General features: G+C 64.5%; 36 protein-coding genes and 1 pseudogene. 8 read left to right on the top strand and 29 right to left on the bottom strand.

What is annotated here, in order from left to right:
- A partial coding sequence (glmS, locus tag E9232_RS03825) for a glutamine--fructose-6-phosphate transaminase (isomerizing) (RefSeq protein ID WP_309792229.1) occupies nucleotides 1–1,101 on the top strand: 1,101 nt, incomplete at its 5' end.
- A 62-nt stretch (nucleotides 1,102–1,163) separates the two neighbouring features.
- Here glmS and E9232_RS03820 read toward each other — a convergent pair.
- The 9 genes from E9232_RS03820 to E9232_RS03780 form a co-directional block, all read right to left on the bottom strand.
- The gene (locus tag E9232_RS03820; RefSeq protein ID WP_309792228.1) at nucleotides 1,164–2,450 is read right to left on the bottom strand and encodes a polysaccharide biosynthesis/export family protein; all 1,287 of its coding nucleotides are present in this window, start codon (nucleotides 2,448–2,450) and stop codon (nucleotides 1,164–1,166) included.
- 11 nt (nucleotides 2,451–2,461) lie between these two features.
- The gene (locus tag E9232_RS03815; protein ID WP_309792227.1) at nucleotides 2,462–4,717 is read right to left on the bottom strand and encodes a GumC family protein; all 2,256 of its coding nucleotides are present in this window, start codon (nucleotides 4,715–4,717) and stop codon (nucleotides 2,462–2,464) included.
- Between the two features lie 39 nt (nucleotides 4,718–4,756).
- Nucleotides 4,757–5,584 carry a response regulator transcription factor gene (locus E9232_RS03810; RefSeq protein WP_309792226.1) on the bottom strand — a complete coding sequence of 276 codons (828 nt, stop codon included), beginning with the start codon at nucleotides 5,582–5,584 and terminating at the stop codon, nucleotides 4,757–4,759.
- A 485-nt stretch (nucleotides 5,585–6,069) separates the two neighbouring features.
- Complete coding sequence (gene galE, locus E9232_RS03805) at nucleotides 6,070–7,158, bottom strand: UDP-glucose 4-epimerase GalE (protein ID WP_309792225.1); 1,089 nt, start codon at nucleotides 7,156–7,158, stop codon at nucleotides 6,070–6,072.
- Nucleotides 7,159–7,224: 66 nt separating this feature from the next.
- Nucleotides 7,225–7,971, bottom strand: a complete 747-nt coding sequence (locus E9232_RS03800; protein ID WP_309792224.1) for a Crp/Fnr family transcriptional regulator — start codon at nucleotides 7,969–7,971, stop codon at nucleotides 7,225–7,227.
- Nucleotides 7,958–8,230 carry a hypothetical protein gene (locus E9232_RS03795; protein WP_309792223.1) on the bottom strand — a complete coding sequence of 91 codons (273 nt, stop codon included), beginning with the start codon at nucleotides 8,228–8,230 and terminating at the stop codon, nucleotides 7,958–7,960. Before E9232_RS03795 ends, E9232_RS03800 begins: the two co-directional genes overlap by 14 nt.
- A 140-nt stretch (nucleotides 8,231–8,370) precedes the next feature.
- Nucleotides 8,371–9,402, bottom strand: coding sequence for a GDP-L-fucose synthase family protein (locus E9232_RS03790; protein WP_309792222.1), 1,032 nt, complete (start codon nucleotides 9,400–9,402; stop codon nucleotides 8,371–8,373).
- Nucleotides 9,395–10,465, bottom strand: a complete 1,071-nt coding sequence (gene gmd, locus E9232_RS03785; RefSeq protein ID WP_309792247.1) for a GDP-mannose 4,6-dehydratase — start codon at nucleotides 10,463–10,465, stop codon at nucleotides 9,395–9,397. Before gmd ends, E9232_RS03790 begins: the two co-directional genes overlap by 8 nt.
- Before the next feature lie 180 nt (nucleotides 10,466–10,645).
- Nucleotides 10,646–11,746 (bottom strand): DegT/DnrJ/EryC1/StrS family aminotransferase, encoded by a 1,101-nt coding sequence (locus tag E9232_RS03780; RefSeq protein WP_309792221.1) that lies wholly within the window; start codon nucleotides 11,744–11,746, stop codon nucleotides 10,646–10,648.
- A gap of 626 nt (nucleotides 11,747–12,372) precedes the next feature.
- Between E9232_RS03780 and E9232_RS03775 the strand changes: the two genes are divergently transcribed.
- The 3 genes from E9232_RS03775 to E9232_RS03765 are packed head-to-tail and all read left to right on the top strand — an operon-like array spanning nucleotide 12,373 to nucleotide 16,140.
- Nucleotides 12,373–13,647, top strand: a complete 1,275-nt coding sequence (locus tag E9232_RS03775) for a glycosyltransferase family 4 protein (protein WP_309792220.1) — start codon at nucleotides 12,373–12,375, stop codon at nucleotides 13,645–13,647.
- A complete protein-coding gene (locus E9232_RS03770) occupies nucleotides 13,644–14,888 on the top strand; it encodes a glycosyltransferase family 4 protein (protein WP_309792219.1) in 1,245 nt (414 codons plus the stop codon). The genes E9232_RS03775 and E9232_RS03770 overlap by 4 nt, the downstream gene beginning before the upstream one ends.
- Before the next feature lie 10 nt (nucleotides 14,889–14,898).
- On the top strand, nucleotides 14,899–16,140 hold the full coding sequence (locus E9232_RS03765; RefSeq protein WP_309792218.1) for a glycosyltransferase: 1,242 nt from the start codon (nucleotides 14,899–14,901) through the stop codon (nucleotides 16,138–16,140).
- An 86-nt stretch (nucleotides 16,141–16,226) separates the two neighbouring features.
- Here E9232_RS03765 and E9232_RS03760 read toward each other — a convergent pair whose 3' ends face one another.
- The 6 genes from E9232_RS03760 to E9232_RS03735 form a co-directional block, all read right to left on the bottom strand.
- Nucleotides 16,227–17,357, bottom strand: coding sequence for an NAD-dependent epimerase/dehydratase family protein (locus E9232_RS03760; RefSeq protein WP_309792217.1), 1,131 nt, complete (start codon nucleotides 17,355–17,357; stop codon nucleotides 16,227–16,229).
- A gap of 91 nt (nucleotides 17,358–17,448) precedes the next feature.
- Entirely contained in the window at nucleotides 17,449–18,018 is a 570-nt protein-coding gene (locus tag E9232_RS03755) for a serine O-acetyltransferase (RefSeq protein WP_309792216.1), read from the bottom strand.
- Nucleotides 18,019–18,041: 23 nt separating this feature from the next.
- Nucleotides 18,042–18,653, bottom strand: coding sequence for an LbetaH domain-containing protein (locus E9232_RS03750; protein ID WP_309792215.1), 612 nt, complete (start codon nucleotides 18,651–18,653; stop codon nucleotides 18,042–18,044).
- A complete protein-coding gene (locus E9232_RS03745) occupies nucleotides 18,650–19,927 on the bottom strand; it encodes a hypothetical protein (RefSeq protein ID WP_309792214.1) in 1,278 nt (425 codons plus the stop codon). Before E9232_RS03745 ends, E9232_RS03750 begins: the two co-directional genes overlap by 4 nt.
- A gap of 43 nt (nucleotides 19,928–19,970) precedes the next feature.
- Nucleotides 19,971–21,167, bottom strand: a complete 1,197-nt coding sequence (locus E9232_RS03740) for a glycosyltransferase family 4 protein (RefSeq protein WP_309792213.1) — start codon at nucleotides 21,165–21,167, stop codon at nucleotides 19,971–19,973.
- Entirely contained in the window at nucleotides 21,164–22,252 is a 1,089-nt protein-coding gene (locus E9232_RS03735) for an MraY family glycosyltransferase (RefSeq protein WP_309792212.1), read from the bottom strand. Before E9232_RS03735 ends, E9232_RS03740 begins: the two co-directional genes overlap by 4 nt.
- A 411-nt stretch (nucleotides 22,253–22,663) precedes the next feature.
- Between E9232_RS03735 and E9232_RS03730 the strand changes: the two genes are divergently transcribed.
- A complete protein-coding gene (locus E9232_RS03730) occupies nucleotides 22,664–25,198 on the top strand; it encodes a glycosyl hydrolase family 28-related protein (RefSeq protein WP_309792211.1) in 2,535 nt (844 codons plus the stop codon).
- 21 nt (nucleotides 25,199–25,219) lie between these two features.
- Here E9232_RS03730 and E9232_RS03725 read toward each other — a convergent pair whose 3' ends face one another.
- The 10 genes from E9232_RS03725 to E9232_RS03680 form a co-directional block, all read right to left on the bottom strand.
- Nucleotides 25,220–25,786, bottom strand: coding sequence for a YdcF family protein (locus tag E9232_RS03725; RefSeq protein WP_309792210.1), 567 nt, complete (start codon nucleotides 25,784–25,786; stop codon nucleotides 25,220–25,222).
- 17 nt (nucleotides 25,787–25,803) lie between these two features.
- The gene (locus E9232_RS03720) at nucleotides 25,804–26,457 is read right to left on the bottom strand and encodes a PIG-L deacetylase family protein (RefSeq protein WP_309792209.1); all 654 of its coding nucleotides are present in this window, start codon (nucleotides 26,455–26,457) and stop codon (nucleotides 25,804–25,806) included.
- On the bottom strand, nucleotides 26,457–27,266 hold the full coding sequence (locus E9232_RS03715; protein ID WP_309792208.1) for a glucose-1-phosphate cytidylyltransferase: 810 nt from the start codon (nucleotides 27,264–27,266) through the stop codon (nucleotides 26,457–26,459). The genes E9232_RS03720 and E9232_RS03715 overlap by 1 nt, the downstream gene beginning before the upstream one ends.
- A complete protein-coding gene (locus tag E9232_RS03710) occupies nucleotides 27,263–28,576 on the bottom strand; it encodes a methyltransferase domain-containing protein (RefSeq protein WP_309792207.1) in 1,314 nt (437 codons plus the stop codon). The genes E9232_RS03715 and E9232_RS03710 overlap by 4 nt, the downstream gene beginning before the upstream one ends.
- Nucleotides 28,577–28,901: 325 nt before the next feature.
- The gene (locus E9232_RS03705; RefSeq protein ID WP_309792206.1) at nucleotides 28,902–30,500 is read right to left on the bottom strand and encodes a lipopolysaccharide biosynthesis protein; all 1,599 of its coding nucleotides are present in this window, start codon (nucleotides 30,498–30,500) and stop codon (nucleotides 28,902–28,904) included.
- A 103-nt stretch (nucleotides 30,501–30,603) separates the two neighbouring features.
- Entirely contained in the window at nucleotides 30,604–31,782 is a 1,179-nt protein-coding gene (locus E9232_RS03700; RefSeq protein WP_309792205.1) for a class I SAM-dependent methyltransferase, read from the bottom strand.
- Nucleotides 31,783–31,833: 51 nt separating this feature from the next.
- Nucleotides 31,834–32,832, bottom strand: coding sequence for a glycosyltransferase family 2 protein (locus E9232_RS03695; RefSeq protein ID WP_309792204.1), 999 nt, complete (start codon nucleotides 32,830–32,832; stop codon nucleotides 31,834–31,836).
- 213 nt (nucleotides 32,833–33,045) lie between these two features.
- A complete protein-coding gene (locus E9232_RS03690) occupies nucleotides 33,046–34,116 on the bottom strand; it encodes an NAD-dependent epimerase/dehydratase family protein (RefSeq protein ID WP_309792203.1) in 1,071 nt (356 codons plus the stop codon).
- A 300-nt stretch (nucleotides 34,117–34,416) separates the two neighbouring features.
- Nucleotides 34,417–35,154, bottom strand: a complete 738-nt coding sequence (locus E9232_RS03685) for a GDSL-type esterase/lipase family protein (protein WP_309792202.1) — start codon at nucleotides 35,152–35,154, stop codon at nucleotides 34,417–34,419.
- A gap of 70 nt (nucleotides 35,155–35,224) precedes the next feature.
- Nucleotides 35,225–36,319 (bottom strand): LysM peptidoglycan-binding domain-containing protein, encoded by a 1,095-nt coding sequence (locus tag E9232_RS03680; protein WP_309792200.1) that lies wholly within the window; start codon nucleotides 36,317–36,319, stop codon nucleotides 35,225–35,227.
- A gap of 707 nt (nucleotides 36,320–37,026) precedes the next feature.
- Here E9232_RS03680 and E9232_RS03675 point away from each other — a divergent pair.
- The gene (locus E9232_RS03675; RefSeq protein WP_309792199.1) at nucleotides 37,027–38,814 is read left to right on the top strand and encodes a calcium-binding protein; all 1,788 of its coding nucleotides are present in this window, start codon (nucleotides 37,027–37,029) and stop codon (nucleotides 38,812–38,814) included.
- A gap of 177 nt (nucleotides 38,815–38,991) precedes the next feature.
- Nucleotides 38,992–40,458: a TolC family outer membrane protein gene (locus E9232_RS03670; protein WP_309792198.1), complete on the top strand. Its 1,467-nt coding sequence runs from the start codon at nucleotides 38,992–38,994 to the stop codon at nucleotides 40,456–40,458.
- A gap of 81 nt (nucleotides 40,459–40,539) precedes the next feature.
- Here E9232_RS03670 and E9232_RS03665 read toward each other — a convergent pair whose 3' ends face one another.
- The 4 genes and pseudogenes from E9232_RS03665 to E9232_RS03650 all read right to left on the bottom strand — a co-directional run bounded on the left by E9232_RS03665 (nucleotide 40,540) and on the right by E9232_RS03650 (nucleotide 44,973).
- Nucleotides 40,540–41,784: a peptidoglycan-binding protein gene (locus E9232_RS03665; RefSeq protein WP_309792197.1), complete on the bottom strand. Its 1,245-nt coding sequence runs from the start codon at nucleotides 41,782–41,784 to the stop codon at nucleotides 40,540–40,542.
- 720 nt (nucleotides 41,785–42,504) lie between these two features.
- Nucleotides 42,505–43,632: a calcium-binding protein gene (locus E9232_RS03660; protein ID WP_309792196.1), complete on the bottom strand. Its 1,128-nt coding sequence runs from the start codon at nucleotides 43,630–43,632 to the stop codon at nucleotides 42,505–42,507.
- Nucleotides 43,633–44,149: 517 nt separating this feature from the next.
- Nucleotides 44,150–44,635 (bottom strand): annotated as a pseudogene (locus E9232_RS03655) (IS630 family transposase); the annotation flags it as partial.
- A 50-nt stretch (nucleotides 44,636–44,685) separates the two neighbouring features.
- Nucleotides 44,686–44,973, bottom strand: a complete 288-nt coding sequence (locus E9232_RS03650; RefSeq protein ID WP_309792195.1) for a ribbon-helix-helix domain-containing protein — start codon at nucleotides 44,971–44,973, stop codon at nucleotides 44,686–44,688.
- Nucleotides 44,974–45,701: 728 nt separating this feature from the next.
- Here E9232_RS03650 and E9232_RS03645 point away from each other — a divergent pair.
- A complete protein-coding gene (locus tag E9232_RS03645; protein WP_309792194.1) occupies nucleotides 45,702–47,102 on the top strand; it encodes a PleD family two-component system response regulator in 1,401 nt (466 codons plus the stop codon).
- Nucleotides 47,103–47,407: the final 305 nt, after the last annotated feature.

Genomic DNA, 47,407 nt, shown 5'->3' with positions numbered 1-47,407 from the left:
ATGATCGGCAAGGGCGACTTCCGCCACTACATGCTCAAGGAGATCTACGAGCAGCCGGCGGTGGTGGGCGACACGCTGCGCACCATGATCGACCCGGCGGCGCGGGCGATCATGCTGCCGTCGCTGCCCTTCGACTTCGCCGATATCCCGCGCGCCACCATCATCGCCTGCGGCACCGCCTTCTACGCCGGCATGGTCGCGAAATACTGGTTCGAGACGGTGGCGCGGCTGCCGGTCGAGATCGACGTCGCCTCCGAGTTCCGCTACCGCGAGGCGCCGATGCCAGCCGGCGGGCTGGCGATCTTCGTGTCGCAGTCGGGCGAGACCGCCGACACGCTGGCGGCGCTGCGCTATGCCCGGTCCCAGGGCCAGCGCATCCTGTCGATCGTCAACGTGCCCGACAGCTCGATCGCGCGCGAGAGCGACGCGGTGATCCAGACCCTGGCGGGGCCGGAGATCGGCGTCGCCTCGACCAAGGCCTTCACCACCCAGCTGACCGTCCTGGCCTGCCTGGCGGTGGCGGCGGCCCGGGCGCGCGGCGCCATCGACGCCGGACGCGAGGCCGAGCTGTCGACCGCGCTGACCGAGGTGCCCAGCCGGCTGGCCGACGTGCTGAACCATGACGAGACCATCCGCACGCTCAGCCACGAGGTGGCCCTGGCGCGCGACGTGCTGTATCTCGGCCGCGGCCTGTCCTATCCGCTGGCGCTGGAAGGCGCCCTGAAGCTGAAGGAGATCAGCTACATCCACGCCGAGGGCTATGCTGCCGGCGAGATGAAGCATGGGCCGATCGCCCTGATCGACGACAAGGTGCCGGTGATCGTGCTGGCGCCGCGGGACTCCGTGTTCGACAAGACCGTGTCGAACGTGCAGGAGGTGATGGCGCGCGGCGGCAAGGTGATCTTCTTCTCCGACCGCGAGGGCATCGAGAGGCTGGGGCCGGGCCCGGTGGCGGCGATCGACCTGCCCAGCGTCGACCCCTTCGTGGCGCCGATCCTCTACGCCGTGCCGGTGCAGCTCTTGGCCTATCACACCGCCGTGGTCAGGGGCACCGACGTCGACCAGCCGCGCAACCTGGCCAAGAGCGTGACCGTCGAATAGGACTCCTTTACGAATGACGCGCCGGCGGCACGGCCCCCGGCGCGTCACCCACGCGGCGGCGATCAGTTGAGGGTAAGTTGCGGGCCGCGCAGCTTGATCTTTTGGGTGGCCCGTAGGATATCCCCCGGCTTGATCTCCGTCCTTTCATCGGCGGTGATCTCCTGGTACTGGCCATCCACCAGACGGGTGATGGCATAGGTCGTCGTCAAGGTGGCGACGGACTCGGAAGCGACCGTCGCCTGTCTCTTCATCTCCTCCAGGGTGGTGAGGATCGAGGCTATCTTCTGGTCGCTGCGAGCGATCTCGAGATCCGCCTCGCGGATGCCGGTGGCATCCTCATCGCTCTGCTTGCTCCGCAGCTCGACACGGCGCTGCTCGATGTCCAGCAGGTTCTGATGCGCCCGCGCGAGATAGGATTGCTGCTCCAGCATGTCGCGCTGGGCCACCGAATAGCTGCGCTGTGTCTCGCGCAGCCGCGTTAATTGGGTGAGCTTCTGGTCGGCCAGGGTTTGCATCGCCTTCACATCCTCGGCCAGCAGGGCGAGTTCGTCACCGTGCAGCTTGATGGCCTGTTCCAGCGTCGTGATCTCCTGCTCGTAGCTGGCGCGCTGGGCCAGCATCGCTCGGTCCTGGCTCTCCATGGATTGCTTGCGGACGCTGAACAGCTTCCTTTCGCTCTCCACGATCCGGTTCAGCGCGTCGACATCCTGAACATCGTCATGCGCCGGCAGGGCGAAGGCGAAATCCTCGGCCCCGTCCATCTCGGCCTCGAGCCGGGCGCGGCGCACCCGGAGAGAGAAGCGCTGAAGCTGAGCGTCGGTATAGTCCTGCGCCGTCGAGATGAGCTGGAGCCGGCTGTTGTCCGTGGCCAGGGTCGGCTGCTTCAGCCCGCCTCCCACCGCGAGGAGCTCCAGCGCGATCATGCCTGGCCGATAAGGGTAGGGGCCCGGTTTCTCAATCTCTCCCAGGACGAACACCGGCGCGTACTCCTCGATCGACACGCTGATGGCCTTGCCCTCGGGGACGTGCTCCTCCAGCTCGGCTCCGATCCGCTTGGCGATCTCGCTCGTGCTGAGCCCGCCGACATCGACCTCGCCGAGAAGCGGATAGCCGATCATCCCGTCGGGGCCGACGCGGAACCGCCCCGTCAAGGTCTCCTGCCCAAAGACCGAGATCATCAGGGTGTCGCCAGGGCCGATGTGGTAGGCCCCGTCGCCCGCCACGGCCGGGGGCGCGGCCGCCATCCACAACAGCCCTGCGACCAGAGCGGGAAGACCGCGGTGCGCTCTGCGCGGGCCGGCGGCCTCACGGGGATACGCCGGCATCAACGTCCAGAGATCGATGGTCATGGTCCGTCCCTCTAGGCTTCCTTCACGAGCTCGATACCCTTGCCGCGCAAATCGGGCGGGGGCGGTTGATTGATTTCCGGAGACCATGCCGCGATGGTGAGGGAGTTGGGCTCGTAGCGTGTCTGCCGGCCTGCGGGGACGTCGTTGAGGATAACGCCAGAGACCGTGACGCCGCGGAAGGCGAGCTGCCTGATGGAGGTGGCGACATCTTCCTTGTTCGTCCGGCCCCAGCGCACGACCAGGATGGTTGCGTCCGCCAAGGCCCCCATCTGGGCCGCGTCGGTGGATGTCGAGGCCGGGGCGGTGTCGAGAATGATGAGATCGTATCGCTTCCTCAGCTTCGAGAGCGCCTCCCGCAGACTGCCGCCGCCAAAGATGCAATCGAGGGACTCTCCGAGCAGTGCCGGGGCGATGAAATGAGCCTGGGACCGCGGATCGATCTGGATCACTTCCTCCAATGCCTCCGAGCAGCCGGCAGCCTTGGGCTCCGGCGGGGCCGCGGAAGATCCGAACTGGGCCGCTATCGCGGGTTTGCGCAGATCGGCGTCGACGACGAGCGTCTTGAGCCCTGCTCGGGCCGCCGAGCGCGCAATCGAGACCGCCAGGCTGGTCTTACCCTCGCCGGCATGGACCGATGTGAACATCAGGACCTGGGCGCGCCGGGTCGCCGGCGCCAGCTGGAGCGTCGATCGTAGCGTGCGGATGGCCTCGCTGAAGGCGGACCGTGGCTGATCCAGCACGAAGGCGGACACCGGTGTCGCTCGCCTCCCCTTCTGAATCCGGGGGACGAGATCCATCACGGGAATGCCGATCGCCTGCTCCAGATCCTCCGGGGAGCGGACCCGGTCGTCGAGATTCTCGCGCAGCAGCGCGAGGCCGAAGCCAAGGCCGAGGCCGGCCAGCAGGCCCAGCCCGGCATAGGGAACCAGTTTCGGGCTTGCCGGCACAGATGGCGGTTCGGCCTCGGAGACCATGCGGGCCTCACGAACGGCGTAGCCTTGCTGCTCGATCGTCTGCTTATAACGGTTGAGGTAAGTCTCGTAGATTGTGCGGTCGGCAGTCGCCTCGCGCTCGAGCTGGTTCAACTGCACCCGAGCGTCGCTGGTGTTGGTCAGATCGGCCTCGGCCTCATGGAACGCGGCCTGCAACGCGCTTTCCTTGCGCCGGGCGACATCGAGCTCATTGTCTAGGCTCTTGAGCACGCGCTGCACTTCGGCCGCGATCTGCTGCCTGAGCGAAGCCAGCTGCGACTCAAGGGACGGCAGCTGGCTGCTCTTCACCGCGCCCGTGTCCTGCAGTTCGGACAGGCTGCGCTCGAGCTTCGCCTGTTCGGTCCGAAGCGCCTGGATCGTGGCCGAACCCAGGACCTGCGCGAAATTGTCCAGACCGCCCTCATTTTGCGAGAGGGCCTTCGCGGTGTCGAGGCGGGCCTCGGCATCGGCACGGCTGGAACGGGCCTGGACGAGCTCAATGTTGAGGGCATTGATCCGCTGCGTCTCAAGCGTCGTGCCGTCGGACTCGATGAGCCCGGCGTCGCGTCGGAAGCGCTCGGCCGCGGCCTCGGAGACTTCGAGCCGTTGCCGCAGGTCGTCGAGCTTCGCTCCGAGCCATTCGCTCGCCTGTCGCGTGGCCTCGGACTGGACCGAGGCTTGGTAGGACAGATAGGCTTCGCCGAACGCGTTGGCAGCCTCTGCGGCGAATTCCGGATCCCCGGCCGAATAGGAGATGAAGATCGTGTAGGAACGACCGTCATTGCTCACCTGGAGGTTTTCGAGCAGACGACCGATCACATCAGGTTTCGGCGCCCCCGCTCCCGCATCGGATAGCGCCGCGGGCGGCTCCGGCGAAGCCGACCCGACCACCGTATCCCAGCCGTTCCCGATCCACCGCTCGATCCTCTGTCGAAAGGTTTCAGCCAGAGGCGGCGCGATGTCACCGGGCGCGTATCCCCTGCGCTCGAGAATACCGGCAACGCGTTCGGCCATCGTGCGAGATGCGATGACGTCCAGTTCGGTCCGAAGAACCGGACTGTCTTGCGGCATGGGAGAAATCACTGCATCGGCTGGCAGAATCTGGACTCGACGCGCATCGAGCGCGATGACGACCTCCGCGACGTAACGGGGTTCCGCCTGCAGGTAGAGAAAACCTGCGATAGCCGTGGCGGCCCCCACCGAGATCCAAACCGCCAGCTTCCGTCTACGCAATATGCGCAGATAGTCCTGCAGACCCCGCATATGATGCCCAGAGCCATTCACGATCTCTATCACGGCAGCACCATCCAGATTGCAATATTATAGAGTCTACCCTCAGCACACGGATCGGTCCGGACCGGATCCTCTTGGCATCATATCGTTTATCTTATAAGCAACCTCGGTTCTGTTCTTGGCTTTTAGTTTCTTCATAATATTTCTGATATGTACCTTTACCGTGCTCTCGCAAAGATTAAGTTCATAGGCGATAATCTTGTTCGCCTTGCCTCGACGCAGCGCGTCGGCTACTGCCGCCTGACGCGCCGTGAACAAGCCGTCCATCGCATTGCTCTGATGCGGCTTTTCTCCGGACAAATGCTGCCGGAAGGAGGCAAGGCTGCTTGCTGGAACGAATATTCCGCCCGCCCGTGCCAGGCGGACCGCCTCGATGGCGACGTCTAGCCCCACGCTGGTTGGGATGTAACCTCGAGCTCCGTACTCCAGGATCTTCATGACATGAGCCATGTCTTCCACGTCACCGATGACGATCGTGGGAATTCCCGGAAAGTCCGTTGCGAGGGACTTCACCGCATCCACCACATCCTGGTCGGCTGCATTCCTCCACCCGATGTTGAACAGGATCGCTGACACCTGGTCGTGGATGTCCGCGGTGTTCCGCCATCCGTCTATGTCCGAGAAGGCAGATGCCTCGATATTCGCGTTTCGGGATCTAAATCCCCGGGTAAGGCATTCCAGCTCAAGTTTCCTATAGTCGATCACCGCCAGATGCATATTGCCGTTGCTCTCGATAGACACTCTGTCATCCGAGGACCTGGACTTGAAATCGCTCGCGTCGGGGAAGTCATATAGTTTTGAACTTGCCTCGGCCGCCTCGATATAGTTCTTTGCAGCGCCATCGGCAGAAAATTGCAGATTGTAAGACATATTATTTCCCTCTGTAGAAGCCATCTCCGTTCGTCAGAGCGACATTGCATCAATTTTTATGCAAATTACTGCTTGTTGCTCCGGAGCAATTCTTCCAACCCCCCTTCGATTTCTCAGGAGAGAGAAGGAAAAACTTCCGAACTCTCCATTAAACCTGCATGTCGCTTTGGTATAAATTGGAGGATCCTATCCACGGGTCGAATACACCCGAGCCCAGGATCATCGATAAGGATAATATCCGTTTTGCCCTCTTTGGGAATTAACCTGAATTAGGCGAAATGTACTCCTTTGGGGCCATCCGCGCCGACAGGTCTTCTCAACATATGCAAAAATGGGGCTGCGGATGCTGCCAACCCGTCTATCGTGCCAACGGCCGCGCAAACTGAGGATGGGCACGCCCCACTTTGGACATCCGCGCGCCCGCGCCATTGACCGATCGATGGCGGGTCCCGACCCGAAGGGGTAGGGTCGGAACCCGGTTCAGTTTAGTCCGACGGCTGCGCCGCCGGCGGATCGACTGCCGACGGGCTTCCGGCACCCGGCGGGAACGGGAGGCAGGAGGATCCGAAGCCGCCCGGATGGCGGGAATGCCAGATCCATGCCGTCCGGATGATCGTCTGCAGATCGCTGTGCAAGGGCTTCCAGCCCAATTCGCGCCGCAGCTTCCCAGAATTCGCCACCAGGGCGGCCGGATCCCCCATGCGTCGCGGCCGCATGATCGTTGGGATGGGGCGGCCCGTTACCCGCTCGGCGGCCGCGACGATCTGACGAACGCTGTACCCCGCGCCCGATCCGACATTGTATGCGAGTGCCCCGGACGATCGGAGCGCGATCAGGGTCCTGACATGCGCATCGGCGAGGTCGAGGACATGGACGTAGTCCCGGACGCAGGTTCCGTCCCGCGTCGGGTAGTCGTTCCCGAAAATGTCGATATGCGGCCGGCGCCCCTGCGCCACCTGGAGAACCAGCGGGATAAGATGCGTCTCGGGGCGGTGGTCTTCCCCGAGATCCCCACCCGGCTTGGCGCCGGCCGCATTGAAATACCTCAAGACGGCTGTGCGGATCCCATGGCTGCGCTCGGCCCAGAACAGGACCCGCTCGCACATACGCTTGGATTCGCCATATGGGTTGCCGGGCGAGACGACTTGATTCTCATCGATGTCCGAGCCATCCCGGCTCTCGAATATGCTGGCGGTCGACGACAGGATGAAGCTGCGCGTGCCATGGTCGATCGCAGCCTGCAGGACGTTACAAAGCGTGCCGACATTGTCACGCACATAATCGATCGGACGCGTGTTCGATTCACCCACCAGGGTCCGGGCGGCGAAGTGCATGACCGCATCATATTGTCGCTCCGCGAACACCTGGTTGATCGTGCCGACCTGCCGGAGGTCGGCGAGGACAAAGGACGCGGTGGGCGGGACGGCTGCGCGATGCCCGGTCGAGAGATCATCGACGACGGTCACCCGGAAACCTAACTCACAGAGCAGCCAGGCGACATGGCTTCCGACGAAGCCCGCCCCTCCTGTGACGAGGACATTCTCGACCGGCTCGATCGGGTGGTGGTGCTTCATCAACGAACTCCCCATTTGCAGGGACGCCGCAGGTCATCCAACACGGCGCCAGGCGCCCTTTCCCATTCAATTGCCGAAGATCTTGCGCGACGCCTCACGGCCCCGGCCGAGATAGGCGGCATCGAAGTGGGCGATATCGATGAGCCCTTGCCGGTTGAGAAACTCGACTTCCGAGTTTCGGAAGACGACGAGCCCGAGCTGGCGCAGGTGCCGCAGGACGCGATTGACATGGACGGACGTCAGTCCAAGCGCATTGGCAAGGTCGTGCTGTGTGAGCGGGCAGAAGAACCCGGCTGAGTTGCCCTGGCCGATCAATTCGAGCCGGACGGACAGTTCGAGAAGAAGGTGAGCCATGCGGCCCGCGGCGGATCTGCGTCCGAGTGCGACCAGACGCTCTGCCGCGATGGAACCCTGGAGGCTGGCGCTCCAGAGGATTGCTCCACCCAGGCGCGGCCACCGCGCGGACATTGCAAGCAGCGATTGCGGCGAGACCGTTGCAGCATCCACCGGCGTAATGCTGGCGAAGCCAAGGCCGGCCCCGTTCAGAAAAATTCCTTGCAGACCAAAAATATCTCCCGGCAATATAAAATCTATAACTTGCCTCTGCCCATTCGACAGATCCTTAAAAGAATATCCCCAACCTTCATTTAAGATAAATACTGATTCATAATTTTCATAATATTCTATCAACTCAACTCTTGCCATATACTTATTATTCTCGATTACAATCTTTTGTAGCGCAGCGATCTCAGATGGCGACGGAGAAAAGTATCGGCCAATCTTCAATAAAAAAGCGCTTTCAATTGCTTTCATATTTATATTTGCCATCGAACTCTGATTTCATCATTGCATCGAAATCAATCAACTCCCATGCCTCTTCCCAAAATATGAGCGATTTTCGTAGGAACCCATGAGATCCTCTCATCGGCCCCCACGACTCCGCTTCACCCGATCTTCCGCGGGACAGGCCCTCACCGCGATCGGAGGCATCCACCCAGCCAACCTCCCGACATGCTGCAACCCCGGCCGAAGGTTGAAGATGGCCATCATCGGTCTCCTCGAAAACTGACATGGCGCCACCTACCATCCGCTTCGGACCAATTTGTGCGCATGCATCTAATTTTCTTCATACTTATTATAAATTAAGATCTACTTGTATGCACCGGTGTCAAGTCCTACTTAGCCGCCGAGCCTAAAGTAGCCCAACCGGGATTAGCCGAACGACAGGGCGGATGACGCCGAACGCGACAGCTCCACCTCCACTTCACAGCCTACAGCGCCGGCGTCCTGACGTGTCTCCTCGAGCCACCAGCGATAGGTGCTCCGTATTCCACTTTCCAGGTCCGTTCCGGCTCGCCAGCCAAGATGCGCGATGCGCCCGATGTCGAGCAGCTTCCGCGGCGTGCCATCCGGCCGGCTGCTGTCGAAGGCGAACGTTCCCTCGTAACCGACCACCTTGGCGATGGTCAGGGCAAGGTCGGCGATGGAAATGTCGGATCCCGTCCCGATATTGATCGGCACGGGATCCTCATGGCGTTGCATGGCGATGACACAGGCATCGGCGAGATCATCGACATGCAGGAACTCACGGCGCGGCCGTCCCGACCCCCAGATCCCGACATTCGGTTGGCGCTGGACCTTCGCCTCGTGGATCCGACGGATCAGCGCCGGCAGGACATGGGAAGTCTCCAGATCGAAATTGTCGTTGGGACCGTACAGGTTGGTCGGCATCGCTGAGATGAACCGGCATCCATACTGCCGGGCGTAACATTCCACCATCTTCACCCCGGCGATCTTGGCGATGGCATAAGGCTCGTTGGTCTTCTCAAGGGCACCGGTGAGGAGCTGCTCTTCGCGGATCGGCTGGGCCGTGTCCCGGGGATAGATGCAGCTGGACCCCAGATACAGCAGCTTTTCGACACCGATGCGATAGGCCGTGTGGATCACGTTGGCGCCAATCATCAGGTTCTCGTAAAGGAACTCCGCCGGGTAGGTCGCATTGGCGACGATCCCGCCCACCCTTGCCGCCGCAGCGAAGATGATCTCCGGCCGTTCCCGTCGCATCCAGGCCTCGGTGGCAGCTTGGTCGGTCAGGTCGACCTCCGTCCGGTCGACGAAGAGCAAGGCGCAGCCCTCCCGCGCAAGACGGCGGACCAGAGCCGATCCCACCATACCCCGGTGGCCACTGACCCAGACGCGCTTGCCGCGCAGATCAAGGGGCCGTCGCCTGATGTCGTCATTCATAGCGGTCATTGCGTCCGGCCTCGCGCATCACAGCCACCAGATCCGAATTCACCATCTCGGCGACCAGGTCGGGAAAGGAAGTGGTGTGGCTCCAGCCGAGCTTCTCCCGGGCTTTAGCCGGATTGCCGAGCAGGAGGTCGACCTCGGTCGGTCGGAAGTAGCGGGGATCGATCTCGATCAGCGGCGCGCCGGTCCTGGCGTCCAGCCCCTTCTCGTCGACACCTGTTCCAGCCCATTCGATGTCCCGGCCCGCAACACGGAAGGCGAGTTCGACGAACTCCCGCACGGTGTGGGTCTCCCCCGTGGCAAGCACGTAATCGTCCGGCACGTCTTGTTGGACGATCCGCCACATCCCGTCGACATAATCGCGCGCATGGCCCCAGTCGCGCTGCGCATCCAGATTGCCTAGATACAGGCTTGTCTGGAGGCCTCGCTCGATTGCCGCCACCGCGCGGGTGATCTTGCGGGTGACGAAGGTCTCTCCCCGGATCGGGCTCTCATGGTTGAACAGGATTCCGTTCGATGCGTGAAAGCCGTACGCCTCGCGATAGTTGACGGTCATCCAGTAGGCGTAGAGCTTGGCGATCGCGTAGGGGCTGCGGGGATAGAATGGCGTCCGCTCGTCCTGAGGAACCGCCTGGACCCGCCCGAACAACTCGGACGTCGATGCCTGGTAGAACCGGCACTGGTCACCGAGCTTGAGGATCCGCAGTGCCTCCAGCAGCCGCATCGTGCCGAGGGCGTCGGCGTTGGAGGTGTACTCCGGAGTCTCAAAGCTGACCTGCACATGGCTCTGCGCGCCGAGATTATAGATCTCATCGGGCATCACGTCCTGGATGATGCGGCAAAGGTTGGTCGAGTCGGTGAGATCACCGTAATGGACATGGAAGCGCACTGCATCGCCGTGCGGATCCTGGTAGAGATGATCAATCCTTTGAGTGTTGAAGGACGAGGACCGTCGCTTGATTCCATGGACGATATAATTTTTGGAAAGAAGAAGTTCTGCCAGATACGCGCCATCCTGACCAGTAACTCCAATAATCAAGGCCACCTTCTCTGGCATCATGCACTCCAAATATCCTATAAGAGGGCAAGCTTCTGTCGACAATTTTATCTATAATTTAAATTTTTAGGCGCCGGTCGGCATCCTATACAAAAGGCGAAAACCTCTACCTATGCAGGGCATGACCTTACTCCTCCATTGGATGCTCCCCCTTCGGAGTCCTATCCTGGCCACAACGCCTCATGATCGGCTGAGTTCGTTCACCGTCTGGGCAATCCGCTCGACCGCAGGGACGGACAATTCGGGATAGATCGGCAACGACAGTGTTTGTGCCGACAGGGCCTCGGAGACGGGAAACCGACCGGGCCCATAGCCCAATCCCGCATAGGCCGGCTGGAGATGGACGGGCAGCGGATAGTGGATGCTGGAACCGATGCCGGCCTGCGCCAGCCGCGCGCGCACAAGATTCCGCTCGGCGATTCTGATGGCGTAGATCTGGTAGGCGTGCTCTCCACCGACGGGTGGCGCCTGCGCCTGGATTGGGGCTCCGGCGAACACCCGATCGTAGAATGACGCCACATGCCGCCGGGAGCGGATCCATCCGTCCAGATAGCGGAGCTTGACGCCCAGGGATGCGGCCTGGATGGCGTCCATGCGGTAGTTGAAGCCGTGGCGGACGTGGTTATGCCTGCTGATCTGGCCCATGTCCCGCAGGCATCGGATCGACTCGGCGAGGTCCGCCCGATCCGTAACGACCGCACCGCCATCCCCGCAGCCCCACAGGTTCTTGCCGGGATAGAAGCTGAAGCATCCCATGTCGCCGAACGTGCCCGCGGCAGAACCGTTGCGCTCCGCCCCGTGCGCCTGCGATGCGTCCTCGATCACCCACAGGCGATGACGCCGTGCGATCGGCAGAATCCGCTCCATGTCGGCGATGCGGCCATGCAGATGAACCGGCACGATAGCCTTGGTCGCCGGGGTCAGTACCGCCTCGATCGCCGCGGGGTCCATCGTCCAGGTCTGCGGATCAACGTCGACGAGGATCGGCTTGGCCCCGGCATAGAGAATGGCCGCGACCACCGCGACGAAGGCGGCCGGAACCGTCACCACCTCGTCGCCCGGCCCGATGCCGGCCGCAAGGAGGGCCAGGTGCAGCGCCGAGACTCCGGCATTGACGGCGATCGCCTCGCGCGCCCCGCAATAGGCAGCAAAGGCATCCTCGAATTCAGAGATGACGGGATTCGCCGCATAGTCGCCGCCTCTGATGACCTCGAGCATCGCCCGCTCGAGCTCCGCCCCAATGCTGCGGTGCTGCGCAGCCGGATCCAGGAACGGAATCATGATCCTTTGGGGTTGCCACGGCGGCTGGTGTTTTCGTGCTGATCCATGACGAGAGGCCATCCAAACTTGTGGTGGGGTGTAGGCGAAGAGCGCTGATGCGTCAGAAGGCTTGTTCCGCCCTTGCTGCCTCCATTAGGTCGCAAAAGCTCCAAGCCTATTAGTTCATTACTATATTATGCGCCCCGAAGTTCTGTATTCTCAGATCCGAGCTTTGAATTGGGCCGGCCACTAACAGGGTAGTTCAAATCAGCATAGCTCCCGCACAGACAGGCAAGAGGTTGACAAAGAGGGATAGGGTCGGCCGCTAAAAGCGATCAGCCACGGAAGTCGGCTCATCCATCCGGATAGTCCTGCCGGCGGCAAATTCCGTACTCGTCGGCACGCCCCTACGACGGCAGGAGGCTGAAGGTTCGCCGCGATACCGCCTTTGCCTCCCTTGTTGAGTCCGGCAGCGTCTCCTCAAAATAACGTTCGAGCAGCCTATAGAATCAGCGCGATACCTCCGCAAACGACGGGGGCCGCTCCTGCACCTTCTGAGATGACACCGTCGCCGGCGTCTCGTCGACGACCTCGATCATTGTTTCGCAATCCGACGATTCACTCCACGATCCGCGAGCGACGGAGAGATGAAGATCATTCTGGCGAACCGCTATTTATATCCGGATGAATCGGCGACGAGCCGCATGACGTCCAGCCTTGCTTTCACGCTCGCCCGGAGGGGGTTTTCCGTCCATGGCTTGGCCAGCAGGCAATTCCACAACAACCGAGACCGGCATCTTTCAGGCCGCGAGGTGATGAACGGCGTCACCATCCACCGCATGCCGACGTCCGGCTTCGGCCGAGACCGGTTGTGGGGCCGGGCGCTCGACTACATCACCTTCCATCTCAGCGCGATGCTATGGGTGCTCTGGAACGTGGAAGCGGGGGATGTCTGCGTGGTCTGCACCGACCCGCCGCTGCTGTCCGTCACCCTGGCCCTGCCCCTCAGGCTGAAGCGGGCCCAGATGGTGAACTGGCTTCACGACCTGTTTCCCGAGGTCGCGCTGGAGCTGTCCGTCGTCAGGAAGGGCTCGGCCGCCCGGCTGGCGCTGGCCGCGCGCGACTGGTCGCTTCGCGGGGCCTTGTGGAATGTCGCTCCGATCGATCAGATGGCCCAGTTTCTTGAGCACCGCCGGATCCCCAAAGAGCGCCTCGCCGTTGTCCACCACTGGTCGGACGGTGCCGCCATCCAGCCGATCCCTCGGAGCCGGAACCGGCTTCGTCGGGAGTGGGGGCTGGGTGAAGCTTTCGTCGTCGGCTATTCCGGCAATTTCGGACGGGCTCACGAATTCGATACTATCCTGGGCGCCGCGGCACGGCTGAAGCACCGCGACGACATCCGTTTCCTGTTCATCGGCGGGGGGCACCAGCGAGCAGCCATCGAAGCCGAGATCCGGGCGCAGCGGCTTGACAATATCATCCTGAAGCCGCTGCAGCCGCGCGAGTTCCTGGCCGAAAGCCTCGGCGTCGCCGATGCTCACCTGGTGTCGCTTCTGCCTCCGCTCGAGCCCTTCGTCATCCCGAGCAAGTTCTACGGCATCCTGGCCGCCGGCCGGCCGACTCTCTTCATCGGCGATCCGAAGGGCGAGATCGGGGGTATCCTGGAACAACACGACTGCGGTCATGCGGTCGCCATCGGCGACAGCGAAGCACTCGCCTGCCATATCCTGGACATGCGAGAATCGCCCGAGCAACTCGACCGCCTCTCGACCAATGCCCGGCGCCTGTTCGAGATCGATTACACCGAAGACCGCGGATGCTCAGCCTGGACCAAGCTCCTGTCGCGGTTCATGCCGTTGGCCGCTGTCGGCGGCGCGCTCCCGCAGGCCGAGGCTCCCGCAGACGAGAGGAGCCGGCCGTGAAGGAACAAGTGGTCGTCAGCCAGCTTGGTGCCCGCATGGACTATGCGGTGCCACGCATCCTGAACGCGCATGGCGCGCTTGAGCATTTCTACACCGATATCTGCGCCATCAGAGGATGGCCCCGGCTCGCCGGACATGTTCCGCCTCGGTTCCTGCCCCGAGGGGTCCGACGGCTCGTCGGGCGAAAGCCATCGGGCATTCCGCCGCAGCGAATGACCTGCTTCACCAATCTCGGCTTGTCCTATGCGCTGCGGCGCATGCGCGCCAACGGGGCTTCCGACGAGATGGAAGCGGCGCTGGATGCGGGGAGGCGCCTGTCCGAGCTTGTCGTCCGCCATGGCTTCGGCGAGGCCACCGGTTTCTACGGCTTCGTCCGCGAGTGCCTGGAGCAGCTCCAGGCGGCCCGGTCCCGAGGCCTGTGGACGGCGGTCGAGCAGAATATCGCCGCGCGGGAGACCGTCGACCGCCTGGCGTGGGAGGAGCAGGAGCGGTTCCCGGACTGGGAGAGACCCGCCATGCCAACGGCGTCTGCGGAAGCCTTCGGCACTCGCGAGAAGGCGGAGTGGGCCGAGGCCGACATGATCGTCTGCCCGTCCGAGTTCGTCCGGCAGACGGTGGCGGACAGCGGCGGTCCGGCCCATCGCTGCATCGTCGTTCCCTATGGCGTCGACACGCGGTTCCAGATCCCGGTGCGCAATCGGCAGCAGGGTCCGCTACGGGTCCTCACCATTGGCACGGTGGGACTTCGCAAAGGATCGCCCTACATCCTGGAGGCGGCCAGGCAGATGCGGGGACAAGCCGTCTTTCGCATGGTCGGATCCGGGAAAGCCCCGGCGGCGGCCCACGCCGGCCTGGACGGGGTCGCCGAATTCACCGGCCCCATCCCGCGGCTGGAGATCATCGCCCAATATGCCTGGGCCGACGTCTTCCTGCTGCCGTCGCTGTGTGAGGGATCGGCTACGGTGATTTATGAGGCGCTGGCGGCTGGCCTGCCTGTCGTTACTACCCTCAATTCCGGCAGCGTTGTCCGTGACGGCATAGACGGGTTTATCGTCCCCATCCGCGACGCCGGGGCCATCACGAACGCCCTCCGGCTGTTGCACGACGACCGCGCCCAGCTCTTCGAGATGTCGCACAACGCCCGATTCCGGGCCCGGGACTTCGACTTGCCGTCATATGGCCGCCGCCTCTGCGATGCACTTGATCAGGCCCGCGCTGCAGCGACCATCCGCGCTCTCTAGAAGGCTTCCCATGCTCCAGCACCGCGTCCAGCTCCAGTCCGATCGATCCGCCACCATGCGCCACAACCGGGCCTCGCGCCGGATCAAGATCGCCCATCTGATGCCGACGGTTTGCCTGTCCGATGGCGGGCCACCCACAGCCCTCAGGCTGCTGTGCGAGGCCACGCGGCGGTCACAGGCGATCTCGCTCGAGGTGTTCGCGCTCGAGCGCGACGCCGGCTCCGATCGACAGGGGTGGGGAGACGTTCCGATCCATCTGTCGCCTGTCCGGGGTCCCCGCAGCTTCGGCTATTCCCGGAGCCTGCAGGCCGCGCTGCGCGAGAGCGATGCGGATCTGCTGCATGTTCACGGGCTATGGATGTACACGTCCATCGTGGCGAAGCAATGGGCCGCGCGCACCCGCAAGCCCTACCTGGTCAGCCCCCACGGAATGCTCGATCCCTGGGCTTTGGCAAACCGCGGCTGGAAGAAGCGGATCGCGATGCGCATGTACGAGGACACGCATCTGCGAGGGGCATCCTGCCTGCACGCGCTGTGTGAATCGGAAGCTCAGTCGATCCGGGCCCTTGGGCTGACGGCACCCATCTGCCGCGTTCCGAATGGCGCCGTGCTGCCTGACCAAGCCCTGCTCCGATCTGAATGGAGGACGCGTCTGCCCGCGGATGCGCGTATCCTGCTGTATCTTGGCCGGCTGACGCCCAAGAAGGGGCCGGCCCCGCTCATCCGGGCCTGGGCCACTCTCGACCCTGCAGCTCGGTCGGAATCGCCCTGGCATCTCGTTTTCGTCGGCCCCGGCTCCGAAGCCTATTGCGCGGAGCTCCAGGCACTGGCTTCGGCCCTCGGAGTCGGCGAGTCGGTCCATTTTATCGGCCCGCTCTATGGTGAGGACAAGGTGACAACCCTAGCCTCGGCCGATGCGTTCATACTGCCGTCCTTCAGCGAAGGCATGCCGAACGCGGCGCTGGAAGCGTGGGCTCACGGCCTGCCGTCGCTCCTCACCCCACAGTGCAACCTGCCGGAAGGCTTTGAGCACGGGGCCGCGCTCTCCATCGATCCGAACGAGCCGGCGATCGCGGATGGGCTTCGGCGGCTGATGGGCATGACCGACGACGAACGCAAGGCGATGGGGGCGCGCGGACGGGCCCTGGTCGCGAGCCGATTCTCCTGGCCGGTGGTCGCATCACAGTTCGAGGATGTCTATCGCTGGCTGCTCGGCCTTCAGGCGCAGCCGGAGATCGTCGACGCCGGCTGACCTGTCCGGGCCTTCGCGGATGACAAGGCGTGCGCTGCCGGGCGCACGCCGATGTCCCGCCAGCGTCGCCGGCGGGACACCGGCCCTCAGGCCGCGTCAGTGTCGACCGCGGCCGCAACCGATATCAAGACCGGTGCCCTAGGCTTACGAAGCGACCGCCTGGTCGGCTGGCGACGGCGAGCCTTCGTGCTCTTCGGCACTGCTTCCAGCCCTCCGTGATACTCTCGGTACCAGTCGATGAAGGCGCTGACGCCGGCGTCCACCCGGGTTTGCGGGATGTAGCCGGTCAGCGCCTCGAGCAGATTGGGCGCGGCGAAGGTCTTCGGGACGTCCCCCGGCTGCATTGGCAGCATGCGCCGGACCAAGCGGCCTCCGAGGTGACGCTCGATCGTGTTGATGAAGGGCAGCAGCCCCACCGGAGCCCCACCACCGATATTGACGATCCGGAACGGCGCGACCGCCGAGAGGCTGTCTCTGCCTCCCTCGAAGACCACGGGCCTTCCCTTTACCGGCACCACGTCGGCGAGGCGGGCCAGGGCTTCGACGAGATCGTCGACATAGGTGAAGTCCCGCTCCATCTGGCCCTCGCCATAGACGTCGATCGCCTCTCCCTTCATGGCCGCTGAAACGAACTTGAACAGCGCCATGTCCGGTCGCCCCCAGGGGCCGTAGACCGTGAAGAAGCGCACGACGGTGGTCGGAATGTCATGGAGGTGCGAATAGGCATGTGCCATGGCCTCCCCCGCCTTCTTGGAGGCGGCATAGAGCGTCATCGGCTCGTCGGTAGCATCAGCCTCGGTGAACGGGATCTTCGCGTTCGCGCCATAGACCGAGCTGGTGGAGGCTACGATCAGATGCCGGATCTGGAGTTCCCGCACCACTTCCAGCAGGTTGAAAGAACCGATGAGGTTGGAATCGATGTATGCTCTCGGATTCTCCAGGCTGTAACGGACGCCGGCCTGCGCCGCCAGATGGATGACCACATCCGGCTCCGCCTCGCGGGCCGCCTGACGGAGCCGACCGGCATCCTCGAGCAGGCCGATCACGGGCTGGAACCGGGGACTCTCGGCCAGGATGGCGTGGCGCCGCTCCTTCAGGCTCACATCGTAATAGGGAGTCATCCCGTCATAGCCGAAGACGAAAGCGCCCCCGGCGAGCAGCAGGCGGGCCAGGTGGAAGCCGATGAAGCCGGCCGTGCCGGTTATAAAATACCGCATTCAAGACACCCCTGCTTTGACGACACGCCCTGGGGCCGGCAACTGACGGCAGCGGCGCGAGCCAAGCCGTCATGCCGCCCGGCTCAACTCTTCATGCCCGAAGCCCCCTGCGCACCGCTTCGCCACGGGAGAGGACAGATCCGCATGGCAGCACGCGCGCCGGGTTGCCAGCGGCGACGCACCCGGCCGGGATGTCGGACCGCACCAGCGACAAGGCCCCGATCAACGCGCCGCGGCCGATCGTGACGTCGCCGATGACGACCGCGTTGGTGCAGATGACGACCTGGTCCTCGATGACCGGATACGAGCTGCCATTCGGCTTTCCGGCCCCGAGAGTGACATTCTGGTAAAGGACCACACGGCTCCCGACCCGGACGCCGTGCCCGATCACAATCCCGACCGCGTGCGGCAGGCTGAGCCCCGGCCCGATCGTCGCGCTGGGCTCGATATAACAATGGGTCAGGAAGATGCTCAGCCGGTTCAGGATGGCTCCGGCCGCGCGCCCCGTCCGCCCCAGCTTCACCAGGCAGTGGCAGATGCGATGATTTGCGATCGCGAAGAAGCCCGGATGGTAGAGATAGGCCAGTACGCCGCGCAGCCACCCTCTCCTGCCCGTATTGGCCTCGAGATCGTCCGCCAGTGTCTGCCAGAGGTTCGGCACGGTGCCCTCGCCGACGGTTGGGTTCAGGATCCGGCGCGTGGCCGGGACGGGCCGCTGCGACGCCGCTCCGGCGGCGCAAACCGCATCCGGGATCGGATGAGGCGGATGGGATTGCCGGCATGGATCGTCCAGGGATCGAGGTCCCGGAAGGCAACGCCCCGTGCCCCGAGCACAGCGCCCTCACCGACAGTCACGCCGGGGCCGACGAAGGCCTCGGCCGCCACCCAGGCCTGGGGACTGATGGTGATCGACCGCGCGCGCAGCGGAAACCGCGGATCGTCGACGTCGTGTGTGCCGGTGCACAGATGTGCGCCCTGAGACACAATGGCGAAGTCGCCGATCGTGACCGGGGCCACATTGTAGCAGATCACCCGCGGGGCGATGACGGCATGCCGCCCCACTATGAGATGTGGCGGCCACCAGATCGATGTCTGGCCGTAAACCCGTGCGGTCGGATCGATCCGCGCCCCGAAGGCCAGCAGCACCAGGCGCCGCCATCTGTGGAACGGCCGCGGCGTCCAGGCGCCCAGAAGGCTCCAGCAGATCGACCAGGCGAAGCGTCGCAGCCGATCGCTCAAGGCGAACGTCGGGCCGCCGAGCAGCGGCTCCAGCTGCGATGTCTCGAGGCTTTTCATGATGCTCTCACGATCGCGGCGACGGCCGCAGGCTGCGCGGATGGCGCGCGGATCCGGGCGTAGAGCAGGCACGGGATGAGGAATGCCGCGACATGGACCCATTCCGACAGGACCCATTGGGTGTAATGCGAGATCGAGTTCATCGCAGGCACCGCCAGCAGCATGTAGAACATCTGCGGCGCGGCGTAGCCGGCCATGGCGGCGCCGTAGAGGCGGCTCATGAAATAAGCGAGGAGAAAGAACTTAATCGAACCGAACCACCAGAACGACGCGAAGGCGTCGGTCATTCCAGTCTCGGACGTGCCGGTCGGCCGGTCGTAGCCACGGTCGATCTGCTCCTCTTCCATGCCGATATACAGCGATTCCTTCAGCGCGGGGCCGACCAACTGCTGCGGGACATAGTTCCAGACCAAGGTGTCCCAATGGATCGTGCCGAAATCGAACGCAGTGTTCCGCTCCATGGCGTTGATCCGCAGGATGGCGTTCCGCACTTCCGGGCCGCCCTTGGACAGCATCTGCTCGAATTTCGCGATCGGTGATATCTCGGACAGGCTCGACAAGGTCGGGTTGTCGTTGGTCTTACGGCTCATCTCACGATAGTCGTGCGTCGCGCTCGCCAGCACGGTGCCCACAACGATCCAGCTCAGGAACAGGATGTGCGGAATGGACCGGCGCCGATAGAACCAGACCGCCATGGCGAACATCAGGACCAGCTGTGTCGTCTCGCTGCGCTTGCCGGTCATGATGATGCGGTCGAGGTAGAACATGGTGTCGACCATGACGATGATCAGCGCCGGCCAGGATGGCCGGAAGCAAAAGCAGAGCAGCGCGATACAGAGGCCGTAGCGCAGAAGCTTGGAGAAGAAGAACAGCACCACGTTCCCGCCGGAGAACATGGTGTACACAGCTTCGTCGATCGGAATCTCGGCGAGCTTGTGGTAGAAATAGGCGCCGACTGCCGACAAAAGTCCCGCGACGACCAGTAACCGCTTCTCGCTGAAACGCCACTGGAAGGATCGCATCACCGGCCGGTTGGGCATCCATCCCACCCGGCACATGGCGATGCACATGATCGTGAAGATGATGGTGGTCTGATACGAACCCGGCGGCAGGAAAGGGTCGTTCGCCAGCCCCGGCAGCTGCGGCAGGATGAACGAGAACGTCATCGTCGCGGCCAGGAACGGGTATTCGTAGATCTTGCCCGGACGCGTCCCCGCGGCGAGCAGCATCCAGACGACAAGTGCGACGAGGAGGCAGGTGACGATCCAGTTCATCGCAAGAACCGGTTCATCGCCGTCGAGGGGGAAGCCGACATCGTCAAGCCTGGCGCTCCCGTAGCGTGCGGAGGACGTTCTTCAGCGATGTCGGCAGGTAGGTCCTGAGGCCCGGCCGGAGCCCCGGCGGCAGCCGCCAGCCCGACAGGCCGAGCGGCGGGGCGACGGCCGGCTGCGAGTACCGCACGCCGTCGATCAGGTCGCGGTAGCGCTCGGCCATCAGGCCGACGCCGAACTGCTCACGCGCCTTCCGGGCCGCCAGGGCGGACATTGTCGCCAGGCGTGGCCTGTCCTCGGCGAGCCGGGTGATCGCCTGCACCGCAGCCCGTGTGTCGCCAACGGGGAAGAGGAAGCCGTTGACGCCGTCCTCGACAGCCATGTCGGTGACGCCCTGCAGATGGGACGCGACCGGCACGCAGCCTGCGCCCATGGCCTCGACCAGGGTCACCGGAAAGCCTTCATAGCGCGATGGCATCAGCAGCACGTCATGCTCCGCCAGGAGTGCCCCGACAAGGTTGGGCGGCACGGCACCCCGAAACCGGACTCGGCCCCCGAGACGCGCGCAGCGCGACTTCAACCGGGCAAGATCGGGCCCGTCGCCGGCCACCGTCAGAGTGACGGAGGGCGGGAGGTCGCGGCAGATCCGCGGCAGCCAGAACACGCCCTTGGCCTGGTCCTCAACCCGCCCGAGATAAACGAGACGCAGGCCCCTTTGCGATCGCGCGGGCCGCGGCGCCACGCTCCCGGCGAGATCGATCCCGTTCGGGATCGTGACGGTCCAGTCGCGATGAAAGCCGTATCGCCGTACGAGATCGGCCTGGATCCTCGCCGAGACCCCGATCGTCGCGTGGACATGGTCGCGGATCGCGCGGGCGGCGGCATAGGTTCCCGGAGTGATGTTGTGGACGACCATGATTCGCAGGATCCGCGGATCCAGATAGCGAACGGCGTTGGTCTGCACGCGATCGGCCAGGACGTTGACGAACACGCCGTCGAACTCCGTCTCGATCGCGGTCACCATCGCCTGCGTGCGCGCATAGTCGCCGTCATCAGGGCGCCCGACCGTGCGGCCGAAATCCATTTCCGCGCGGAACATGGGATTGTCCGCCGCCGCATGGGCCTTCGGGCCGCAGCCCAGCCAGCGCAGCTCGATCCCGGCGCCGGCGAGGCCGGCACGAAGATGGCGGAACACGGAATAGGTGCCGCCGATATGAGGGAAGCCGAAATAGGCGAGCTTCATCCGAGGCGTTCCTGCGTGGGGGCAGTCGGCCGGAGCAGGCGCGCCCGCCGAACCGACGTCCAGACGAAGAGAGAATGGATGGCAACGGGCAACAGCAGGCCGACGGTGAGCAGCTGGTCGGAGACCGCGAAGACTGTGCCGACATAGGCGATCGCGCCGAACAATATGGACAGGCCGACGATTACTCCGGTCGTGGCGGCGTGTGTGAGGCCCCGCTCGAGGATCAAATGGTGCAGGTGCCAGCGATCCGGCGAGAATGGGCTGCGGCCCGTATGCAGCCTGCGGATCATCAGGCTGAGCGTGTCAACCATGGGAATGACGCAGACCCAGAGCAGCACGGGGAACGGCACCGTCGGCTGTGCCCCCGAGGACAGATCTATGATGAAATAAGCAATCGCCGCGCCCAGCATCGTGCTCCCGGCATCGCCCATGAACACCAGCGCGCGCGGCCGCCAGCGATGCCGCATGTTGAACGCCAGGAAGCCCAGGACCACGGCCAATAGCAGGAACAGCTGCGTGATCTGCTCGCCGCGCCCGAGGAAGGAGGCCATCAGCGCCAGCCAGAACAGCGCCGAAGCGGCGGCTCCGCCGGCGAGCCCGTCCAGCCCGTCGATCATGTTGAAGGCATTGGTCAGCCCGACCACGAACAGGACGGTTACGCAGGAGACGAGCGCCGAGAGGATCGGGTCGGCGTCGACGGTCTGGGCGTCCAGGAAGGCGCTGCCGAAATTGCCGATCATGTGCCCGCCAAGGGCGACCATGGCGATCGCCGCCATCGACTGAGCGATCAGCCGCAAGAGCGGGCGCAGGTTCAGACGGTCGTCGAGGGCGCCGACGGCGACAAGGATCGCGAGCGCACCGATGAAGGACCAGGGGGCCCGGAGCGGGGGGGCCAGCACGCAAGTCCCGATGACATAGGCGGCGAACATCGCCAAGCCGCCGCAGACCGGGATCACGCCCTCATGCGCCTTGCGTGCGGTCGGACGGTCGACCAGCCCCAGCCTCGGAGCGATCCGCTGCATCCAGACGACCAGAACCACCGCGAGAAGAAACCCGTTCAACAAATGGGCGGCTAGAATCGGCATCGCGCCCTCTCCATGAAATGAAATCGCGCTGTTCGCCTGAGCGACGCACAAAGGCCGGATGAAGCGGCAACCCCCGAGATCGCCCTCGCCGACTCTACGCAGCGGCCGGTGCCCTGTTCGATCTGGACAAAGTGGGGGGCGCTCTATCCGGAAGGCCAATTCGGCTGCTTCGGAGATAGTCTTTGGACGCAGGGTCCGACGACGCCCCTCGACCAGTAGGGCGAGTTCGCCCCATCGCCGCGCCCCGCCCGCCGCGAAGCTTCGTCTTCCGCAGGAGGTTGTCCCGTTCAAAGGACAACTGGTCGAGGTCGACGGGGTGGCTACCATGGATAGCCAGGGCGGAAGCGATGCGTCGTCCCCCGACCAATCGAAACGAGCCGGCTCGAAAGGCTGATGACGATGCGGACAAGCTTGACGAGATCCGCCGGCGGTGTGCTGGCCCGCCGGACCACCAGCGCATGGCTTCATCTGATCGAGCTCTGGCTCCTGGCGACCCTGCTGGCTGTCGCATGGGCCGGCGCCGGCTTCGCTCCCGCAGAGAGTCAGACCCCCGCCGCCTTGCCGGCGGATTTCGGCTTCCCGATCCCCGATCCGGAACCTGCCCTGCCCACCGGGTTCGATGCCTTCGAGCCGCCGCGGCTCGCCCAGTCGCCGGATGCGCCCGCCATCGCCGAGGCCTCGAAGACAGCAGGGCCGGACGAGACGATGGTGCTGAGCGGGGCCGGATTTCTGGCCACTGCCGGGATCCGCGTGTTCTCGCAGGCCGACGGGGTCGGTCCGTCCCTGACCGCAGGCATCCCGCCGACGGCGGCCAATGGGCTGGCCGCCACCTTCCTGCTGCCGGACGACCTACCTCCGTGGTCGATGTATCTCGTCTGGCCCACGAACGCGAAAGGTGTCGGCGCGCCGATCGCTCTCAACCGGACCGAGGCGTGGTGGGCAGGCCCGCAGCCGGCGCAGCCGGGCGGGACCGCATCGCTGTACGGCCGGAATCTCAGCCACGGCAATGGAACGGCCGAGGGTTCGATCTATCTGAAGCCGCCCGGCCGGTCCGCCGGCCGCTGGCTCCAGGTCACGGCCATCAGCCCGTACCGGATCGATTTCGCGCTGCCGCCGGACCTGCCGGACGGCAACTACGAGCTCTGGGCGCACAATGGCCATGGCGGGCGGTTCGGTTGGAGCGGCCCCATCGCCCTTTCCCTCGCGCCTTCGCCCTGGGCGGGCCAAGCGGCCCAAATCTTTGACGTGCGGGCTCATGGGGCAAAAGGTGATGGGCTGACGGATGACGCCGCGAGCATCCAGGCCACCCTGGACCTGGCACGCACCCAGGCGCCTGCGACGGTCCGGTTCCCGGCGGGCGTCTACATGATCGGACGCAGCCTTGTGCCGCCGAACGGCGTCGCCTGGGTCGGCGACGGGCGCGGCCGGTCCATCATCCGCGCCGTTCCGGTTCCGTCCGACACGACACCGGATCCGGGAACGGATGCACTGCTCTATGCCGAAGGAGACAAGGCCGGCAACAACGTCGCGATCTCCGATCTCGACCTGGAGCTGCCCGAGCGTCACGGCGACCCCGACTTCGCGGCGGTCTATCTCCGTTTCGTGGACCATCTGCGGCTCGACCGCGTCGGCATCCGCGCCGCATCCTCCGGCTACTTCAACATCGACGGGTCGCAGGATGTGCGCGTGGCGGAGTCCGACTTCGTCGGCAGCCGCGGCACCGTGGGGACGGCGCAGCAGGTGTTCATCGAGAACAGCCGGTTCCGCCTCACCTACCGGGCGCGAGCCGCCATCCTGGCCCGCGGCGGGCAAGAGATCTCGATCACCGGCAACCATGCCGAGGACCTGGATTCCTCGCGTCCGGAGGGGACCGCCGAGGGCCGCTTTTTCGTCTCCCAAGGCCACAATCGCGGGACCCGGGACATCTTCATCGCGGAGAACACCACCACGAACATGGCCCCACCCACGCCCGAATGGACGGACTTCGACCCGAACACCGGCGAGCAGATCCTGTTCGAGCAGTTCGGCACGGCGGGGTTCGGCTCCGTTCTCTCGGCGGGGCCCGACACGGTGACGCTGGCGCCGAACGGCGCCGATCCCGACACGGCGACCGCAGCACCCGACGGTATCGCCACCCAGGCGGACGGCATCGAGGCGGGCAACGATGTGATGGTCGTGGCAGGCCGGGGCACCGGCCAGGTCCGGCGCATCATCGGCTATGACAAACCGGGGCGGGTGCTGCGCGTCGACCGGCCCTGGATGCTGGTCCCGGATGCCGGCAGCACGTTGGTGGTGGCCAATGCCGCCGTGCGCGCCGTCGTCTATCGCAACAGGCTGGACGGCAAGCCCTTCTATCGCACCGAGAACACGGCCTCTTGCGGGGTCCAGTTCTACGGCAACTCGGCGGAGATCGTGGTCGACGGCAACGTCATGACCCGCATGCGCGGCGGCGTCGAGCTCTGGGCCCTCGGCCACGGGGCGCTGAATCCTGTCTTCTTCAACCTGGTGGTGAACAACGAGATCGATGATTCCTATGACGGCCTCGTCGCCTACACCAAGTACCTGAAGACGGAGAAGGAGGGCGCGGTCGGCCATCTCGGCAACATCTTCCGGAACAACTACGGCGGCCGGCTGGCCCATGCCGGCGTCAATGTCGTGACCTGGCAGGGCTATGAGGCGGGCGCCTATGCCATGGAGGTGTTCGAACGCAACCGCTTCGCCAACATCTATGGCGGCGTGATGGTGGAGACCGATCCGCAGGCGAAGGACATCGCCCCCGACCAGCCGACGCCGATCGCCGGAATGGTCTTTCGCGATAACGACTTCACCCGGGGGTCGGCCCCCTATACGGGGTCGCGCGGCCGGATCTGGCCGAGCACGGCAACCGTGATCGACACCGGCAACACCTTCAAGGGCTTCGAGGTCGAGGCGGTGACCCGTCGATGATCCGGGCCTGGCGGCGCTTCTTCAGAACGCCGCCACGCCGTACCGGGCAGCGTACCAGCCGATCTTGACGTATTCGGCCAGAACCGAGAGCCCGTGGTGGTTGCTGAGCATCTTGCGGTAGGATTCGCCGCGCTCGACCGGCACCGACATCCATTCCACCTGCGGCACGACTTGCCGAAAGCAGGCCAGTGCCCGGCGGGTGTGGAACCAGCTGGTGACCAGGATCGCGCGCCGCGCGCCCATCGTCGCCAGCAGCGGCGCCGAGAACACCGCGTTCTCCCAGGTGCTGCGCGATGTGCATTCCGTCTGGATCGCCTCGCCCGGCACGCCCTCGTCCATCATGTAACGCCGGATGTCCTGGCAATCACCGAAGCCGGTGACCAGGACCTTCGGCGCCACCCCTTGCCGGTAGAGGCCGGCTGCCTGCCACGCCCGGGCCGGCCCGTCGCCGCCGAGCACGACGATGACGTCGGCCGGCTCGACCGCAGTTCGGACCACGAGCAACGGCTCCGAGGCCTTGAAGGCCGCGGCCACGGCGCCGCCGCTGACGAGCGCGGCCAGCATGAGCGCCACAAGGACGCGGCGCACCCGCCTGATCCGGGATGTCAACCGAGCAGCCCCTTGCGCTGGACGAAGCCTTCGGCATAGCGCCCGGGCGCGCGGCTTTCCATGCCGCGCAGGCGGGCGAGGCCCCGGAAGGTCTCGGCGTCGAACCAGTCCTTGGACCGCTGCGTGCCGAAATGCGCGAGAAGAAGCTCGATCTTGCGCTCCAGGATCTCGGGGGAGAGGGGCATGTAGAGGTTCGGCTGACCGAGGTCGCCGTCCCATTTCGGGATCTCATATTCGAGGATGAGGTGGTCGCGGAACGTGTTCCAGGTCAGCCGACACGTCTCCTGATGATCCTGGTGCGCGTCGTCCCGGCGATGGGTCAGGACGATATCCGGGCTGCTGCGGCCCTTCAGCCCTGAGAACCAGGCCTTGATCTCGCTGCCCTGGTACGGAAAGAAGCTGTCCTTGAATTCAGCGAGCTCGACGACTGTACTGGCTGCGCCGCCAAGGAAGGCGGCGGCCGAGGCCTCCGCTTCCCCCGCGCGCGGACCGGCGGCGCTGAGCACGCACCAGTGGACATGCAGCCGCACCCCGGACGCGATCCAGGACAGGAGCATCCCCCCTGCCCCGATCTCGATATCGTCCGAATGCGCGCCGAGGCACAGAACGGACAGGCTTTCGCCCGGCCGAGCGAGACCCAGTGGCCGCATCAGGCCAGCACCAGCGTCTTGGCTGTCTCCTTGGCGGGATGCAGCCCGCGCCAGGGCATCTTGCCCTGCTCGACCAGATCCTCGAGCGCCTGACGGTCCTTCAGCGTGTCCATCGAACGCCAGAACCCCTCATGCTTGTAGGCCATGAGCTGGTTCGCCTCGATCAGCCTCCGGAACGGCTCCAGGACCAGCTCCTCGCCTTCGCGCATGTAGTCGAAGATCTCGCGGCGGAACAGGAAGTAGCCACCGTTGATCCAGATGTCGGAGCAGTCGGAGCTGCGGATGCCATGCACCTCGCCGTCCTTGTCGATATCGGCCAGGTGATAGGTCAGCGGCGGCCGCACGGCCATGAAGCAGGCGATCTTGCCGCTTTTCTTAAAACGGTCGACCATCTCGTCGAGATCACAGTTGGTCAGGCCATCGCTGTAGTTTGCCAGGAAGATCTCCTCGTCCCGCACCTGGTCTCGCACAGCCCATAGCCGCTCACCGATATTGCGCCAGATCCCCGTGTCGATCAGGGTGACGCGCCAGTCCTTGTCAGGCTCGCTCAATAGCTCGACATTGGCGCCAAATCCCGAAATAACGCAGTCGGCGAAATTCTGCGGTCGGTAGTTCAGGAAGAAGTCCTTGATGATGTTGGCCTTGTAGCCCAGGCAGAGGACAAAGTCGGCATGCCCGTATTGCCGGTAATACTGCATCACGTGCCACAGGATCGGCTGATGCCCGATCGGAATCATCGGTTTCGGGATGTTCTCGGAATATTCCCGGATGCGGGTGCCCAGGCCACCGCAGAAGAGCACGACTTTCATGAGCGCAATTCCTTCGGATCGATGACTGCCACCTCGGGGATCGGGACGATGAACTTCCCGCCCCATTCGGCGACATGGCGCATCTGCTGGACGATCTCGGTCTTCAGGTTCCAGGGCAGGATCAGGATATAGTCGGGCCTGGCCGTGTCGATCACCTCCACCGGATGGATCGGGATGCGCATGCCCGGGGTGTAGTGGCCCTGCTTGTACGGGTTGCGGTCGACCGTGAAATCGAGGAAGTCGGTGCCGATGCCGCAGTAGTTCAGCAGGGTGTTGCCCTTGCCCGGCGCCCCGTAGCCGCAGATGGTCTTGCCGGCGGCTTTCGCCTCGATCAGGAAGGACAGCAGCCGCCGCTTCGTCTGGCGGACCTGCTCGGCGAAGGAGGCGTAGGTCGCGACATCGCGGAAGCCCAGGCGCTGCTCGCGGGCCAGCAGGTCCGGGACGCTCTGGGCGGTTGGCCGGACCGAGCCGGCGTGAGCCAAGTACACGCGCAGGGAGCCGCCATGGGTCGGAAGCTCCTCCACATCGATCAGCCGAAGCCGGTGGCGGGCCGCCATCCGCTCGATCGTGGTCAGCGAGAAGTACGAGAAGTGCTCGTGATAGATCGTGTCGAACTGGTTCTCCGCCATCAGCCGTTCGAGATGCGGGAATTCCAGCGTGATCACTCCTTCCGGCTTCAGCAGCCGGGCCAGCCCGGAAACGAAGTCGTTGAGGTCCGGGACCTGGGCCAGCACGTTGTTGCCGATGATGAGATCGGCCTGCTTGCCTGCCGCGACGAGGGTGCCGGCTAACTCATGGCCGAAGAAATCGACGCAGGTGGGGATGCCCTTCTCGATCGCCACCTTGGCAACATTGGCCGCAGGCTCCACCCCGAGCACGGGGACGCCGATCGGCCGGAAATGCTGCAACAGATAGCCATCATTGCTGGCGATCTCGACGGCGAGACTGTCCGGCCCAAGCCCGAGCCGCTGCTGGATCATGCCGCAATAGGCCCGGGCATGCTCGACCCAGCTGGTCGAATAGGACGAGAAATAGGCGTATTCGCGAAAGATGTTCTCCGGGCTCACATATTCCCTCAGCTGGACCAGGAAACAGTCGCCGCACACCAGCACGTTGAGTGGAAAATGCGGCTCCATCTCGTCGAGCTGCTCGGGGGCGATGACGGTCTGGCAGAGCGGGGAGGATCTGAGGTCGACGAACACATGCTCGAGCAGGCTGCCGCAGAGGCGGCACCGGGAAGCGTGATCCTTCCGCGCGTCGGATGTCCCATCGATGGCACCACGTGATGCGTCGACCAGCTGAACATTCATCCCAATCTCCATGGATACCATCTGCACCCGTCCCAATATCGAGAGACCGCCAATACGAGAATCGTGAATTTAGGTCCGCCCTGATCCACAGACTTCAGAAACTCTCCATTTTTCTTCGCGCGCACGGGAAAAGGACCGAAACCATTGCTCCACGGCAATATCAGCAAAAGAAAACCGAATAATCACGTCATCAAGAGTGAGTTTTCGGTCATCGATTTGGATATCTGTCCATGATTATTCGCCGCACCACCGACCGGCTCAAGTGATGCATTCGATCGGGCGGCTACCACCAAATGGGTACGACGGAGAAGCACCTGGGACCGGCTCATCCGGGAGGGATCGGCGGCGGCTCCGCCTGGCTCCGGCCCGCATGCCGGCGCCGACGCAGGGCGGCGCGCAGCACGCCGGCGATCTGTGACCTGTTGCCGGGGCTTAGGCCGAACAGCCAAAGGCTGGCCAGGCACACGGATACCCCGACGGCAGCACCGGCCAGCAGTCGGTCGAGAGCGCTCGGCAGCAGCGATCCGCCCGCCACCGTCATCGTGGCGAAATAGGTTACCAGCGAGACCGGTAGCAGCGGCAGCAGGCAGGTCCGGCCATAGGTGGCGATCGATACCCGCAGCCGCCGCAAGCCGTCGCGCAGTACAATCCAGTTGGTCGTCAGCAGTTGGGCGAGCAGCGTCGCCAGCGCGGCGCCAAGCAGCCCCAGATGCGGCACCAGCTTCCAGGACAGGAAGAGGGCCAGCCCGCCTGCGAGTAGAAAGGGAACGGCGTAGATCTCGTTCTCGGTCGCTCGGGCGAAGGTGAGGATCGCGTTCTGCTGAACGCACAGCACGAACATGACGCCCAGGGCGGTCAGCACCGGAAAGCCCGCGAAATGGTCGGGGCCGACCCACACGCCGATGAGATCCTGACCCACGACTAGAAGCGTCGCCACGCCGGAGACCATCAGGATCAGCGTGATCCGGAGGCTGCGCAGAACGATCTCGTGGATCTCCTCCATCGTGCCGCTATGCCAGAGTTGGCTGACATAGACGCTGGACGTCTGGCCCAGGGCCAGGGCCAGGATCGCGAGGTTGTGCAGCAGCGTGTAGATGGCGTAGTAGGCCGGCACCTGCGCCGTGTCGACATAGAGCGCGATGAAGTACTGGTCCGTCTTGAACAGCACGGCGAAGCCGACGGCCGTGAGCCATGACCGGATCGCCGGCGCCATCATGCCGCGCATCAGCGCCCCATCCCAGCGGCCGGGCACCGAGAACAGGTGCGGCTGCCGGCGCTGGACATAGAGGCGCAGCGAGAGGCGGACGACGACGCCGCCGAGCGCCGAGACGATCGCGAGCCAGAGCAGGCCGCCGCCGGCCAGCACCACCACCATCTGCGCCAGCAGGGTAGCGATCCCGACCGCGGTGGAGGCGATGGTGCCGGCGGCGACGTAGCCCAGGCCGGTGGCCAGCGCCGTCCACAGGCCGGACCAGGCCATGGTTGCGTAGCCGAGGCACAGCAGGATCCAGGCGATCCATGCCGTGGTCGGCGAGACCTGCCGCAGCTCCAGATTCCAGAGATACAGGCTGCCCAGCCCGAAGGTGACGGCGAAGACGCCGATCGACACGAAGCGGTAAGCGATGCGCCCGGATGCCAGCATATCCGAAAGATCGCGCCGCGACTTCTCATCCAGGGGCCGGTCGGGTCCGGACAGGCTCCGACCCGCCACGAAGGCGATCCGCCGGGTGATGGTGGGGGTGAGGCCGGCCTCCATGAGGATGCTGAGGAAGATCGTGCTCTGGCCGAGAACCAGCCATAGCCCGAGCTCCTCGGGGTTCATCGCATGGAACATGATCGGCAGGATCAGCAGGTTGAGCCCGATCCGGATCACCTGGCTGAGCCACGAGGCCGATACGGCGAAGGCGATCTTCCGGCCGATCACGGGCGTTCTCCGGGGGACGACGGCAATGTCCCGGCGGCACGGGACGAGAGGGTGGATGGTCCGGCAGCGCGCTGGCCACCGTCGAACGGGTGGTCGGGCATGGCTAGAGGCACCGGAGCTCGGGGACGCACCCCTGGGCTTGCAGCATCTTCCGGATCTCGTCGCGGTAGACGGAGTTCATCACCACCACCAGGTCGGGCGGCGTCGTGGACAGCTCGTCGGGCGATATGATCTCGTGGCCCGTGGCCGGCAGGTAACGGCCATGGCGGAATGGGTTGATGTCCACGACCGAAGCCACCTCGCCGTCGAGGCCTACGGTGGTCAGGAAGGCGACGGCCTTCGAGCCCGACCCCCAGAGCACCGTCCGCCGGCCCGACGCAGCGGCCTCCATCAGCTGCTCGCGCCAGGCTGCGATCGTGGCCCCGACGCCCTGCCTGAATGCATCGGCCCATTGTCGGGTCTCCGTCACCGCCGCGTGGTCGGCCGGGACCGACACCGGTGCGTTCGCCGGCCGGGCCTCGATCATCAGGTACTGGTCGTCATAGTCGGTCCAGACGCGATCCACAGCGAAGCCGCAGCGCTGGAAGAGGCCCGACAGGCTGTGCGCCGTGAAGTAGGAGCAGTGCTCGTAGTAGACGTCCCAGAACGCCTCGTCCTGCAGGACCAGTTTGGCATTGGGCACCTGGAAAAAGACGCGGGTGCCCTCCTGCCCGTCGAGGGCGCGGCGGACCATGCCAACGAAGCGGCCGACATCCGGGATGTGCTCGAGCGTCATCTTGCAGCACAGGAAGTCGCAGGCGATGGGCCCGGTCGTCTCGTCGAAGAGCTCGCGGAGAAACCGGACGCGCCCGGCCGCGGCGTCGTCGAGGCGGCCCGGCACGAAGGTGGGGTCGTAGCCCACCCCTTCATTGTCCCCGAGCCGGCACAGCAGCGCGAGAAACTCGCCCTTGCCGCAGCCAATCTCGATCACGCGCTTGCCGTGCAGGCCATGCCGGTCGATCAGGTGGCGGGCGAGACGCTCATGAAAGGCGTTGAAGGTCGGGGAGAAGCCCTGGGTCTCTTCATAGGCCTCCGAATAAACCGTCCGCGACTCTTCCCAGGCGGCGTTGAAGATGAAACCGCAGCCCGGGCAGAGGCACAGCCGCAGCGGGGCGACCGGAAAGGCCAGCGCCGCCTTCCGATCGTTGATCAGCAGGCAGCTGTTGGTGGGAATCGCGGGCAGGTCGTAGAATGAAGCGCCGACCTCGCCGCCGCAGGCAGGACAAGCGATCTCAACGGTCATGACCGGTTCCTTCAAGCCGGGAGCCCTCTCCGCCGACACGGATGCCGCCCTTCATTTCGGGACTTCGGAGCCGGGCCGGATCCCCGGCGGGCCGAATTCGGGCGTCTTTCGGCCCCGCAGCCAGCCCTTGACCCGTCGCCCCAGGGTCTGGATTCGGGGGTCTGCCGCGGTAAGCGGCTCGATCACTAGCCGAGACAGCGTGTGCCAGGTGAGAACATGGCGCAGCAGCCCGAGATACAGCCCCCGGCGCTCCGTCCGGCTGGTGACATGCTTGCGGATCGCCCGCAGGGAGTGCAACTGAACCTGCCAGGTGGGGCAGAGATCCAGCAGGCGGGCGCGGTCATTGTTGTTCCACCACCGCCAGGATGCGGCCCGGTCGATCAGGACGGCGTGGCTGAAGCGATCAGGATGGTCCCGATTCAGGAACAGCGGCTCGGGCACCAGGGCGAAGCGGCCCAGCAAGCCCAGCTCGATGCAGAGGACGACATCCGAGCAGGAGAACGGAGCCAGCAGGCCGGTCTTGGCCATGATATCCCGCCGGACGAGCGCGAAGACCTCCCAGCAATAGCGAGGATGGCGGACCAGAGCCGCGAAGCGCTCAGACACGCGCGGCGACGCGGCCGGTTGGAGGCCGTCATCGCTGATGAGCTTGACCGTCCCCTTCGCGTCGATGAGGCCGACCAAGGGTTGGGCCAGGACCGCGTCCGGCTGCTGGTCCAGCGCCGCGACGCAGCGCTCGAGGCATTCCGGAGCCAGCAGGTCGTCATGAGCGAGCCATCGGAAGTACTCTCCCCTGGCCAGTTCGAAGGTGCGGCCGAAATTGGCGCTCGCCCCCAGGTTCTGGGGATTGCGGTGGTATCGGACCCGCGGATCCGCAGCGGCATAACCGCGGCAGATCTCCTCGGTCCGGTCCGTCGACCCGTTGTCGCAGATGATCAGTTCGAAATCCGCAAAGGTCTGAACCAGGACCGAGTCGACAGCTTCGGTCAGGTAGTTCTCGCCATTGTAGACCGGGAGGCCGATCGAGACCCGGCACCTGCTCGTGATCATAGCAATCCCTCGTCTTCACCCATTGAGGGCTGAAGCTGCAGTCGATACATCCTTCATTGCGATATTTTATTGATCTGCTGGTCAAATCATTGAGCAATCTCTTTTGTATTTTTGATGCAAAATATTAGCATCCAAAATCATCCATCCATTCGAAACCCAATGCCTCAGCCCTTCCCAAAGGGAGCGAGGCGGTTTCCGCCCCGCTCGGCCGCGTCACTCGGCGGCGCAAGCGGACGACCCGTGTGCGGCCGTCCGGCCGGCGCGGCGGAGATCGTCACCGATGACCCCATCCGCCATCAGCTTGCGGATATGGCTGATCCGCTGGTAGCGGGGACCCTCGAACTCCTCCAGCGTCAGGCGCGAGCACCGATAGGCGGCATAGAGCTGCTCGGCCCCCCGGTGCACGTCCCATTGCGGCTGGAACTCCGGCAGGACACGGGCGATCTTCTCGAAACTCACCCGGTAGGACCGCTTGTCGGGTCCGGCGTCCGCCGCGATCTCCAGACGGCAGCCGGGGACGACCTCCGCCACGATCTCGGCGATCTCCCGGATGCGGTAGTTGTGTTCGGTGCGGCCGACATTGAACGCTTGGTTGAACACCGCCTCCGCCGGCGCGCGCAGACCTGCCAGGAAGGCGCGCGAGATGTCCTGGATGTGGACGATCGGCCGCCAGGGCGAGCCGTCGGACTTGAGATAGATCAGCCCCTTGGTCACCGCCCAGGCGACCAGATTGTTGAGGACGATGTCGAAGCGCATGCGAGGCGACAGCCCATAGGCCGTGGCCGGGCGGAAATAGACCGGACAGAAGCTGTCGTCGGCCAGGTGGGAGATGTCACGCTCCGCCCACACCTTCGACCGCCCATAGGCCGTCACCGGATTGAGCGCCGCGTTTTCGTCCACCATTTCGTCGCCGGCCAGGCCATAGTTGCTGCACGACGAGGCGAACAGGAAGCGGCCGACGCCCGCCGCCTTCGCAGCCTGGGCAACATGCACGCTGCCGAGGTGGTTGATGCTGTAGGTGATGTCGGGATTGAGGTCGCCCAGCGGATCGTTCGAGAGGGCGGCCAAGTGGATCACGGCCTCGAAGCCCTCCAGGTCGCGCGGCACGATGTCCCGGATGTCCTTGCGGATATTCGGGACGTCCGCGATGTCGCCCCCGGCCTCGTAGGTGCACCGCTCATAGAGATCGCTGTCGCATCCGGTCACGCTGTGACCCGCTTGCAGCAGCATCGGGACCATCACCGTGCCGATATACCCCCGGTGCCCCGTAACCAGAACTCGCATCCGATGCTCCCTCAGCTTGACGGCGACGGACAGGCCTGTTGCCGGCCAGACGGCCTGAGTTAGAGGCTATGTCATCGGGTGACCCCATTCCGAGAGGTCCGATCGGAGGGCACTTCGCGGCAATCGTTCGTGTTCGCCACCGCCGGATGGAGCGCCCTCCCCCGACAGACAGATGGGGAACCGGTCGGTTGTGAGGACGTCCTCCCCCATCCGGTCGATGCCACCGCAGGTCGACGGCCAAACGGATGAGTAGCTCAGCGGATGGAGGCAGGAGCGGCACCGCCCCGCGCGTCCCGAGCCTCAGCCGCCGGTGGCCTTTACACCAGCCCGGGCGGACCGCAGATAAGCCTCCACCATCGCCGCCCAACGGATATAGGCCGCGGCGCTGAGATGCAGGCCGTCCGTGGTCAGCTCGGCCGGCAGCGCCCCGTTCGGGGCGAGCCCGGCATTGAGATCGAGATAGTCGCTGCCGGTCTCGGTGGCGAGCGCCCTCAAGCCCTCGTTCAGGACGCGGATCTGATCGTTGCGGCGAAAGTCCCAATGGCGCCGGACGTCGGGCCAGGCGTGGTCATCCGTGACGTAGAGGACGGACTGGACGACGACCCCTGCCCCCGTCTTCCGCAGCTCATCGATCAGAGTCCGGAAGGGCTGCAGCAGCGCGGCCGGCGGCGTGCCGTATCCGAGGTCATTGGTCCCGGCCAGCACGAAGACGAGACGCGGCCGCAGCCTGGTGACGGCATTGATCCGCCCCAGGATCTCGCCCACCGTGTCGCCGGATGCTCCCCGGTTGACGACATCGCGGCCGGGCAAAAGTTCGCTCCACTGCGGCGCGGCGGTGATGCTGTCACCCAGCATCACGATGTCGGCATGGATCGTGGGGTACAGCCGCGACAGCTCCACGGGCAACGGATCCACGCGGTGCCGGGGCTGGATGAAGGCGGCATCGGGCAGGAACCGCGCCATGACGCGCTGTGGAAGCTGGGATTCGAGCGCGACTGCGACCACCAGGGCGGCAAGGATCAGGGCCAGGATCTTCATCACCTATCGGCGCGGGATGCCACGTCCCGTGCCTGCGACCCCCGCGATTCATCGCGGTGGCGGAGGCCGTTCACGATCTGCTGCCGGTTGCCGCTGACGTCTGGGATGTGGGAACGGTGAGGATCTGGCCCGGATAGATCAGGTCCGGATCGCGGATCTGGACGCGGTTGGCCATGTAGATGATGGTGTAGTGGGTGCCCCGTCCATACGCGCTGTGCGCGATCCGCCATAGGCTGTTGCCCGGCTGGACGACAACCTTGCCCCGGGCCAGGACGAGGTCGGCGGGGGCTGCGCGCCGGAACGGCGTCTCCGTGCGGTCGGTCACCCGGCCGTCGGCATTCAGTTGGTCGGCCCGCAGGCGATAAGTGCCCGGGGCGATCGGCCGGTCCGGCGAGATCCGGAAAGCACCCGCTGCGTCGATCCAGCCTTCGCCGATCGGATCGTCGTCAAGATAGAGCCGGACCAGGGCGGCAGCGGCGCCGTGACCGCTGATGATGACCGCGCCGTCTTCGCCATAATCAATGACATCAATGGACAGGCCGGGCAGCGCCGCGGCGGCCTCATCCGGACCCTGCAGGATGGTGGAGGCACCGCCGGTCTTCGGAACCACGAAGACGAGCGGCTTGCCGTCGCCCTGGCCCGGTCCCGCCGCCATGCCTTCGATGGTGCCGCCGCGTGAAGGGACGATGACCAGCGCGATATCGGTGGACGTCGTCGTGCGACCGTCGCGCGTCGCACTGAGCGAAAGCTGATGGTCGCCGGGCGCGATCGGCGCCTCCGAGACGAAGACCCAGTCGCCATTGGGATCGGCATCGACCGACCCGATCGCCTCTGCGCCATCGAACAGGATGATCTGGGCTCCAGCAGGCCCCTTCCCGGCGATCACCTGGTATCCACTCGAATTGATTCGGATTGCGTCGAACCGCAGGAGGGTCTCGTTCGCCGCATTCACCGCCGCGTCCTGACCGGTCTCGTGCCCGCCCGCAGCCGAAGGCGACGGGAGCTCCAGCGAGGCAACGCCGCCATGACTGCCGGGCAATGGCGACGGCGGCGACAGTTCGGCCTGTTGCGGATCCGATGACTCGGTCGAAAGCCGGTATAGGATCGTGGATGACGCCGGAAAGACCGCGAGCACGGCGCCATAGATCAGGAGAGCATGTTTCACCTTGGATCCGTCCAGATGAGGCGCCGAACCAGCCGGCTCCGCGCTGCCATTCGATTTCTGCTAAGAAATCCTCAGATCCGGTCTCGCGAGCACCATATTCCCGGCGCCATCTGCAACTACATACGACGAATAACTATCTGACCTTTTCATGATAGAGTGAAAATCGTCAAACACGAGTACCGCTTTTGTATATATTGGCGGCAGGATCGGCGCTTTCTGTTTGATCGGATCAACACCGAGGCGAAGATCACATCAAGGCAGCGGAAAATCACAGCCCTGATACCGGCGGTGCCGGCCATATCCCGACAGGCCCGACATCCCGACAGGCCCGACGCCATCCCTTCTCACAACAGAACAATGGCGAGGAACCTCCGGCAAAGGTCTATCTCGACTTGAAGTCTTCGGCCGATCCTATCCATTCGATGCATGGCCTTCGCAATCCCGCACTCCTCCGGACGCCTGAGGCAGCACATATTTTTAGATTTTCCGCCTTCTTTCTGTCCATTCCGATCGACCCTTATCCGATTTTTGAATGTCATCATACGTCCGAACTGATAAATGGACTAATTCCGTGATTATTTGAGCAAATTGCAATCGATTTGATCTCAGGGCTAGGCCGCCATTCGGATCTGAGATCTTTAGTACCGCGGCATTGGTCTTCTTTCTTAGCCAAATGCGCCGCTCTTATTTCAATCCATGAGGAAACGATGGCAACCTTCCCGACATCAGGCGACGACGTGATCACGGGGTCGAACGGATCCGACACTATTGACGCATTGGCCGGAAACGACATCGTCTCCGGTCTCGACGGAAACGACATATTGGCGGGCAACGATGGCGATGATTTCGTCCACGGCAACGGAGGCGATGACACACTGTCCGGTGGTGCTGGCCTGGACAATCTCGACGGTGGCGACGGCAAGGACACGCTATACGGTGGCGACGACACCGATACCCTGAATGGCGGCGGCGGCAACGACACGCTGGACGGGGGCAGCGGCGACGACCGGATCGATGGCGACGATGGCAATGACTTACTGTATGGCGGTATGGGCGCGGATACGCTCAATGGCGGGACCGGCGATGACCGCATCTGGGGCGGCGGCGACGCCGATGGCCTGAACGGCGACAGCGGAAACGACATCCTCTATGGCGACGCCGGCGACGACGTCCTTTGGGGTGGCACGGGGCTCGACCTCCTGAACGGCGGTGACGGCACCGATCGGCTCCGCGGCGGCGACGATGCGGACCGGCTCAACGGCAATGCAGGCGATGATCATCTGTTTGGCGAGAACGGCGACGATCTCATAGACGGCGGCGACGGCCGTGACGTGATCGACGGCGGCAATGACGACGACACGATCTATGGTGGCCTAGGCGACGACATCATCACTGGCGGCGACGGGCTGGACATCATCGTCGGCGATGCTGGCAACGATAGGCTGGATGGAGGCGCGGGCACCGATCTGCTGAGCGGCTACGAAGGCGATGACCTGATCCTGGGGGGCGCCGGCAACGACGTCCTCGGCGGTGGCCTCGACCAGGACATCCTCGAGGGCGGCGACGGCAAGGACACGATCGACGGCGGCGCTGGCAATGACAAGGCCCACGGCGACGCGGGCGACGACGCGATCTCCGGCAGCCTCGGCGACGACCGTCTGTTCGGCGATGGCGGCCGCGACATCATCCTCGGCGGCGATGGGATCGACGAGATCGACGGCGGCGCCGACAATGACACCATCGACGGCGGCGCCGGAACGGACTGCCTCGACGGCGGTGCCGGCAACGACCTCATCCGCGGCGGAGCCGAGAACGACGCCCTGAAAGGGGGCGATGGCAACGATACGCTCGTCGGCAACAGCGGCGCCGATGTCATGACGGGAGGCGTGGGCGACGATGTCTACTACATCGACAACCGCAGCGACGTGGTGAACGAGAAGGCGGGCGAAGGCAACGACTGGGTTGTGACCTGCTACTCGACGATCCTGGATAGCACGGTGCAGAACGTCGAGAACGTGCAGTTCTTCGGGCTGTGGGGCCTGACCGCCATCGGCAATGCCGGCGCCAACCGCCTCGTCGGCAATGACGGGAACAATGCCCTGGTCGGGCTCGGCGGCGATGACATCCTCAGCGGCGGCCTTGGGAAGGATCTCCTGGACGGCGGCGCCGGCAAGGACATCCTCACAGGCGGGGACGCGGTGGACACCTACCGTTTCATCACCCCGGGCGATTCCGCGGTCGGCGCCAATCGCGACGTGATCACTGACTTCACCGCCGGGCAGGACAAGATCGATCTGTCCTACATCGATGCCGCCGCCGGCGTGTCCGGCAATCAGGCCTTCAGCTTCATCGGCGCCGCCGCCTTCAGCGGCCATGCCGGGGAGCTGCGCTTTGCCGGCGGGATTGTCAGCGGTGACATCAACGGGGACGGGCATGCCGATTTCGAGATCGGAGCGGCTGTGCCGTCGCTGAGCGCAAGCGACTTCGTTCTGTAGCCTCTCGGCACGACGACGGCGCCGGGATGCCGGCGCCGTCCAGCCTCGAACCTCCCGGGATCAGAGAACCATTTCGTCCCGGAGATGCTCGTCCACGAGCTGCTCGGCTTCCCTCGTGATCACCCTGGAATCGACACCTCATGGGCAGGATGGCCTCATGACTGCGGTGTATTGCTGATGACACGATATGGACGGTTCGGACTCTCCACCGCGGTGCTGTCCGCCGCGCTGATGTTGGGCACGGCCTCAGCTTCGGCACAGTCGATGACTGAGGCGCTGGCATCGGCCTATGCCACCAACCCGGACCTCGCTGCCGACATCGCCAATCTGAGGGCAGTCAACGAAGGCGTCGCCCAGGCCCTATCCGGCTACCGGCCGCAAATCACCGCCGATGCCAGCATCGAGAGCCAGTTCACCAACACGACCTCGGATGCCGTCCAGGCCACCGGCCTGATCTCCCAGCTGCAGCCCAGCGGGAAGAGAGGTGATCCCCTGGATTCCGGCGGCCGGGAGGGATACTGGCACGAGGTCAACCCGGCAACGCTTGGCATCACGGTCACCCAGAACATCTACAATGGCGGCCGAACCCAGGCGTCGGTGAACCAGGCCGAGAACACGGTGATGGCAACCCGCGCGGTCGTACAGACCACCGAGCAGACTGTGCTGCTGGACGCCGCCACCGCCTATGCCGATGTGGTCCAGGCCCAGTCGGCGCTCGACGTGCAGCGCAGCAACGAGGCGGTGCTGCGCCGTCAGCTACAAGCGACCCAGGACCGACTCAATGTCGGCGAGGTGACCAGCACCGACCTCAGCCAGTCCGAGGCCAGCCTGGCCAGTGCTGTCGCCGGCCGGATCGAGGCCGAAGGCACCCTTCGCACCAGCCGCGCAACCTTCGAGCGCTTCATCGGCCAGCCGCCGGGAACGCTGAAGACGCCGACAGTGCCGGCCGGCCTGCCGTCCTCGATGCAGGCCGCGATCCAGCAGGCCCAGGCGAACTATCCGGGCATCGTCGCGGCAGTTTTCACCGAGCGCGCCGCGGCCGACAACATCGACCTGCAGTTCGGCGCGCTGCTGCCGTCGATCGACGTGCAGGCGCGGATCCAGCGGCAGTATTCGACGATCTCCCATCCGCGGTCGAGCGGAGGGGCGCAGTCGCGTGTCGATTCCGCGGCGATCGTGGCCCAGCTGACCATCCCGCTGTACTCGCAGGGCAACCAGGAATCGCTGGTGCGTCAGGCCCGGTACACACATGGCCAGCGGCGGATCCAGATCGAATCACAGCGCCGCACGGCGATCCAGGGCGCAGTCCAGTCCTGGCAGGCGCTGGTGACGGCCCGGGCGGCGATCAAGTCGTTCCAGGCCGCGGTCGAGGCCGAGCAGCTGGCTGTGGAAGGCCTGCAGCAGGAAGCTCAGGTCGGGTCGCGCACCGTCCTCGACGTGCTGACCGAGCAGCAGAACCTGCTCAACGCCCAGCTCAACCTGGTGCAGGCTCGGCGCAACGAGGTGGTCGCCGGTTACCAGTTGCGTAACGCCGTTGGCACCCTGACGGCCCAGGACATGGGCCTGCCGGTCAAGGTCTACGATCCGGAGCCGGACTACCAGAAGACCCGGGGCCGCTGGTGGGGCACGTCGGTCGACGAGTGAGGGCTCCTGGGACGAAGGCATCGGCGATCGATCAGCGTAGCGATCCTCGTCAAGGCTGTCGGCGGACTGGATCTTATCCAGTCACTCGCTCTGGGCGACGAGCGTGGCGGTGCGAAGAGCCTCCAGCAGCGTCGCCGAGGGCCGGCGCGTCACCGGCAGGTCGTGGCCCCGTTGGAACGAGGCGATGGCGGATCGCGTTCTACGCCCCATCCGGCCGTCGATCCGACCGACGTCGAGATTCATCTGCTTCAGCAACCGCTGGATCTCGGCGATTCCGGCAGGCGTGACCGGCGATTCCGGCATCGCTGCAGGCTTTGCTCCGGAGACGCCCACCCCAGATGCCATTCCGGCCTGGGCATGGCTCCGCGGCGCCGATGCCGCCAGCTGTTCGGCCAAGCCGTCCAGAATCCGATCCGGGTCGTCACCGGTCGTGCCGGCCCGACCCAACGCGAGCAGGTTCGGTCCAAGAACCAAGCCGACAAACCCGATGCGCGGGGCGGGGGAGGCATTGACGCCGGCGAGCGCCTGCAGCTTCGCCAGCGCCTCTTTTGCCTGCTCGTCTCCGGCATCGGCCGCGACGCCGTACCAGCCGGCGGCGGTCCGGGGATCGGACGTCCCGAGTTCACCGCTCTCGTAGAGTCGGCCCACGTTATAGGCGCCGCGTGGATTGCCGGCCTTGCTGGCTCGTAGAAACCAGACCAGCGCCTCCGCCGGATCGCGCACCATGCCGGAACCGTTGAGGTAAGCGAGGCCCAGGGCGTTCAGCGCACCGCCATGTCCGGCCGCTGCGGCGCTGCGGAAGCGGGCCACCGCCGCCTCGGAATCGCGCGGCACGCCGAGCCCCCGCTCCAGCAGCACCCCGAGATTGTAGGAAGCGCCGGCGACGCCCTGGTCGGCGGCCCGCCGGTACCAATAGGCGGCGTGCTCGAAACTTCGCGGCACCTCGATGCCGAGGGCGAAGAATGTGCCGAGATCGTTCTCGGCGTCCGCCTGTCCGGCGGCGGCGTCGCGCGCCAGGCGGCGCAGCTCGGCGGAAGCCTTGTCCGGCAGGCGGAATTCCGCTCCCACCTCCGGAGCCGGAACGGCGGCACCCGGGACCGCGGGCGCGGATCGTGACGGCGAAGCCGTCGCGACGGACATCCGCGGACCGCCGATGATCTCGGCGAGAGGAGCAGCTTCGGCCCGGCGGCTTGCGAACCCTTCCGCGACGAGACAGCCGCACCCGGCCAGGATGAGCAGCGTCGCGAACGCCTGGCGGGCGGCCGGGCTGTAAGCCCCTCTCGACCCTCGGCCGAGCCTCGCATGGCGATCGCCCGGAGACTTCATCTGACCTCCCTGCCCGCCTGAATTGCGGCCTGCCGGCGGGATCGGTTGGGCATAGGACCGAGCAGACTGCTTCCGTGCGGATGACTGCCTGCCCGGCCCCATGTGGGGGAGCCGCGAGGCTGATCAGCGGGAGACGCCCAGCCCCTTCAATTCCCGAGTGAGATCCTAGTCACCATGGCCTGCTTCGACCTAGATGCACTTCCGGCGGTGCCGCCCACCCGCAACCCATCCTAGGAGGGAGGCGAGCCCATCTGCCGATCAGCGCGCTACCACTTTCCCCCGCTACTCCAGCACCCAGCCTTCGATGGCTTCGGTACCTCTCGCCATGGCTGATGCGAGCGGGCGCCGCGAGTATTGCGGGACCGCGCGAGTTCGGCCGCTGCGCGCCCCGCCTTCAGCGGTATTTATCCGGCCTCACATTCAATTCTCTGGGTCACAAAACAGCAATCGTCACACCGTCGGCCGTGACAGTGCCGCTGTCGACGAGCCGACATCCGCGGCCATCGCGAAGTCGGGCGGCCGTCCAGGCGAGGCACGTTCCCCTTGTGAACAGCCCCATTGAGACGGCGCTCAGATCGTTTGGAGATCTGAATTCAAGCGTGCGACATCGCTCCGCTATTTCTGGTATCGGGGGCCGGCAGACAGCCGGCCCCCGATGACGTTTTTAGCGAAGGAAAGCCTCTCCGTCCGGCCACCGTTGAGCGGTGGGTTTCCTCCGGATCAGAGCACGAAGTCCGAGGCTGACAGATTCGACGTTCCATACAGTTCGATATGGAAGTCGGACAAGCCGTCGCCGTTCACGTCCCCGGCGATCGCCGGATGTCCGTCGCCGTGATCGGCATAGCGCAATTCCCCCGCGTGGTGGCTATAGGGGGCCGTCCCGATGAAGGTGAAGGCCTGGTTGCCCGCCACCCCCGTGTTGGCGTCGATCGCCGACAGACCGATCTTGTCGCCCTGGGCCCGGCTGAAGTCGCGGATCGTGTCGGGCTCGCTAAAGGTCATATGCTGGATCGACGAGAAGCTGAACCGGTCGGCGCCTCCCCCACCGGTCAGCACGTCGGCGCCGGCCCAGCCGTCAAGCACATTCGCCCCGCCATTGCCGACGAGGGTGTCCCGGCCGGCAGAACCGGCGACATTTTCCACCGAGGTGTAGACGTCGTTCGCAGCGTCCCCGCCTGAACCCTTACCGGTCGCGAGGTTGACCGTTACGCCGACGTTGCTGTCGGTATAGGTCACCGCATCGATGCCGTTGCCACCGTCGAAGGTGTCACCGATATAGGTCGACCCTGCGCCACCACGCATGATGTCGTTGCCATCCTGGCCGTAGAGATAGTCGTAGTCGGCTCCGCTGCTGAGCGTGTCGTTGCCCGCCCCGCCATACAGCATGTTGGTACCGCTGTTTCCGGTCAGGGTGTCGTTGTGGGCGCTGCCGTCGATGTTCTGGAAGTTGGAGAAGCGGTCGCCGGTCGCTTCGCCGCCGTTGGCCGTATGGGCGGCCAGGTCGATGGCGACGCCGGCGGGAGAGTTGCGGTAGCTGAGATAGTTCAGAGTGCCCGTGTCGCCGCCATCCATGACGTCGGCGCCGGCGCCGCCTTCGATGTAGTCCTGACCGGCGCCGCCGTTCAGATAATCATCGCCCTTCGCACCGACCAGATGATCGGTTTCGCTGCCGCCGAAAATCGTATCGTTACCGTCCTCGCCCGTCAGATAGTCCTTACCGGCGCCACCATCGATCCTGTCGTTTCCGTCCTGGCCATAGATATGATCGCCGCCTTCCAGGCCGGTGATCGTATCTGCCCCCATCGAGCCCCATAGATCGTCGATACTGTTCGTTCCATTGATGATCATTGCGATCATTCTCCTTGCGAATCACTTAGCGGCGCCCGTCAACAAACGAAGTTCAGAACCCCTCTGCAAATGAATTAAGAATGAGCGCAATTTTCGTCGAATAACTATTTATGCTCTTATGTTGAATAAAATCTTGACGAAGCGAGGCGGCATATATTTTTTCCTCAGCCAAGAGCTGCAGCGGATTATTATCTTTTTCGATTCATGATTCAGGTCTAATTGTCGCATCACTCCGACCGGCAGCCGATGACTGGCTAGATTCCGACCACCGATGTCAGCGACCACAGCTTGTCGCGAAGCCTGCACGGCCTTCGGAGCCGCCGCGGAAAGAAGCCCCCATGGATCTCGGCGCTGCCGCGGCACGTCCCTTCGAGCGCCGTGCCAGGCCAGGTCCGGGTCCGCAACTGTCGGAGGCTAGGCTCTCACGCCGGACACGATCCAGCCGCGCCACGTCTCTGGCGGCGATGATGGCGTCCGGATCGGCGCGCCAGGGGAAGGGCTTCGGCGCGTTGTGCTAGGCGATGAAGCGATCGACGGCGGCCTGGAGATCGGCGGGGGATCGGAACACCCCGCGCTTCAGGCACCTCTTGGCGAACTCGGCGAAGAAGCCTTCGACCGCGTTAAGCCAGGAGCCGAGGTCGGGGCGAAGTGGAAGGCCAGCGCGGATGATGTTGGAGCCATTGCCGCGCCGTGGGGTGCTTTTTGAGCGGCATAGTTGTCCATGATGGCATGGACGATCTTACCGGCTCGTACCGCAGCCTCGACGACGTTGAGGAAGAGGATGAACCCCTGATACCGGTCGCGCCGCATGTTACGGCCGATCACGGCGCCATCGAGCATGTTGAGGGCGGCGAACAGCGTTGTCGTGCCGTGGCGGATATGGTCGTTGGTCATGGTCCCGGTGCCCAGGCTCCATCGCCAAGTCCGGCTGAGTGCGGTCGAGCGCCTGGATCCGGCACTTCTCCTCTGCCGACAGCACCAACCGCATGGCGGGAGGATCGACTTAGAACCCGACCCACGGATGCCCTGCAGCGATCCCTCAGGTGGTCGCCTTCAAGCGTAGCCCCTAGGGACTGTCGGGCGGCGCTTGTGGGCCAATGCGAAAAAGTAGGCCTGGATGAACACGCGGACCGCGCTGGACAGACTGCCGTCACTTCGCTGGGAAGCGCGGATCCGCCCGACAAGGGCGTTCACGGAGATGCCCTCTCGCATCACGATCTCCTCCAGCCCGCGCCAGAACTGCTGCTCCAGGCGGATGCTGGTGCGGCTTCCACCAATTGTGACGTTCCGCGTCCGAGGTTCGAGCGGATTCAGTATCTGGAAATTCGCGGATTGGCCCATTATCGTCGCCATTTCAAATGTTGATGGCGATATTCCTCTCGACTAGCAAAATCACTGAAGCTCGGAATTCGGCTGTTGACTTATCCATTTCGCGGATCGGGGTACTCCTTCTGTTGCAAGCGACCGATATCGACCAGCCTTGGAGGTGGTGCATGACCCGATGGATCACCGCCATCCGTCCGCGATCTTTGGAATGGCCGGGCGGACCAGCTTTGATGCGGGACAAACGGTTGTGGACGTCCATCACCGCCGCGACAGCGATCCCGAGCCCAGCCAGACCGAAACCTTCCCAAACCGACAGGCCCTCCAGCGTCAGTAGGTCCCGCGGCGACGCGAGGGGTCGCGACCGGCAGAGCCTGGGCCACGATGCCCCCCATCAGCGGGATGCAGAAGGCGGACTGCGTCTCCCTACCGGCTGTTGGCCTGTATAAACACGCGCGCGACGATCGAGAGATTGATGCGCTTCCGAAAAAATTACCTAGCGCCCAGGCAAATTTCATTTGGCATAACACAATATGCGGACCCGACGCAGACACACCTAACGATCCTGTACGAGACCGACAATTGTACGGCCAGTCACGAGATAGCTGCATCCCTATGTATGATCCCGATCTAGCATGATATTGTTTGTGGGTGTCAGCGAGCCGGGTGACGAACCCGCACCAACCCAGTGTCCGTCGAGCATAAGAGATATAAGTATCGTTTAAGCGTGGAATTGAGTTGAACTCATGACAGCGCAAGTACTAATTGTTGATGACATTGAGGCAAACGCCCACATCTTGAGCGTAATCGCTTCGGATCAGTACTATACCGTCATTACAGCGGACAGCGGCGCCGGCGCGATCGAGCTTGCACAAAGCTGGCATCCTGACGTCATTGTTCTTGACGTGATGATGCCTGAATTGGATGGATATGAGACCTGCCGCCGTCTGAAAGCGGACGAGCGCACCATGCACATTCCAGTCGTCATGGTTACCGCGCTCAATGGCAGCGCCGACAAGCTTCGCGGACTCGAATGCGGAGCCGACGATTTCCTCACCCGACCTATCGACACGGAGACATTCCTCGCCAGGATCAAAGGCCTAGTTCGTCTCAAGCAGCTCTTCGATGAATGGCGAACTCGACATGAGACGACTCGAGCCCTGGGGCTAGTCTCCGAACCGCTCGGCAGAGTCGAGGTGAGCGGGGCCAGCGCCCTGATCGTCGATGACTGGGATCTCGGCGCCGCGAGCGTGGAAAGCGCCCTAGCCGAGGACGGGATCCTGGCTGTGCGGGCCTCCAGCGAGGAGGAGGCCATTGCCATCAGTGCGGTCCAGGAGTTGAGCCTGATCGTCATCAATCTCTCGATGCCGAATGTCGAGCCGCTCCGCCTGGCGTCGCGATTGCGGGCCAATGTGGCCAGCCGCGACATTCCCCTGCTCCTGATCGCCGAGGTCGATCATCGGGACCTGGTCCTGCGGGGTTTCGATCTCGGCGTGAACGACTGGATCTCCCGGCCATTCAACCCGAACGAGTTCCGCGTTCGGGCGCGCAACCAGATCCGGCGCAAGCTCTATCAGGAACGGTTGCGCAGCGCGCTTGACGGGGCACTGAAGATGGCACTGACCGACCCGTTAACCGGTCTCTATAATCGACGCTACTTCATCCGTCACATGGAAGGAGTTCTGGGGGGAAAGCAACCGACGAATGTCGCCTTGCTCATGATCGACGTCGACAGCTTCAAGATCGTCAACGACCGGTTCGGCCATCAAGCAGGCGACACCGCGCTAGAGCTGCTGGGAGAAAGGCTGCGCCTTGAGGTTCGGCCGGCCGATCTCGTTGCCCGCCTAGGTGGCGAGGAGTTCGCTGTGGTCATGATCGGAGCCGGATTCGACGAGGTCGCCGCCACCGCGGAGCGGGTGCGACGCAACCTCGCAGAGCGGGAATTCAATCCCACCGGAGAGAGTGTCGTTCCGTTGACCGTTAGCATTGGGGGGGCAGTGGCTTTGGCCAGTGATCTCAGCCTGGACGCATTGATGCGGGTTGCCGACCGGGCGCTGTACCTCGCCAAGGCGCGCGGCCGCAATCGCGTTGAAATCACGGATTTGGCAAGCAACGACCTCCAGACGACCTTGAGGGGGCTCAAGTAACTTCGATTAGCTCCGGTCAAGTCCCGCTGCTTCGAGGCGTTATCGGGAACCAGCGGCCAATATCTGGTCAACGCCGCTGGCGATAGTGACCCAAAGCTGCTGACGGTGCGGCAGTGGCTTGCGTCGATGGTCCACCTTGAGAAATCAGGATACAACGCGGCAGAGAGACCTCGCCGGCGCCGAGGCTATGGATTGCGTCGCGGGCTGGATCAGCAGCAACGGCCCCCGCACGATTGGCGGCCAGACGAACCTGCCCGTCTCCAGCTCTTGGCGAACAGGCACAGTTCGGTGAACAGCCGGTTTGC

It is taken from the genome of Inquilinus ginsengisoli (assembly GCF_031453975.1).
In the GTDB taxonomy this organism is placed as follows: domain Bacteria; phylum Pseudomonadota; class Alphaproteobacteria; order DSM-16000; family Inquilinaceae; genus Inquilinus; species Inquilinus ginsengisoli_A.
The sequence above is the reverse complement of the archived record's forward strand: the minus strand, read 5'-3'. Positions and strand labels throughout refer to the sequence as shown.

Coding starts and splice junctions, on each gene's coding strand:
- E9232_RS03745 (WP_309792214.1), bottom strand. CDS start 19,927: ATGAACTGGATCGTCACCTGCCTCCTCGTCGCACTTGTCGTCTGGATG.
- E9232_RS03795 (WP_309792223.1), bottom strand. CDS start 8,230: ATGTCAGTTTTCGAGGAGACCGATGATGGCCATCTTCAACCTTCGGCC.
- E9232_RS03695 (WP_309792204.1), bottom strand. CDS start 32,832: ATGATCACGAGCAGGTGCCGGGTCTCGATCGGCCTCCCGGTCTACAAT.
- E9232_RS03740 (WP_309792213.1), bottom strand. CDS start 21,167: ATGAAGCTCGCCTATTTCGGCTTCCCTCATATCGGCGGCACCTATTCC.
- E9232_RS03780 (WP_309792221.1), bottom strand. CDS start 11,746: ATGATTCCGTTCCTGGATCCGGCTGCGCAGCACCGCAGCATTGGGGCG.
- E9232_RS03760 (WP_309792217.1), bottom strand. CDS start 17,357: ATGCGGTATTTTATAACCGGCACGGCCGGCTTCATCGGCTTCCACCTG.
- E9232_RS03790 (WP_309792222.1), bottom strand. CDS start 9,402: ATGAATGACGACATCAGGCGACGGCCCCTTGATCTGCGCGGCAAGCGC.
- E9232_RS03650 (WP_309792195.1), bottom strand. CDS start 44,973: ATGGGCCAATCCGCGAATTTCCAGATACTGAATCCGCTCGAACCTCGG.
- E9232_RS03715 (WP_309792208.1), bottom strand. CDS start 27,266: ATGAAAGTCGTGCTCTTCTGCGGTGGCCTGGGCACCCGCATCCGGGAA.
- E9232_RS03685 (WP_309792202.1), bottom strand. CDS start 35,154: ATGAAGATCCTGGCCCTGATCCTTGCCGCCCTGGTGGTCGCAGTCGCG.
- E9232_RS03675 (WP_309792199.1), top strand. CDS start 37,027: ATGGCAACCTTCCCGACATCAGGCGACGACGTGATCACGGGGTCGAAC.
- E9232_RS03735 (WP_309792212.1), bottom strand. CDS start 22,252: ATGCCGATTCTAGCCGCCCATTTGTTGAACGGGTTTCTTCTCGCGGTG.
- E9232_RS03670 (WP_309792198.1), top strand. CDS start 38,992: ATGACACGATATGGACGGTTCGGACTCTCCACCGCGGTGCTGTCCGCC.
- E9232_RS03775 (WP_309792220.1), top strand. CDS start 12,373: ATGAAGATCATTCTGGCGAACCGCTATTTATATCCGGATGAATCGGCG.
- E9232_RS03665 (WP_309792197.1), bottom strand. CDS start 41,784: ATGAAGTCTCCGGGCGATCGCCATGCGAGGCTCGGCCGAGGGTCGAGA.
- E9232_RS03800 (WP_309792224.1), bottom strand. CDS start 7,971: ATGAAAGCAATTGAAAGCGCTTTTTTATTGAAGATTGGCCGATACTTT.
- galE (WP_309792225.1), bottom strand. CDS start 7,158: ATGAAGCACCACCACCCGATCGAGCCGGTCGAGAATGTCCTCGTCACA.
- E9232_RS03810 (WP_309792226.1), bottom strand. CDS start 5,584: ATGTCTTACAATCTGCAATTTTCTGCCGATGGCGCTGCAAAGAACTAT.
- E9232_RS03645 (WP_309792194.1), top strand. CDS start 45,702: ATGACAGCGCAAGTACTAATTGTTGATGACATTGAGGCAAACGCCCAC.
- E9232_RS03820 (WP_309792228.1), bottom strand. CDS start 2,450: ATGACCATCGATCTCTGGACGTTGATGCCGGCGTATCCCCGTGAGGCC.
- E9232_RS03710 (WP_309792207.1), bottom strand. CDS start 28,576: ATGAATGTTCAGCTGGTCGACGCATCACGTGGTGCCATCGATGGGACA.
- E9232_RS03660 (WP_309792196.1), bottom strand. CDS start 43,632: ATGATCATCAATGGAACGAACAGTATCGACGATCTATGGGGCTCGATG.
- gmd (WP_309792247.1), bottom strand. CDS start 10,465: ATGCCAGAGAAGGTGGCCTTGATTATTGGAGTTACTGGTCAGGATGGC.
- E9232_RS03750 (WP_309792215.1), bottom strand. CDS start 18,653: ATGAAAAGCCTCGAGACATCGCAGCTGGAGCCGCTGCTCGGCGGCCCG.
- E9232_RS03690 (WP_309792203.1), bottom strand. CDS start 34,116: ATGCGAGTTCTGGTTACGGGGCACCGGGGGTATATCGGCACGGTGATG.
- E9232_RS03700 (WP_309792205.1), bottom strand. CDS start 31,782: ATGACCGTTGAGATCGCTTGTCCTGCCTGCGGCGGCGAGGTCGGCGCT.
- E9232_RS03765 (WP_309792218.1), top strand. CDS start 14,899: ATGCTCCAGCACCGCGTCCAGCTCCAGTCCGATCGATCCGCCACCATG.
- E9232_RS03720 (WP_309792209.1), bottom strand. CDS start 26,457: ATGCGGCCACTGGGTCTCGCTCGGCCGGGCGAAAGCCTGTCCGTTCTG.